The 51,024-nt window shown below is 37.5% G+C and carries 43 protein-coding genes; 16 read left to right on the forward strand and 27 right to left on the reverse strand.

Features of this window, described 5'->3' with window-relative positions:
• Window positions 1-542 precede the first annotated feature (542 nt).
• On the reverse strand, window positions 543-2,453 hold the full coding sequence (locus tag LV83_RS09045; protein ID WP_111611222.1) for a polysaccharide biosynthesis protein: 1,911 nt from the start codon (window positions 2,451-2,453) through the stop codon (window positions 543-545).
• A 666-nt stretch (window positions 2,454-3,119) separates the two neighbouring features.
• On the opposite strand from LV83_RS09045, the gene LV83_RS09060 reads away from it, so the two are divergent.
• Window positions 3,120-3,374, forward strand: a complete 255-nt coding sequence (locus LV83_RS09060; RefSeq protein WP_111611225.1) for a hypothetical protein — start codon at window positions 3,120-3,122, stop codon at window positions 3,372-3,374.
• 797 nt (window positions 3,375-4,171) lie between these two features.
• On the opposite strand, the gene LV83_RS09065 is transcribed toward LV83_RS09060, so the two are convergent.
• Together LV83_RS09065 and LV83_RS09070 are read right to left on the reverse strand one after the other, a co-directional pair.
• A complete protein-coding gene (locus LV83_RS09065) occupies window positions 4,172-4,831 on the reverse strand; it encodes a sugar transferase (RefSeq protein ID WP_317046667.1) in 660 nt (219 codons plus the stop codon).
• On the reverse strand, window positions 4,832-5,971 hold the full coding sequence (locus LV83_RS09070; RefSeq protein WP_111611226.1) for an aminotransferase class I/II-fold pyridoxal phosphate-dependent enzyme: 1,140 nt from the start codon (window positions 5,969-5,971) through the stop codon (window positions 4,832-4,834).
• Between the two features lie 670 nt (window positions 5,972-6,641).
• On the opposite strand from LV83_RS09070, the gene LV83_RS09075 reads away from it, so the two are divergent.
• Window positions 6,642-7,343: a sugar transferase gene (locus tag LV83_RS09075; RefSeq protein ID WP_111611227.1), complete on the forward strand. Its 702-nt coding sequence runs from the start codon at window positions 6,642-6,644 to the stop codon at window positions 7,341-7,343.
• 278 nt (window positions 7,344-7,621) lie between these two features.
• Here LV83_RS09075 and LV83_RS09080 read toward each other — a convergent pair whose 3' ends face one another.
• The 21 genes from LV83_RS09080 to LV83_RS09180 form a co-directional block, all read right to left on the reverse strand.
• Window positions 7,622-8,779 carry a glycosyltransferase family 4 protein gene (locus tag LV83_RS09080; RefSeq protein WP_111611228.1) on the reverse strand — a complete coding sequence of 386 codons (1,158 nt, stop codon included), beginning with the start codon at window positions 8,777-8,779 and terminating at the stop codon, window positions 7,622-7,624.
• A gap of 309 nt (window positions 8,780-9,088) precedes the next feature.
• Entirely contained in the window at window positions 9,089-10,759 is a 1,671-nt protein-coding gene (locus tag LV83_RS09085; RefSeq protein ID WP_111611229.1) for a capsule assembly Wzi family protein, read from the reverse strand.
• Window positions 10,756-11,511, reverse strand: a complete 756-nt coding sequence (locus LV83_RS09090) for a glycosyltransferase family 2 protein (RefSeq protein ID WP_111611230.1) — start codon at window positions 11,509-11,511, stop codon at window positions 10,756-10,758. The genes LV83_RS09085 and LV83_RS09090 overlap by 4 nt, the downstream gene beginning before the upstream one ends.
• Before the next feature lie 160 nt (window positions 11,512-11,671).
• Window positions 11,672-12,631, reverse strand: coding sequence for an NAD-dependent epimerase/dehydratase family protein (locus LV83_RS09095; protein WP_211320469.1), 960 nt, complete (start codon window positions 12,629-12,631; stop codon window positions 11,672-11,674).
• 26 nt (window positions 12,632-12,657) lie between these two features.
• Window positions 12,658-13,692: a glycosyltransferase family 4 protein gene (locus LV83_RS09100; RefSeq protein ID WP_111611232.1), complete on the reverse strand. Its 1,035-nt coding sequence runs from the start codon at window positions 13,690-13,692 to the stop codon at window positions 12,658-12,660.
• Entirely contained in the window at window positions 13,655-14,878 is a 1,224-nt protein-coding gene (locus LV83_RS21515) for a hypothetical protein (RefSeq protein WP_111611233.1), read from the reverse strand. The genes LV83_RS09100 and LV83_RS21515 overlap by 38 nt, the downstream gene beginning before the upstream one ends.
• A 34-nt stretch (window positions 14,879-14,912) precedes the next feature.
• Window positions 14,913-16,007: a glycosyltransferase gene (locus LV83_RS09110; protein WP_111611234.1), complete on the reverse strand. Its 1,095-nt coding sequence runs from the start codon at window positions 16,005-16,007 to the stop codon at window positions 14,913-14,915.
• Between the two features lie 7 nt (window positions 16,008-16,014).
• Window positions 16,015-16,512 (reverse strand): acyltransferase, encoded by a 498-nt coding sequence (locus LV83_RS09115; RefSeq protein ID WP_111611235.1) that lies wholly within the window; start codon window positions 16,510-16,512, stop codon window positions 16,015-16,017.
• Window positions 16,509-17,774, reverse strand: a complete 1,266-nt coding sequence (locus tag LV83_RS09120) for a lipopolysaccharide biosynthesis protein (RefSeq protein ID WP_111611236.1) — start codon at window positions 17,772-17,774, stop codon at window positions 16,509-16,511. Before LV83_RS09120 ends, LV83_RS09115 begins: the two co-directional genes overlap by 4 nt.
• The gene (locus LV83_RS09125; protein ID WP_211320470.1) at window positions 17,767-19,068 is read right to left on the reverse strand and encodes a hypothetical protein; all 1,302 of its coding nucleotides are present in this window, start codon (window positions 19,066-19,068) and stop codon (window positions 17,767-17,769) included. Before LV83_RS09125 ends, LV83_RS09120 begins: the two co-directional genes overlap by 8 nt.
• 3 nt (window positions 19,069-19,071) lie before the next feature.
• Complete coding sequence (pseI, locus tag LV83_RS09130; protein WP_111611238.1) at window positions 19,072-20,115, reverse strand: pseudaminic acid synthase; 1,044 nt, start codon at window positions 20,113-20,115, stop codon at window positions 19,072-19,074.
• Window position 20,116: 1 nt separating this feature from the next.
• Window positions 20,117-20,977: a methionyl-tRNA formyltransferase gene (locus tag LV83_RS09135; RefSeq protein WP_111611239.1), complete on the reverse strand. Its 861-nt coding sequence runs from the start codon at window positions 20,975-20,977 to the stop codon at window positions 20,117-20,119.
• A gap of 1 nt (window position 20,978) precedes the next feature.
• A complete protein-coding gene (locus tag LV83_RS09140; RefSeq protein WP_111611240.1) occupies window positions 20,979-21,533 on the reverse strand; it encodes a GNAT family N-acetyltransferase in 555 nt (184 codons plus the stop codon).
• Window positions 21,520-22,203, reverse strand: coding sequence for a pseudaminic acid cytidylyltransferase (pseF, locus tag LV83_RS09145; RefSeq protein WP_111611241.1), 684 nt, complete (start codon window positions 22,201-22,203; stop codon window positions 21,520-21,522). Before pseF ends, LV83_RS09140 begins: the two co-directional genes overlap by 14 nt.
• Window positions 22,196-23,383: a UDP-4-amino-4,6-dideoxy-N-acetyl-beta-L-altrosamine transaminase gene (gene pseC / locus LV83_RS09150; RefSeq protein WP_111611242.1), complete on the reverse strand. Its 1,188-nt coding sequence runs from the start codon at window positions 23,381-23,383 to the stop codon at window positions 22,196-22,198. The genes pseF and pseC overlap by 8 nt, the downstream gene beginning before the upstream one ends.
• Window positions 23,380-24,390, reverse strand: a complete 1,011-nt coding sequence (gene pseB, locus LV83_RS09155) for a UDP-N-acetylglucosamine 4,6-dehydratase (inverting) (protein ID WP_111611243.1) — start codon at window positions 24,388-24,390, stop codon at window positions 23,380-23,382. Before pseB ends, pseC begins: the two co-directional genes overlap by 4 nt.
• A gap of 156 nt (window positions 24,391-24,546) precedes the next feature.
• Entirely contained in the window at window positions 24,547-25,767 is a 1,221-nt protein-coding gene (gene gmd / locus LV83_RS09160; protein WP_111611280.1) for a GDP-mannose 4,6-dehydratase, read from the reverse strand.
• Window positions 25,768-25,878: 111 nt separating this feature from the next.
• Window positions 25,879-26,736, reverse strand: coding sequence for a glycosyltransferase family 2 protein (locus tag LV83_RS09165; RefSeq protein ID WP_158530546.1), 858 nt, complete (start codon window positions 26,734-26,736; stop codon window positions 25,879-25,881).
• A 197-nt stretch (window positions 26,737-26,933) separates the two neighbouring features.
• Window positions 26,934-27,938 (reverse strand): GDP-L-fucose synthase family protein, encoded by a 1,005-nt coding sequence (locus LV83_RS09170; RefSeq protein WP_111611245.1) that lies wholly within the window; start codon window positions 27,936-27,938, stop codon window positions 26,934-26,936.
• 134 nt (window positions 27,939-28,072) lie between these two features.
• The gene (locus tag LV83_RS09175; protein ID WP_111611246.1) at window positions 28,073-28,456 is read right to left on the reverse strand and encodes a four helix bundle protein; all 384 of its coding nucleotides are present in this window, start codon (window positions 28,454-28,456) and stop codon (window positions 28,073-28,075) included.
• Window positions 28,457-28,562: 106 nt separating this feature from the next.
• Window positions 28,563-29,561, reverse strand: a complete 999-nt coding sequence (locus LV83_RS09180) for a mannose-1-phosphate guanylyltransferase (protein WP_111611247.1) — start codon at window positions 29,559-29,561, stop codon at window positions 28,563-28,565.
• Window positions 29,562-30,741: 1,180 nt separating this feature from the next.
• On the opposite strand from LV83_RS09180, the gene LV83_RS09185 reads away from it, so the two are divergent.
• The 3 genes from LV83_RS09185 to alr are packed head-to-tail and all read left to right on the forward strand — an operon-like array spanning window position 30,742 to window position 35,120.
• Entirely contained in the window at window positions 30,742-31,965 is a 1,224-nt protein-coding gene (locus LV83_RS09185; RefSeq protein ID WP_111611248.1) for an ATP-grasp domain-containing protein, read from the forward strand.
• 15 nt (window positions 31,966-31,980) lie between these two features.
• Entirely contained in the window at window positions 31,981-33,969 is a 1,989-nt protein-coding gene (locus LV83_RS09190) for a hypothetical protein (RefSeq protein WP_111611249.1), read from the forward strand.
• Window positions 33,963-35,120: an alanine racemase gene (gene alr, locus LV83_RS09195; RefSeq protein ID WP_111611250.1), complete on the forward strand. Its 1,158-nt coding sequence runs from the start codon at window positions 33,963-33,965 to the stop codon at window positions 35,118-35,120. The genes LV83_RS09190 and alr overlap by 7 nt, the downstream gene beginning before the upstream one ends.
• A gap of 1,126 nt (window positions 35,121-36,246) precedes the next feature.
• On the opposite strand, the gene LV83_RS09200 is transcribed toward alr, so the two are convergent.
• Window positions 36,247-38,694, reverse strand: a complete 2,448-nt coding sequence (locus LV83_RS09200; protein WP_111611251.1) for a GumC family protein — start codon at window positions 38,692-38,694, stop codon at window positions 36,247-36,249.
• A 6-nt stretch (window positions 38,695-38,700) separates the two neighbouring features.
• Window positions 38,701-39,510, reverse strand: coding sequence for a polysaccharide biosynthesis/export family protein (locus LV83_RS09205; protein WP_111611252.1), 810 nt, complete (start codon window positions 39,508-39,510; stop codon window positions 38,701-38,703).
• A gap of 308 nt (window positions 39,511-39,818) precedes the next feature.
• Between LV83_RS09205 and LV83_RS09210 the strand changes: the two genes are divergently transcribed.
• The 11 genes from LV83_RS09210 to LV83_RS09265 all read left to right on the forward strand — a co-directional run bounded on the left by LV83_RS09210 (window position 39,819) and on the right by LV83_RS09265 (window position 50,630).
• Window positions 39,819-40,202, forward strand: a complete 384-nt coding sequence (locus tag LV83_RS09210; RefSeq protein WP_111611253.1) for a DUF423 domain-containing protein — start codon at window positions 39,819-39,821, stop codon at window positions 40,200-40,202.
• Window positions 40,202-41,494, forward strand: coding sequence for a D-alanyl-D-alanine carboxypeptidase (locus LV83_RS09215; RefSeq protein WP_111611254.1), 1,293 nt, complete (start codon window positions 40,202-40,204; stop codon window positions 41,492-41,494). Before LV83_RS09210 ends, LV83_RS09215 begins: the two co-directional genes overlap by 1 nt.
• Window positions 41,495-41,732: 238 nt before the next feature.
• Entirely contained in the window at window positions 41,733-42,773 is a 1,041-nt protein-coding gene (locus LV83_RS09220) for a S66 peptidase family protein (RefSeq protein WP_111611255.1), read from the forward strand.
• A 382-nt stretch (window positions 42,774-43,155) separates the two neighbouring features.
• On the forward strand, window positions 43,156-43,884 hold the full coding sequence (locus LV83_RS09225; RefSeq protein WP_245947026.1) for an SGNH/GDSL hydrolase family protein: 729 nt from the start codon (window positions 43,156-43,158) through the stop codon (window positions 43,882-43,884).
• Between the two features lie 592 nt (window positions 43,885-44,476).
• On the forward strand, window positions 44,477-45,160 hold the full coding sequence (locus LV83_RS21395; RefSeq protein ID WP_158530548.1) for a DUF4377 domain-containing protein: 684 nt from the start codon (window positions 44,477-44,479) through the stop codon (window positions 45,158-45,160).
• A gap of 9 nt (window positions 45,161-45,169) precedes the next feature.
• On the forward strand, window positions 45,170-45,781 hold the full coding sequence (locus LV83_RS09240) for a fumarylacetoacetate hydrolase family protein (RefSeq protein WP_111611257.1): 612 nt from the start codon (window positions 45,170-45,172) through the stop codon (window positions 45,779-45,781).
• The gene (locus LV83_RS09245; RefSeq protein WP_245947027.1) at window positions 45,768-47,642 is read left to right on the forward strand and encodes a M23 family metallopeptidase; all 1,875 of its coding nucleotides are present in this window, start codon (window positions 45,768-45,770) and stop codon (window positions 47,640-47,642) included. The genes LV83_RS09240 and LV83_RS09245 overlap by 14 nt, the downstream gene beginning before the upstream one ends.
• Before the next feature lie 24 nt (window positions 47,643-47,666).
• Window positions 47,667-48,116 (forward strand): thioredoxin-dependent thiol peroxidase, encoded by a 450-nt coding sequence (gene bcp, locus LV83_RS09250; protein WP_111611258.1) that lies wholly within the window; start codon window positions 47,667-47,669, stop codon window positions 48,114-48,116.
• A gap of 13 nt (window positions 48,117-48,129) precedes the next feature.
• Complete coding sequence (locus tag LV83_RS09255; protein ID WP_111611259.1) at window positions 48,130-48,981, forward strand: transketolase; 852 nt, start codon at window positions 48,130-48,132, stop codon at window positions 48,979-48,981.
• Between the two features lie 37 nt (window positions 48,982-49,018).
• Window positions 49,019-49,987: a transketolase family protein gene (locus LV83_RS09260; protein ID WP_111611260.1), complete on the forward strand. Its 969-nt coding sequence runs from the start codon at window positions 49,019-49,021 to the stop codon at window positions 49,985-49,987.
• Window positions 49,988-50,093: 106 nt separating this feature from the next.
• Window positions 50,094-50,630, forward strand: a complete 537-nt coding sequence (locus LV83_RS09265; protein WP_111611261.1) for a GNAT family N-acetyltransferase — start codon at window positions 50,094-50,096, stop codon at window positions 50,628-50,630.
• Between the two features lie 55 nt (window positions 50,631-50,685).
• Here the strand turns inward: LV83_RS09265 and LV83_RS21400 are convergent.
• On the reverse strand, window positions 50,686-51,024 hold a 339-nt coding region (locus tag LV83_RS21400; RefSeq protein ID WP_211320471.1), incomplete at its 5' end, for a T9SS type A sorting domain-containing protein.

A 51,024-nucleotide genomic window follows, 5' to 3' on the forward strand; every position in this document is an offset into this window, starting at 1 on the left:
GTGTGTCTAGTGTTCAGTATTCAGTATTCAGTCCCAGTCGCAGTCACGGTCACAGTCGTAGTAAGAGGTAGCAGGTTGTTAAAGTGACTTGTATGAAATGCTGGTGAGACAGGAATATTGGCGAAGTGTGTCTAATGTTCAGTATTCAGTATTCAGTATTCAGTCACAGTCGCAGTCAGGGTCACAGTCGTAGTCAGAGGTAGCAGGTTGTTAAAGTGAATTGTAGGAAATGTTAGTGAGCACGAACATTGGCGAAGTGTGTATAGTGTTCAGTATTCAGTCGCAGTCACAGTCACAGTCACGGTCACGGTCACGGTCACAGTCGTAGTCAGAGGTAGCAGGTTGTTAGAGTGAATTGTATGAAATGTTGGTGAGACAGGAATATTGGCAAATGATGAATGGAATACTGACTGCTTTAAAAAGGTAAAGTAAAGGTAAACCCAAACTATCATGCCTTTATCATGCGGGTATATACGGGGTATCTAGGGAGTATCTAGCGGGGAAATGGTAAGTATCAGCTAAGGATTTACTTTATATAGGTGCTAATTCAATCGGTCAAGAACCTCGAATCTTGATGAATTAGAAATAAATTCAGGTACAATAACTTTCAGATGTGAGACCAATTCATTCTCAGAATTTTTACTCACCAGTTCCATGAAAAGCTCAATCTGTCCATCTATTTTATGATAAGAAGAAGGAAGTACCTGGGCGATTTTAATCTTAGGATGGTGTGTAATCTTAACTGTTTCAAAATCATTAAGCAATTCTTCATAAAGCTTCTCCCCTTCTCTAAGTCCGGAGAAAACCACCTTAATATCCGAATCAACTTTTTTACCTGACAGCTGAATCATCTTTTTTGCCAGATCAAGGATTTTAATAGGTTCACCCATATCAAAAACAAAAATCTCTCCCCCTTCACCCATTATTCCTGCTTCCAATACCAATTGACAGGCTTCTGGAATGGTCATGAAGTATCTGGTAATTTCAGGATGGGTCACTGTTATAGGCCCACCATGCATGATCTGCTTTTTAAACAATGGTATTACTGATCCATTTGAACCCAATACATTTCCAAAGCGAGTGGTAATAAACTTCGTGTGGTAGCTCTTATGATTTCTTTCCAAGTATTCGTTAAGTGCTTGCACGTACATTTCAGCCGCTCTTTTACTTGCGCCCATTACATTCGTAGGGTTAACCGCCTTATCAGTAGAAACAAAAACGAACTTGTCAACCTTAGCTAGAACAGAGATATCTGCAAGTATTTTAGTTCCTAGTACATTGGATTGTATTGCTTCCTCAGGATAGTTTTCCATCATAGGAACATGCTTGTACGCCGCTGCATGAAATACAACCTGTGGTTTAAAAGCTCTAAAAACTTCCTTTACTTTCTTCTTATTCCGTACATCCCCAAGCACAATCTTTATTGGGCAATGGCCGTAATTCTCTTTGAACTCCTGCTCTACATCATACAAGGCTGATTCTGCTATATCTAATAAAATAAGCAGTTTAGGCTCATAATGACATATTTGTCGACAAAGCTCAGAGCCTATAGACCCCGCAGCTCCGGTAACCAATATTACCTTTCCTTGCAGATCTTCATGAATCCTAGGATTATCCAAGATTATTTGCTCCCGACTGAGCAAATCCTCGATTTTCACTTCCCGAATCGCTCCAGCAGTCAAGCCTCCATTGATCCACTGATCTACTGGAGGCACAATGGATACAGATATTTTCAGGCGAAGGCATTCATCAATCACTTCATTCTTCCTCTTCACAGAAAGATCTCTCACGGCAATAATCAACTCTGTAATGCCAAATTGATTAACCAGTTTTTCAAGATCGCCTAGGCCCTTATAAATTCGTTTACCATCTATATTTTTACCCTCTTTTTTAGGATCATCATCTAAAAAAGCAACCGTATTGAAGAGGATTTTACTATCTCTCTTTATCGCTTCCTGAGCAATGATTCCTGCTTCTCCAGCGCCGAAAATTATACCGTTCTTAAGTTCCTTAACCAAAATCCCATTCTTCAGGTAAACGAATAGTTCCTTAACCAACAGTCTGTAAAATATGAGCATGAAAAGCGAAGAAAGACTCGCTATAATCAATACAGAAGTAGGAAGTAAGAACCTGTCATTCAGGAAATTCCCGTGAAAAAAATTCAAGAATAGAAATAGGATGAAATTAATCAGGACGGTTTTAAATATGTTTGATCCATCTCTGAAGCCAGTGTGGCGCACTATACCCTCGTAACTACGAGTATTTTGCATTACCAACAAACCACCAACCATAAAAGTAAAACTACCTGCCACAGCATCGTACTGTTCAATCAATGCCAGCTCAAAATTGAATCGGACTAGATAACCGAACAAAGCGCAATAAAATAGGATAAAAGAATCAAGGGTGGCAATGATCCATCGAGGAAGGATTTTCAACCGCGTCAAAAAATTCATAGTATAAATTTATTCAAATAGCCAAGTTATAAAATCGCTTACACTAAAAACAGATTAATGTACAAAATAAGCACTTTTTGAGCTTATCCCTACAAAATTTTTAAATTATTTCAACAATATATTGCACTATTCACAATATATTCTAGGAAATGTGGCTATACGGAATCGTGCCAGTAGCCAAATATTCTATGACAAGCAAGATCCGAAGGATTGAGATGAGGAACCCCTGGCGGGTGACAAATTTTATAGCGCCGGGTTTTAACCCGGTGCTTAAGGATATATTCGTGCCCCAGCGCTGGCCCACGATCGTCATTGGGAGAAGGAAAATAATGCCCCGCCACGGCGGGCAGGCAAAAGATGGAAACGTAAAGATGATAGAAGACCGATGTTGAATGACCGATTTTGGATGTCCGGTTTTGGTTCAGAGCCTAGCATTGTTTTTAATAATGAATGATGAGTGATGAAGTTGGGGCAGTCAGAAAACTGCAGTGATGTGGATCCAAGTATGAACTTGGACCAGATTGGACAGCATATTTTCCCTTTCTTTTTGAAGGCAAAAAGAAACAAAAACCTTTGTCAAAATAATGCTTCCCCGCGCAAGGCCGGACGCTGGCCCGCTATTTTGACCTCCTCCCCGCCGTACAAAAAGACGTTTGTAAATAAAAATTGATTAGTAGATCGGATAAAAGCAGTTTGGAGACTGCAGTATCCAAAGCACAGGTCAGGAGACCTGCGCTAAATGAGCTAGCTAAGCTGAGCAATGCCGTAGGCATGGCAGATTTTATAGCACCGGGTTTTAACCCGGTGCTTAAGGATATATTCGTGCCCCAGCGCTGGCCTATTTTCGCCTATCGGAGACGGGATGCGGTGCCAGCAAGATGGAAACGGATAGTTGGGTGGAATATAAAATGGAGGAATTGAGAAGTTAAAATTGTCCGGTGACCGATGTTGGAGGTTTGGAAGCATGGGAGTTGGAGGCAGTCGGGAGACTGTATTAAGGCGGATCCAAGTAGGAACTTGGACCAGATTGGACAGTATATTTTCCCTTTCTTTTTGAAGGCAAAAAGAAACAAAAACCTTTGTCAAAATAATGCTTCCCCGCGCAAGGCCGGACGCTAGCCCGCTATTTTGACCTCCTCCCCGCCGTACAAAAAGACGATTGTAAATAAATATTGAATAGTAAATCGGATAAAAGCAGTCTGGAGACTGCAGTATCCAAAGCACAGGTCAGGAGACCTTGCGGTAAATGCGCTATATGGGTAGCTATTTATTTCTCTGGCACATTTGGTTTTGCCCAAAATAACCCCGCCAAGTCGGGCAGGCAAAAGGTCAAGACCCAGCATCCCCGATAGCTATCGGGACTCCTTCCACACAAGGCCGAACGCTGGCTCGCTGCTGCGTCGTCCCACCGCGCCCTTCCAATTAATGTGTGTGCTAAACCGAAAAATTTAAGAAAATTAATCATCATTTGACGATATCTAATACCCAAATCCTGTTATTTTCTTTTTTTTATGTTCGAAGAATATTTAAGACTCAGGCTGACACCCTCAGTCCCATTTGAAACAATCTCCAACTTAGAAAACTAACGGTCACCGAGCGACGGTTGGTGAGCTTGCCGAACCAAGTCGAGGTGAACAGTAATTAAATTTGGTTACTGGCGAGAAAGCGGATACTTGTAAACAGAATTTTTGGTTGTAAAAACCAAATATGTAAAGTTCTTATTGCTTGAAATACATTTTCTCAACAGCTCCTTTTTGCTGGAAGGAGTTCTTTTTTCTGCCTTCAAATCTACCCATTGAAACATGACCTTGCTGTGTAACTCCCTTGCCAAGTAGTACATTTCCAAGTGTTTGGAACAAAATCCTTAGGTCTAAAAAAAAGGATAGGTTGTCAACATACCAAACATCAAATCTGAATTTGCTATCCCAGGAAATTGCATTTCTACCATTCACCTGAGCCCAACCTGTGACTCCTGGCCTAACTTCATGCCTTCTGGCTTGTTTGGCAGAGTAAAGCTGTAAATAATCATTCAAAAGTGGCCTAGGGCCTACCAGACTCATATCTCCTTTAAGTACATTGATTAATTGAGGAATCTCATCCAGCGATGTTTTTCTGATCAATTTCCCAAAACTTGTGATCCGTTCCGAATCAGCCAATAAATCCCCAGATTCATTAACTAAGTCAGACATAGTCTTAAATTTCAATATTTGAAAGGGCACATTATCCTTTCCTGGCCTTGATTGCGAGAAGAAGGGAGAACCTCGGTGGTGAATACTTAAAGTAATAAATAGAATTAAAAATATAGGTAAAAGAATGGCAAACATTAAAAAAGCCAGGATAATATCTATTGATCTCTTTAACCAATTTCTATAAATCACTTATTTGAATGTTTTACTGAGTTCTGTGTGTATCACCTCAACAATCAATTCTTGATGTTGAAGCGTCAAATCTACTGAGCTTGGAAGACATAAGCCATTTTCAAACAACTTTTCAGACATACTTCCCCCATAATAAGGTGTCATATTAAATACTGGTTGGGTATGAAGTGGCTTCCACAAAAACCTACTTTCAATGCCCTTTTTCATTAAGGAATCCTTTAACTGCTCATTAGAGAAGCCAGTCTTTTCCTTGTCGACCAGAATTGCAGTAAGCCAATAGTTAGAATAGGAATCATCAGATTCTGTTTGGAACTCAATACCAGGAAAATTCTTGAGCATTTTCCTGTACCTCTGATTGATTAGCCTCCGACTTTTAATGAAAGAATCCAACTGTTCGAGTTGAGCTAAACCCACTGCAGCAGAAAGGTTATTCATTTTATAATTATAGCCAATTTCCAGGTGATGGTAAAAAGGCAGGTCTTCCCTAGCCTGAGTGGATAAGAGCTTAGCCCGTTGGATTAAATTCGTATCATTGGAAATCAATGCTCCTCCCCCACCAGCTGACATTATTTTATTCCCATTGAAGGAGTAAACGCCTACTTGTCCAAATGTTCCACATGCTTTACCTTGAAATTTACTGCCTATTGCTTCGGCAGCATCCTCCAAAACTGGTATATCATATTTTTGAGCAATCTCTAGTATCTCAGAGATTTTAGCTGGCATTCCAAAAAGATGAACTATGACAATTGCTTTTGGTTTTTTGCCTTTAGAGATTCTACTTAGAATGGTGTCTTCTAGAATTTCTGGACAAATATTCCAGGTATCTTTTTCACTATCTACAAAAATCGGGCTTGCCCCAAGGTAGACTACCGGATTTGCTGAAGCACAAAAAGTAAAAGACTGACAGATCACTTCATCACCAGGACCTATACCCAAAAGCACCATACCCAAGTGCAAGGCTGAGGTGCCAGAATTCAAAACTACAGACTCATGCGTCTTAAGTCTTTTGGAAAGCTTACTTTCGAATCTAGTGATGAATTGACCGAAAGTGGCTATATGACCAGAACTTAAGGCCTGTTGAGTATACAAATTTTCATTACCATTGAGTACAGGAAATGAAAGCGGGATATGAAAAGCCATGCAAGGTTGTAGCTAAAACTGTCAAAATATACTATACAAATATCAAACCACCATATCCTCAATGCTTTTGCAGTTGGCATGAAAGGCCCAAAACACATCCCTAACCCCATTTTCAAGCTAGCTTATTTTTTTTGAATGAATTACCTGTGGTGTTCTTGACAATAAATTTTTACTCCCATTACCTAATCATAAAGCTTTAATTTCTAGGGATTTATAAAACGCTGTATTTTCCGAATAATAAGTAGTAAATGGATCCCGTACTATTTAGTCAATTAACAAAATCAAGGAAAACTGTCGAAAGATATTTTTTTATAAAAAAAGCAAAAAAAATACTTCAAAAAACATATTTACGTATTTGAAGTAATTTTTTGAAAGAATAAGCATGATTTCAATGCTTGCTTATCTAAGGTCAAAAGTTGAAAAGGTGGGTTAATATTTTGAATTGGGCCTGCTCAACTAATACCCTATTCTTATTTCATCTGAAAGTATGAAAGATCAATTATCCTTGCCCCCTCATGAGTAAAATCAATCTACGTATTACAATTAACTTTTACTTTCTTAAGTAAATATTAGCAAGCTAATTTTCGACTTTCAACAAAAAATCAAGATCTTTGGCATAGCCTATGATTTATGAAAAAACCATTTTTTGAGGCAAAGCAAATTATATCAAATGAGAAACTATCCACCAAAAAGGATTGGCGATTTCGAATTTAAAATTGATTCCCAAGAAAGACTTCAGGAGGGGGAAGAAACCTTAATTTCAAAAGAAGCAAACTGGCTAAATCTATCTATCAAGCGTTTTATTGATCTTCTTTTTGCCTTACTTTTTATGTTGACGATAGGCTGGTGGTTATTTCCAATTGTAGCCATCCTGATTAAGTTGGATTCTTCTGGGCCTGTTTTTTTCAAACAAGAAAGAGAGGGTATTTATAACTCAATCTTTAATTGTTACAAGTTTCGCTCTATGGTTGTAAATGAGCAGGCAAACATGAAGATGACGAGAAAAGGTGATCCTAGAGTGACGCAGATAGGTAAATTCCTCAGAAAAACCAGTATCGATGAGCTTCCTCAGGTATTAAATATAATCTATGGTAATATGTCATGGGTAGGTCCTAGACCGCATATTGTTGTACAAAACGATGCACATGCCTTAGAAATTGAAGGTTATAGGAATAGGCATTTGGTAAAGCCAGGAGTAACTGGTTTGGCACAGGCAAGAGGCTATAGGGGGGAAACAAATCAGTCTAATTCCATTTATTTCAGGTACAGGTTGGACATGTACTATATAAAAAATTGGTCTGTTTTATTGGATCTTAAGATTATCTGGATGACAGCTAAAAGCTTTATACTGGGTGATGAAAATGCTTTTTGAGAGGAGGTCGAGTCGAAGGGAATCCAATTCATTGAGTACTTAAAAATTTCAATAGTCACTGAGCAAATCCGATTTTTCAAGGGATAGTTAAGGTTGTCTTTCATAAGGAAAAGTGGCAATAATGGTAGAGGTAAATTCATACTAAGTTGCATTTGGCCTTTACTCGCAGAAAATTGGATAGAAAATATTAGCCCGATATTACAAAAAAAAGTCTCCCAAAATTAGGAGACTTTCTATAAAAAAACTTTTAAGTCTGTGGTATTAATAACTAGGTTTAGTCAATTCAGATTAACGTTAGAATCTTTGAATTCGATTTTATCAAGCTTGATTTTGGATTTATGAGGTGATTTTATTGGTCTTATTTCCAGCACTCTAGGCTGCATGGCTACTTTCTTTTTGATATAGTGAACAGTTACTTTATCAAGCCTATAGCCTAAAATAATGGAAACCCCAACGATAACCGGCAAAACCAAATTATCTGAGAAATCCCTCATAAAAAAAACAAGCACAATAATAACAAGTTGAAGCCCTCCTAGCAATAGAGCAACTTGATTGTGTTTTAGCCCTATTCGCATTAAGAAATGATGCACATGGGATTTATCTGGACTCATAGGTCTCTTACCTTGAGAAATCCTTCTAATAAAAACCCTCCCCATATCATAAAGCGGAAACATCATCAGCGCGACGCCTGCAGCGAATGTAGACTCAAACTTGAGAAATGCACCTTTGGGCAGGCCTTCATTGATTCCCATGAAACCAATTATTAAAGTCCCTAGAGTAAAGCCCAATGTTAATGAGCCAGTATCTCCCATGAAAAGCTTAGCAGGATGCCAATTAAAAGCAAGAAAAGCCAAAACACCACCTAAGAAGGTAAATGAGATTAATGCATAACTTTCCACTCCCTGTATAAGAAACCATCCTCCTAAGCAGCTTAAGGAAATAGCGGCAATAGAACCCGCAAGTCCGTCTAATCCATCAATTAGGTTAAAGCCATTGGTAAGTGCTAGCAATACAAATCCAGAAAACAGATAGCTAACTGTTTCATTGAATTCTCCTATTCCCAAAAAACCGTGAAATCCTTTTATTCTAACATCCGCAACCACTACCACTAATAAAACAGCTACTAATTGTCCCAATAATTTTCTGGAGGCCCTTAATTCTACTAGATCATCTCTCAAGCCTACAATAAACATGAGAAGTATAGCCCCTAACAGGTATCTGATATCAGGCAAGGGAAATTGCCAACCCCAGATGGCCATGGTAACTGTACTTGCTACCATAAACGAGATACCTCCCATTGAAGGAACAAATGCAGTGTGAATTTTCCTACCTCCGGGATGGTCCCCAATCTTGAATTTCTTTAAGAAGGAAATAAGTATTGGTGTAATCAAAAAACCAACCGAAAAGGCTGTAAGAGTGGCATATAAAAAAAACATGTTTAGTGGTTTAGAATTTCAACAAATTTAAGAAGCTTAAAAACAAATGCCTTGCCATTAACAAAAAAATAATTTTGAGCCCTATTCCTAGTAAAATCTGCAATTCTCATTCTGGTATGCAAACAGATTAAATAGTATTTCAAACTACAAATTATTGGATTTTGAAAAAGTATTAATATTTAATTAAATACTGTTTTCAAGTTTTCAAAACAGTATTTATAAATCCATTTTTCATCAAATTGTTTATAAAAAGGGCATTTTTTTCCACAATTGCACACACTTTCAAATGATTGAAAATTAAGTTACTACTCAATCCTTTCCTTTATTCCAAAAATAAATCAAGCTAGTCTGTGCCAAGAAAGAAGTCATGTTCTCCCCTACCGGAAAGTCGGGCGTACTTGCTGGGTCGAGCTGCCATTGGTAGTTGCGGGCATGGATAATCTGCAATTTGGAGCTAAGCAATAAATTGCCCCACTTCTTATCAAATAGGAAGCCTATTGAGAGGTCTATCCAGGGTTTGCGATCCGATTGTTGGCCAAATGCCCGGTAATAAAAGTCTTGCTGATTAGCGAGTCGTTCTACGAGAATTCCCATTTTGTCCATCTTCTCTACTATTGAAAATTCCAAAGTTTGGACATTAGATCCCATCCCAATTCCAACGCCCAAGGGAATTCCATCATTCACGAATCCGCGAGCGACACCATGTGTATGCCAAGAATACTCGCCTCCCAATCCAGCATATCTAAGGTATCGGTTTACTGATTCTTGCTGATGAGTAATTTCTCCCCTGACTTGCAAAAAACGATTCTCACTTGACAGGGGGACTATTTTTATAAAACCCAATAGAAAGGCACGTGCATGCTCAGGAGAAATGATAAAATCTCTCCAATTAAATGCATGGTCTCTCCTACCATATTCCCCATAAAGCTCACCTTTGTACTTTTTGGAAACAATGCGAAAGAAAACTGTAGCACTTTGGTCTCTACCCAATGCATCAAACTCCACAGAAGTCCCATTTTCATCAAACAAAGATTCTTTTTGGAAAGGATCAAAGATTGGGAAATAACTCCCAAAATCATTTTGCATCATAGTGCTGTACTGCTGAAAAGTACGTGACAATCCTACTGATATTCCACTAAGCCACTTTGGGCTGTAGGAGATAGTCATTGCATTCAGATATCTCCAATCATCCTTCAATGGTTTGAAAAACCGATCATTTAATGTTTGATTCTGTAATGGAGCAATTCCTGAATTAACGAGCTTTCCTACAATAATTTGCCCTTCGAAACTACCCATAAATGTTTTTGCAGGCTTTGTTGTATTAAAAGTCAAATGAGGAAATCCTCTTGCATTATTTGAAAAAGTAAGTGAGTTAAACTGCCCAGGTCCCCACCAGATATTCTGTGTGGCTCCTCCTATTTCAAAGGCTCCAAATTGAAAAGTGATTTTGGATTGACCCAACCAGGCTTTCCCAAAGGTTTTGGTGCCAAATCGCTCAGGATGATCTCCAACATTCAAGGTATGGAAGCGATCAAAGATGGCCTTATCAGGAAGATTCACTCCAAACCCTTGGAATGCATTATTGGAAGCCCATAGCAACTCAGGCTGGAATTGAATGCTGATAAACTTATACTTTAAATTAAAACCAGTGGAAACATATTGCTGAACACCCACATTCGGAATCATCCCATAGCCTCCTCCTCCATAAGGCCTTGCAGTATTAAATCTAACGGTACTGATTAGGGGTATAAGAGAATAACTAATTTCCTGATTCAGGATTTTATAAACCTCTTGATGACCGTAATCTTGAAATAAGCCTGAGTTTTGAATGGGACGGAGATTAAAAGAAACAGTACAAGAATCAGACATCAACTGATTAATTCTAGCTCTTTCCTCCAAAACAGGCAATCCCGCCGGTATGACCTGTGCGGGAAGAAGATGAACCAAAAACAGAAATAGAATGACGAATAAACTTCTCAAAACAACCTAGGGATAAATTCAAATAATTTCTTGAAATATCGGGAATACAACCAGAAATAATTGGTTTTAAGTCCATTTTCTCTGCAAGCTCTGAGATCCTCTTGATTAATAATCCAATTACTCTTCCAAGATTTAGTACTAAGCCCACCAGTTCGCATTTTCATTAAATCTATGGGAAGATAATAATAGCTAAGTTTGTGTTTAAAAAGAAAACGTACTAATAATTCAAAGTCGGCTGCAATTTTATAATCAGTCTTATACAAACCATACTTTTCAAAATTCTTTCGATAAGTAAAGAATGTAGGATGGGCAGGCATTATACCGTTTTTGAATTTTGAAAGCGCAAATCTTTTGGAACTATAGTAGCGAACGGTTTTATGGAGATTTGAAGGATCTACAAATTCTACATCTGCATAAACGCAGTCCATTTTTGAAGATTGAAATGCTTCAACAATCATAGAAATAGCATCTGGGCGATGGTAAAAATCATCTGAATTAATAATTCCGACTATATCGCCAGAGGCCATTTTCAAACCCTTATTCATTGCATCGTACAAGCCCCTATCTGGCTCAGATATCCACTTGCTTATACAATGATTATTATTTTTTATGATTGAAATAGTTTCATCCTTAGAATTAGCATCCACAACGATGTATTCTATATCTGGGTAATCCTGCAGCCACACGCTATTTATAGTATCCTGTAAGGTAGCGTCAGAATTATATGTGACTGTGATTAAACTAACTTTCAAATTGTACTAAATTTAAATATATTAAGAAAATATGTAATTAGGATGATAATTAACTATTAAAATTTAAGTTTATAACATTAGATAAAATTCAATAAATATCAGATTTAAGAAATTGCTTCCAAATTTATGCTCTTTTAAAAAAAATTATATCTTTAGTAAGTTAATTTGTGCTTATCCAGTCGAGAGTTTTTGCTATTCCTTCTTTTCGGGAAACGGGGAGATTAGGAGCAACTTTTTGGGTTGACTTCATGTCAATAATATTATCAGTCGTCATGTTTTTAAGTCTAAAAGATGTCATGGGGAATGAAATACCAAACCCCTTAAGAAAATCTCCAGTTTTAGCCAAAAATGTCAGTACAGAAAAAGGCAGTTTGTGTACCTTATTCCCCAATGCATCTCCTACTTCATTAGCCCAATCCTCAAGACTATATGGATTATAATCTCCTAGGTAAAATAGCTTCTTATCAATATCATCCTTTTCGGCGAAAAGAATAGTGTTGATCTGATATACTACATTGTCGACAAAACCATAGGTTTTCGTGCAACTACGATCACCAATATGAAAATATTTTTTTTCAATCAATAAATCAAAAAAATTGCGGTAAGGTTCACCAAACCAAGGACCCCAAATAGAAGTAGGTCTTAATATAGCCCACTCATATGATAGTGAGGCATTTCGAACCAAGGTCTCAGTAAATACTTTACTCTCACCATAAATCGTCGAAGGATTATAATCACATTCATGTTTAGGCTGATAACCTAATTTACACACAAGCATTGATGACGTAAAAAGTACTTTTTGAATGTTTTGACATTCCTCACATGCTTGAAGGAGATTGGAAACCCCTATTGTGTTTGAATCATAATCTTTAATAGTGGTTCCACTAAGGTCGGTTCTTGCGGCCAAGTGAACCACATGGCTAGGATTAAAGTCTTTGAATACTTTATTCAGTTCCGTCTCATTTCGAATATCTAGTTTCTTCCAAAACGGTTTATGCCCTTCTATCTTAGGCTCAAACAGATCGATATTAATCACTTCGAAATCATTTTGTCTGGAGAGATAATATTCCATAAGGTTTGTACCAATAAAGCCGCTTCCGCCAGTAATTATTAATTTCATCAAATTCTCGAATAAATTTAAATATATTAAAGAATGCTTTTAAACAAATTAAAATATTTATCACCCATAATATCATTAGTATAATTATTACAGTATTTAAAAAAAATATTATCCGACAATGAATCTTTTCTCTCATACGCCGACTTTATTGCCAAAGTAAGATCTAACTTATCATCTAAATCAAAAAAAACAACTTCCTCATTAGAAAAAAATTCATTAAATATCGGAATATTCGAACAAACTGTCGGTTTTTTATATTGTGCAGATTCTAGAAGGGCTAAGGGGAAACCCTCAGAATATGATGTCATCATGTAAATATCAACAAAAGAAAGGAATCTATGTGCTTCTGGTTGATGCCCAAAAAACAAACACCTATCACTCACATTTCTTTGTGTTGCCAGTAATTCCAAATTAGTTCGTTCTGGACCATCTCCAATGATAATCAAAAAAAACTGTGATAAATCAGGCAAAACATCTATTATTTGATGAACCCCCTTTATGCGAGATAAATTAGCAAGAACTCCTAAACAAATTAATCCTTTTTCTTTATTATTTTTAATTGATAAATCTACAGAAGAACTACAATTTATATCAACAGTTCTTCCATTATGTATAACACCTAATCTCTTAAAATTATAATTATTCTCCAATTCCCGTTTAGCATAGTTAGATAGACATACAACATAATCATGAGACTTTAAAAATTGAATCCAAAAAAATGTAAAAAAATAAGCTATAAAATTATTATAATAATCTTTTAAAACTTTCTTAATATCGTTATGCAAAGTGGAAATGCAATAAGTATTAATTCTTTTACGATGAAGCCAAATGTAAAAATTTGGACGTAACATATGAGAATGAATTATATCGTAAGAATTAAAATCTATTTTCTCATATATACTAATTCTATATGTGTTGCAAGGAAAGACTAAATCAACATATTCATCAAAATAAAACACATCCACAATGCATTTTTTATTAATAAAATATTTGATAATATTCTTTGCAACCTGAATTGGTGCTTTATCTTTTAAGGACGGGAGTATTACGGCAATTTTCATAACAAAGATCTAAATAAAATACTACTAAGAAAAAAGTTGAATAGTACATAGCATTAGGAAGTAATAATAGCTGAAAGAACAATAAAATGAAAAGTACTTTAATTTTTAAAAACTTACTTCTTTTCCATATTACAAATAATAAATATACAGGCCATATAACATAAATACCATATTCGACAAACATAAATATAATAGAGTTGTGAGGATAGTGCCGAGCCTTAATATCAGTTTTCCACTTAGATTCAAAATAGATAGCTCCAGGAGGAATAATAAAATTTCTTCCAGAGGCTGCTACTAATCCAGATTTTAGGGATTCCATTCTTTCATTTGAGCTTGCTTCTGCTCGAGTTTTACCCAAATCATCGAAAAACCTATTGAACAAGGTTTCAGAGTTATCTTGAATGTTAGTTTCAAATTCTATTTGATTGGACAGTACTGCAGACATTAAGAAAAACACAATAAAAAGAGCTGTAAATAAATGTTTATTAATTAATAGACTTTTGAAATCAAAATTATCTAAAATCAAATCTACAAGAATAATAATTAACAATATGAGACCCATCCTTGAACCAGATTGATTTATTAAATAAGCAGTAAACAAAAAATATACCCACTTAAAAACTTTCTCTCTACTAGTCCTTATATAAATAAATAAATATGTTGCAAGAGCACCAGCAAAGGAGTTGGCATCAATATAAGTACCAGCAAAACGAACATTTGTTAAATTTTCTGTAGAATCGTTCATTATTAACTGAGAAAATAGATTGTTATTATAATACTCAAAAAGCGAAATACCAATTATAACAACTAATATAGATACTAGCCATTTGATAATTGAATCAAATAACAACACAATATTATGTTGATATAAACCATATGTCCAAACAAAAAATGATGTGTACCATATTACTCTTATAAGATTGTTAAAATTAGGACTATAGTTAGAATACAAAAACGTTAAAAAAAAGAATATTAAAGACATGATAATAAAACTAATAGCCAATTTAAAGAATAAAAAATTATAGATTTTTGAGGAAAATCTACTAAAAGAAAATAAAAGTGTAACTAGTACCAAGGATACCAAAACAACATCTTTTGACAATCCAATCAAAGGAGAAAAATAATATAAATTACCTAGTATAAATAGCCCGATCAGAAAATTAATAATTAATTCTATTTGTTTCATATTTTTTCAAGAAGCCATTACACTTTTAATAAGATTAAATATTAAAAATATTAGAATAATGTATTTTTACGATTGATGACCAACTATAATTATTATTAATATATTCTCTATTTGACTGTCCCATTTTTTCTAATTCTAAGTCACTCTTGTTCAACATCTCTATCAAGCTGGATTTTAGCGATAACTGAGTATTACTAACTATTACACTATATCGATTATAATCTAAAAAACCTGATAATGATTCTATGGTACAAACTATTGGTAAACTAGAGGCCATAGCCTGAAGAATTTTATTCTTCATTCCACTGCCGCTCAATAATGGTGAAAAATAAATTTTAGATTGAGCCAAATAAATTTCAACCTTATCTACTTCACCAGTTACTACAATATTTAATTTAAAATTATTTGCATATTTTTTCATTAAAGAACTTGGATTTCTACCGACAAAGCAAACCTTAATATACGGAAATAGTTTTTTAATATCTTCAAAAATTTCTATTAGAAAAAATTCTGCAGCTTCCTTATTTGGGAAAAAATTAAAATTTCCACTAAAGACCAAATCAAATTTTTTAGTGGTACTACCAAAACTCCGTGACAAATTATAACCAATAGGAATTTGAATTCCCCTTCCATTTGTTCTTCCCTTAGTATATTCAACATCTAAATCACTTACAAAAATTATATTTTTAAATTTTCTATAAAGAAATGATTCTTCAATGATAAATTTAAAAAATAATAATTTAGAAAATACATCTTTTCTTTTACTTCGATAAAAGGCTTGAGAATCAGCTGCATATAGTATTTTATTATCACTACCAATAACGTTTTGATAATAACCTGAATTAAAATCACAAAATAATACAGGAGTACTATTTTCATATTTATTAATAAGAAAAGGAAAAATTGGAAATAAATATTTACTATATCCAATTTCAAAAATAAGTTCATCAACGTGTTTTTCAAATTCATTTTCTTCCCAATTCCCCATTTGCTTACCAAAAAAAATATAACGGATATGAACTGAATATTGATCTTTTAAAGATTGAATGATATGAAAAATGTTCTCTGTAAAACCATCTTTATCTGGTGGAAATGGGATACGAGTTGAAACAAAAGTTAATTTAGTCATATGATTCTTAAGTATTTAAAATTTTCGCGGGGCAACCGGCAACAATAACATTTGATGGGAAATTTTTTGTAACAACACTATTAGCACCAATTACAACATTATCGCCTATTTTAATACCCTGATTTATAAACACATTTGCTCCAATCCAACAATTATCCCCAATTACAATATTGCCATTATTGAATCCAACAATTTCTTTATTATTAACAATATCAAGAGGATTTCTATTTGAAGTATAAATTCTTACATTGTGGCTAATACTACAATTATTTCCAATAGTAACCTTTTGGCCTTCAACTGATGCAATTGCAGAACGATTTCCTATATAGCTATTTTTTCCAATAGAGATCTTGCCTTCGCCATAAAACTCAATATCTACACCATTAAATTTGAATGTCTTATCTATATCATACTTATCAAAATATGTTTGATAACGTAACCAGAAAAATGTTAAACGTAAAATATTAAAGAAAACATAAGTTTTGTGAGTAAGAAATTCTATCATGTATTAATTTTTCTAAAATTCATAATCTGAACTATTCTCAATTTTGAGAAAATTATAATAAGTATTAATTTAACAAATTCTTGAATAATTATCGCTATACCTATTCCCTCAATAGAAAATTCAGGGACTAAAAGATGGATTAAAATAAGAAAAATTCCTAATGAGAATAATTCAATCTTAGTGTAAAGAAATGTATTGTTATTGAAAAAAATATAAATCATAGGGAAGTAGTATAAAATTCTAAAAAAATAAGAGAAAAGAAAAATTCTCATCAGGGACAAAGATTCTAGGTATTCATGAGTAGTAAATAAAAGGATAATACTTTTTGCAAAAATTACAGTAATTAAGATAGCCACCAAAAGTCCAATAATTATAAAATTATTTTGATAGGTTATACTACTTATATTATTTTCCCTAAGTTTATTATATATGAATGGTTGATAAGTAAGAATAAGTGATTGAAACAAAAAATCAGGAATTAATAAACCTAAATTTCTACCAATATGATAAATACCTAATTCTCTCAAAGAAACATTCTGAGAAAGGTAACTAAAAGTATATATCATAACTAATGAAAAAATAATAGAAGAGATAGCCAAAGGATATCCAAAACGAATAGCTTCAACCCAATATTTAATTTTAAATTTTGAAAAAGAGCGTATAAAAATATAACAAAAAATTAAAAGATATGGAATAAAACCTCCTAGTAATTTACCTAAAGCTCCTAATTCATATTTAGTAATAAAAATAAGGGATAAAGTAATACTTAAAAGAACGTATACCACAGTAACTAGAATAAATTTTCTTGATAAATTAAGAACTCTTAAATAACTTTGAAAAAGTGCATAGGAAGTTGAAAATGAAGCTGTTAAAATTGCGATTGTAAGATATGGAAAAAAAGCTACATTATCAAAAAGGGAAATACCAAAAATAAAATTGAGAAATAAAAAAAAAACAAAGAGAATAAGGGACCAAGATAAAGAAAATAAAATTACACTAAATAGATACTGTCTTTTTTCATTTTCACTATATTCTGCATATTGTTTTAGAACTGCCTGCTGAGTACCAAGCCTAAAAATTGCTGTTGAAAAATCTTGAACTGAATTACTCGCACTTAAAACACCATAATCAGATTGGGTAAGCAAACGAGTAAATATAGGTAACGTAATAGCATTTATCCCTTGAACGATAAAAGTGCCACTGGCGAAAAGTAAAGAATTTTTGTATCTCTGAAATATTGTTAGGAGTTGATTTTTAATCATTTAAAATTTGTTTAATAATTAACAATCCTTCAGGAAAGTTGTATTGCTTTGAAAACCAAAAGTATTGTTCATCATTTATTTCATGCCAGAGAGAATTCGACCTATTAAGTTTGTCAATAATTTCAAAATCCGTTTTTTTAGATATCGGAATTACAGGACTAGAGGAAAACTCACTGTCTAGATTTACAAATAAACTGTATTCTTTACGAAAGGATAATACCGGAACCCTATGTAAAAAACAATCATAGAATAAAGTCGTATCAAAACCTAGAGCAACACTTATTGACTCCCACGGAATATCATCCTCAATTACTTTAAATCTAGAATTTTCAAGAATTATTTTTTCAGTAAATATCCTTTCTTTATTAATCAGACCAGGATGAAATTTGTAGTAAACATTCAATTTTGAATGTTTTGAAAACTCTATAAAATGAGAAATTGCTTTTCTCCTAATCGCAATACTTTCAAAGTTTATATTTGTACAAGTATCCAAAAATAAAACACCTTTAGTATTAACTTTCTTATTTATTTCTTTAGGCTCTGCAATTATGCCACCCTTTATCAAATTAACTGAATCTAAGATGTAATGTTGATAAATTTTATATTCTAGATCGGTCTTAAAAAATAAATTATCAGTTTTTATGAATTGGTGCTCTTTTGAAAATGTGGTAGTTGTAGGTCGTATGGCATACGTATTTTTAAAATATGTCTTATAAAAATTTTGAATAATCTGATGATAACCTTCTACAGGATGGAAAGAAAAATAGTTATTAAATTTAACCTCATTAAACAATAATTTTGCTGTTAAGTCTCTACGAGTTAATGAGAGGATATTCCAATAATTTATTTTAAAACTATTTAATTGAGAGGATTTATAGCTAGATAAATAAATATTGATTAATCTGAACAATAGTGTAAAAACATAATTTTTTGACTTAAATAGTTTAAAGTCATCAACGGTAAAAACATCATTATCATATGATTCTTCACTTAACACCAAATAAGAAAATGAAACATTATTTGTAATAGCATCTACAAATCTTCTATATTTAAGATTTGGAGCAAACAAAAGAACATCATAATTTTTATTGATCGACAGTTTTTTCTTTCTTAAGAAGAAAAGTTTAATTAGTAAATAAAAAGTTCCTGAAATTATATAAAACCAAGATTTACTTCTTTTTCTTTCAGACACATGATCAGATAAACTTATTAAAGGAAATATGACATTTATAACTTGTTCTATTCCTTTTATTTTAAAATATTGATTTAAATTAAAATTAATCAAATTGCTCAAAATTTAATAAATAATATTTTTTTCCTCCAATGATGACCCTCTTTCTAAATTATTTTTAACAGTTTTTTCCATAATCTCATGATAAAATTTCGGATGCATCCCAAATCCTGGTCTTATACTTCTTACATTCCTTTCTGTAATCATTTCACCTGCCTTTATATCTTCAACTACATATAGTGATCTGCTAAAATCTTTTCCTTTTTTCTGTTTCTCAGTCAAAGAATAGTCAACAATACCAATTGCTTTTTCAGCCTCTCTCACTGATTTTACCATTTCTGTAAATTCCCTCTCATCCATAGAGAAAGAAGCATCAGGTCCACCTATGGAATGATCAAGAATGAAATGCTTTTCGATAATCTTTGCTCCAAAGCAGGTAGCCACGGTAGGAACTGTGCTTCCCATCGTATGATCTGATAGGCCTGTAATCACTCCATATCTTTCCGCCATGTCTTTTACCATAATCATATTAGCCTCTTCAATCGGAGCAGGATAGCTCGAAGTGCATTTCAAAAGTGCTATATTGTTGTTACCCATCCTTCGGCACGCATCCAAAGCCAGCTCTATGTCTTCCATTTCAGCAATTCCTGTAGAAATGATAACAGGCTTGCCTTTAGAAGCTACATATTCGATTAAAGGAATATCCGTAATTTCAAAAGAAGCTATTTTATAAGCAGGCGTATTTAGATTCTCTAAAAAATCAACTGCAGTTTTATCGAAAGGAGAAGAAAAGCAAATGAGTCCTTCTTCTTTTGCACAATAATATAAAGCTTTGTGCCATTCCCAAGGAGTGTATGCACTTTGATAGAGTTCATAATAGGTTTTCCCATCCCAAATACTTCCCGACTTTATAATAAAATCCTCTTTATCACAATTGATTGTCAAAGTATCCGCAGTATAGGTCTGCAATTTAATGGCATCTGCCCCTGCTCGTTTTGCCGCTTGAATTGTTTCTAAGGCTGTCTCTAGACTGCCGTTATGATTTGCAGAAAGCTCAGCAATAATAAATACACTACTTGTTTTTGATATATCAAATTGTCCTATTTTCATTTCATTCAAATATGAAGTTGATTTTTATTTTCTCTAATCCTTCTCTTACTTTAACTAATTTTAGTACGCCATTTGGAGTTTTTACTCTAGCAGGATATTGGGTTAATACCAATCCGTTAGGTTGATCCTGATGGAAGGAATAGTCGTCAAAAACCACCTCATCTATAATAATTTTTTCTCCGCATATAAAACTGAAAGCACCAGGATAAGGATATGCTTGGGCTCTTACCCAATTATAAATACGTTCCTTTTGCCAATTCCAATTGATTAGACCATCATCAGGGGTGCGTTTACCAAAATAGCTTGCATTAGATTCATCCTGTTTAAGCCCAATAACATTTCCATTTTTAAATTGCTCGATCACTTTATCTACAAGCTCAGGGTAAGCTTTTTTGTACTTATTTAGTATGTCAGCTCCTGTATCTAGGGTGTTTATATGAATTAAAACTTGCTCAATTATATCTCCTTCATCACAACCTTCAGCAATATAATGAGCAGTCACCCCAGTTTTTGTTTCATTGTTAATGATGGCCCAAACATGTGGTGTTCTTCCACGATACTTTGGTAGAAGAGATCCGTGAAAATTAACAGCTCCGCTGTTAGGCCAATTAATTAAATCTGATTCAATAATAAAAAGGTAATTTACAGAGAGCAGTAAGTCAATAGGATACCTTGCAATAAACTCCTTTGCAACGCCTTTTCTTGGATTACCTGTAAATACAGGTATATTTTCTTTATTTGCAAAATCAATGATTTCATTTGAGGAACGATCCGTCAACAACGCAACGATATGATTGCTTTTAAAACAATGTAGAAGCATTTCAAACCCAAGTCCGCCACTAACCATTAGCCCTATTCTCATGTTAGTTTGCAAATTTTGCGTGAATCACTACATCTAAATACTTACCATTGAAGAGACAATGTTCCTTTAACCTTGCATCTAAAAAGTAATTTTTCTTTTCTAGCATAGTGTACATATGAGGACGTAAGTCGAAAGCATAAACAAATAGCTTATGAAATCCTAGTTCATAAAAAGCTATTTTTTCAAGTAGGTTTAAGTAAGCTGACCAATTCGTTTCAAAAAACTGATCTTCCAATTCAGTATCCATAATAAACGAAATTTCAGCATTCTTATCCAACCAATTGATATGCACTAATCCTCCATAACCTATACATTCTCCATTTTTTAAGAAACTAAATAAAATTTGGTTGGGCTGTTCTTGATCAAAAATTTTTGCGACAACATTATCAAAATACCAATCTTGTTTTTCTTTAGTAAGTGGTTCAGATTGGCGCAAATGGTATAGCTGTTCATTTCGCCATTTCATTATGTCATAGCGATCTTCCATCCTAATCGGTACTATAGAATAACCCTCAAATTCGAAATTTTGCTTTTTAAGGACTTTATAGGAGCTCATATTTTAATTCGGCTAATTTCCAATCTGTCATATTATCAATATCCTGGACTTCAGTAGCTTCTAAAACGATGCAGGATGAATTATCATCAAACAGTTTATGATTTGTCAAGAATTTTTCAACATCGATCCAATACCATTGACCTGCATCATGATAAACCTCTTCCAAATCCTGAGATCGTTTATTCAAGTTTTCAGGCCAAAGCATTGCGAAACCCTGACTTGAACTTTTCTTAAGTCCTCTCCAAATCGGATAAGAAAAAGCAACAACCGGAAAAACAGTAGATAGATGGTGGTCTTTTAATTTCTTAAATCCCTCAATTAACTTTGCCTTTTTTATCAAAGGTGCCGTAGGATAAATACAACAAGCATACTGGTAGATTTTCCCAATAATCTCATATTGACCAATCACCTCCAACAGTACTTGTGAGGTAGTAGCGAAATCATCAGCATTTTCCTTTGATCGTAAAAATGGAACATTTGCACCATATTTCTTTGCTACCTGAGCAATTTCTTCATCATCCGTAGAAACCATTACTTCATCAAATATCCCGGAATTTAAAGCAGCTTCAATTGAATAGGCTATAATAGGTTTGCCCAAAAAGTCTTTAATGTTCTTTCTAGGAATTCTTTTACTACCACCTCTAGCTGGGATGATGCAAAGGTTACCCATTATAATATTCAGTAATTTTATTAATAATGAACTCTTGCTCTTCCTCTGTCAAAGTTGGAAACATTGGCAAACTGATACAATTCTTATAATAACTTTCTGCTTTAGGCATATCTCCTTCTTTCCATCCAAAACTCTTATAATATGGCATAAGATGGGTGGGGATATAATGGATCTGCGCAAATATCTTGTTCTCCCTTAAATAATTGTATAAACCTAATCTGTCTTCCACTTCTATTACATACAAATGATAGGCATGACCATCAATAATACCTGATTGATTTTTGATATAACTTTTTCCCTTAAATGCATTAAAGTATTTCTCTGCAATCTCTCTTCTTCTTGCCAATCCATCATCTGCTCTTTGAAGCTGACTCAAACCCAAAGCTGCCTGAAAATCTGTCAACCGATAATTGTACCCCAATTCCTGCATCTCCATGTACCAAGCAGGATAAGAAGTTTCACCACCTGCAAATTCCACTGGATTTTCATAAGATGCTTCATCTTTGGTAATGCCGTGTGTACGTAGCATCAACAGCTTTTTGTAAAGTTCTTGATCGTTGGTGGTGATCATACCTCCTTCACCGGCGGCAATATGTTTTACAGGATGAAAAGAAAATATGGCTAAATCAGCATAATTCCCATTACCACAATTTTGTTTTTCACCTTTGCTGTTAATAGAATATCCTCCAGGTGAATGGCAGGAATCTTCAATGATCCAAAGTCCATATTCTGCAGCCAAATTTCTAAAAGCTTCTAAATCCACAGCCCTTCCTGCAAAATCTACAGGAATGATCCCTTTGAAAGTACCTTTAGGAGATGCCTTTAACAATTCCCTGACCTTATTGATATCTAATAAATAAGTATCAGGATCTATATCTGCAAAAACAACTTCACCTCCACAATAGCGAATACAATTGGCAGATGCGGCAAAAGTAATAGGAGTAGTGATCACCTTATCACTGGGCTGAACATTAAGAGCTAAACAATTTAAATGAAGTGCTGCAGTGCCGTTGGCAACAGCCACAGCATATTTTGCTCCGACATAGCTCGCAAAAGCCTCCTCAAATTCCTTGATTTTAGGTCCTTGTGTTAGAAAATCTGATTGTAGTGTTTCCACCACCGCTTTAATATCGGCATCAGTGATATGCTGCTTGCCGTAAGGGATTATTTTATCGCTCATATTGAAAATGTGGGATCAACATGTTCCTTAACTAGTGAACGTAAACTTTCTACAGTTTCCCATTCAGAATTTTCTCCAGAGTTATATTTAAAGCCATTCGGGACTTTCTGAGCATTAAACTCCTTAATGAATTCCGTCAAATTCCACCTAGGTGTTGTTGGTAATATGGCATAATAAGTACCTAAATCATACGTATAAAATGAATCTGAAGGAGTTATCATTTCTTCGTGAACTTTCTCACCAGGTCTAATACCAACTACTTTCTTTTCGCATTCCGGTCCTAATGCTTCTGCAACATCCATGATTCTATAGGAAGGGATTTTAGGAACAAATAGCTCTCCACCCCAAGCATGTTCTAAGGCATGCATCACCATATCCACACCGCCTTGTAAGGATATATTGAATCTTGTCATTTCAGGATCTGTGATTGGAAGGACTCCTTCCTTTTTCTTATTGAGAAAAAAAGGAATGACTGATCCATTGGAGCCCATTACATTACCATAGCGGACTACAGAAAATTTGATTGGGTTCCAGCCTTTTATGTTGTTGGCAGCTATAAAAAGCTTATCGGAAGTGAGTTTTGTGGCACCATACAAATTAATCGGAGCGCAAGCTTTATCAGTAGAAAGTGCCACAACTCGTTCTACACCAGTTTCAAGGGATGCATGAACTACATTTTGTGCCCCTCCTACATTCGTTTTGATACATTCATCTGGATTGTATTCTGCTAAATGCACATGTTTCATTGCAGCTGCATGAATCACATAATTCACATCTTTGAATGCCCTCATCAACCTCTCTTTATCACGAACATCACCTATGAAAAACCTAATTTGAGGATAAACTTCAGTGGGAAATTCCTGGGCCATTTGAAATTGCTTTTGTTCATCCCTTGAAAAAATGATCAGCTTTTTGACTTCTGGATGATTTGTAAGGATATGCTTAGTAAGTGCTTTACCCAAAGACCCAGTACCTCCGGTAATTAAAATTGATTTTCCTTTTAACATGATTTATTTTTTGAATCGATTATTCTTTATTAAAACCAGCTCATCATCCTCCAGCGAGAAATAAATCACCAGACAGTCGCAATTGATTTTGAGTTAAAGGATAAAAGTTTTAGAGTTATAGAATAAGAGTTGAAAGTTATTATTTAAAACAGAGTTTTACTCCCCCTGCCTAAACACCTCATGTCCTCCTTCCACCAAATGCATATCCTTCTGCACTAATTTGATATCGGAAATCATCATATCCTCCACTAGTCCGGCTAAATCGTATTCCGGCTCCCAGCCTAGTTGGGTTTTGGATTTGGTGGGGTCGCCGAGGAGAAGGTCTACTTCTGTTGGGCGGAAGTAGGTGGGATCAATGCGGACAAGTATAGAATTAAGTGTTAAGGTGTTAAGCGTTAAGCGTTCATCGTTAACCTTGGATTCGTTTAACGGTTTAACGTTTAACGCATTAACATTTACTGTCTGTCCAGTTGCTTCAAAATATTTCTGTTCATCTATTGAATCCAAAATCCCAACTTCCTCTACTCCCTTTCCTTCCCAGCGGATAGTAAAGCCTACATGTGCAAAGGACATTTGTACAAAATCACGCACCTTGGTAGTCACTCCGGTGGCAATAACAAAATCTTCCGGTTTCTCCTGTTGAAGGATCAACCACATGGCTCTTACATAGTCTTTTGCATGTCCCCAGTCGCGCAAGGCTTCCAGGTTACCCAAGTATAGGCAGTCCTGCATGCCAAGAGCAATAGCAGCAGCAGCCATAGTGATTTTACGGGTTACGAAAGTCTCTCCTCTTCTTGGAGACTCGTGGTTGAACAAGATCCCGTTACAAGCAAACATATTATAGGCTTCACGGTAGTTCTTCGTAATCCAAAAACCGTAGATCTTTGCCGCTCCATAGGGAGAGCGTGGGTAAAAGGGAGAACTTTCATCGTAGAATCCTTCCGCATTCTTATTCTCAGGCATACCGCCGTACAGCTCAGAAGTAGATGCCTGGTATATTCTGCACTTTTTCTCCAAGCCTAAAATTCGTACTGCCTCAAGAATTCTCAGTGTGCCCATTGCATCCACATTGGCTACATATTCAGGAGATTCAAATGAAACCTTCACATGAGACATAGCACCCAAATTATAAATCTCATCGGGTTGAACTTCCTGAATGATACGGATAATGTTCATGGAATCTGTGAGGTCCCCGTAGTGCAACTTAAAGTTCACTGATTGCTCATGCTGATCCTGATACAGGTGATCTATTCTTTGCGTATTGAAGGAAGAAGCACGTCTTTTGATTCCATGGACCATATAGCCCTGCTCCAATAAAAGTTCTGCCAAGTAAGAACCATCCTGTCCGGTGACGCCGGTGATTAATGCAGTTTTCATGTTTGTACTATTTTTAACCATAGAGATCGCTGAGTCCCGATAGCTATCGGGAAAGCAGAGATACACTGAGGATTGACATGTTAATCGTTAAAAGGTTGAATAAATCCAATGTTAATAGGAACGCTTAAGTACTTTCATTCTCATGAAATTCCTAACCTGTACATATTGCTTAGGTGCTAGTAATTTTAAATAGGTATCAAATACCGTCTTAAATCCTGTCAAGACACCATAATGCCTAAATTTGAAATAACTATATTCTAAAAACGCTTGCCCTTTGACATGATGCAGCATTTTCCACCTAGTCCTAAAGTCATACTCCTGATTGCCCCAATATGGAAGAAGGTTTGTTTCACATTCAGCTAGATACTCCGAGCTTGTATAGCATTTAAAACCAGCTTCGATAGCCCTTAAACCATAATCAAAATCACCTAAGTAGTGAGTAAATTTAGTCGAAAGAGACCCAATTTTATTCACTATGATGTTAGGAATGAGGACAAAATTCCCACTTATCAGGATAACTTCTTGAACTTCCCCATTAGGCTCAATTGAGGAAAATCCATTCCAGCCTCCATAGGAAAATTCATTTGTACCAGGAATTCTGCAAGCAGCAGTAATTATTCCAGGCTCCTTCAGCTCTTTATACGAATTGAATATTTTAAGTAAAGCATTAGGAAGTAAAAAAGTATCATCATTCAACCAAAAGTAGAAATCAAATACATCAGTTTCTATTGCTTTTTCCCATGCTAGCTTCATCCCCCCATTCCAGTATAGGTCTCCAGTTCCTTTAATAACTGTCACCTCTGGAAAATTTGAATGGATCATTTCAGAAGTTCCATCTGTAGATCCATCATCGCAAACAAAAACTTGCAAGTTAGAACTTGGAGGAAGCTCTTGAGCATATAGATTTTCAAGACATTTTCTGGTCTTTTCTCTTCTATTATGGCAAGTAATAAGAACTGCTAGTTTCAAAATTATTTCTCTTAATGGATAATGATTTAGAAAATTTGTGTGTGTATATCGATTTTGGGTGGATTTAGGTCAATGCTCAAAGCTCGAAGCTCAAAGCTCAAAGCTCGAAGCTCGAAGCTAAAGGCTCAAAGCTCAGATTGCATCAATACCTTCACCTTCGACCATCCACCTACCACCTTCAACCTTTCCACTTCAAACTATATTTTCACTTCTTTAAAACTCTCCTGATTCTCTAAAAACCATTGATAAGTTCGTTGAATCCCTTCTACCAAGCCTACTTTAGCTTTCCAACCAGCTTGTTCCATTTTGGATACATCCATTAGTTTCCTGGGCGTTCCATCAGGTTTGCTGGAATCCCAGACTATTTCTCCAGTATGACCAACTGTTTTTTGAATCAATTCCGCCAGTTCTTTTATGGTCAGGTCAATTCCAGTTCCGACATTATAAAGGTTATCCTGGAATTTATTCTCAAGCGCAAAAACAACTGCATCCGCCAAATCCTCAACAAATAAGAATTCCCTCATAGGAGTACCTGACCCCCACAATGTTACTGGTAAATCCTCACTAAAATCGTTTTTTTTATCGCCAACAACTGACAACTGATCACTGACAACTGGTAACTGTTTAGCTTCATGAAACTTACGGATCATAGCTGGAAGTACATGGGAGGAAGTTAGATCAAAATTATCGTGAGGACCATACAAGTTTGTTGGCATCAGGGAAATATAATCTTTACCGAATTGCTTTCTGATTGCCTCACAGGCCTTTACTCCTGTAATCTTGGCAATAGCATACCATTCATTGGTAGTCTCCAATGGGCCAGTTAGTAGATACTCTTCCTTTAATGGCTGAGGGGCCATTTTAGGGTAGATGCAAGATGATCCTAGAAAAATAAATTTTTGCACATCAGCTTTCAAGGAATAATCAATCAGGTTATTCTGAATCTGCATATTCTCCATCAGAAACTGATACGGATAATTGTTGTTGGCCAATATACCTCCTACCCTGGCTGCTGCGTCTATAACTACATCAGGCTTCTCAGTGAAAAAGAAATCAGCAACAGCCTCTTGAGATCTTAAATCAAGTTCGGCAGAAGTTTTACCGATCAGATTACTATATCCTTTGGCTTCCAATGCTCTCCAGATAGCGGAGCCAACCATTCCGCGATGACCGGCGATGTATATTTTGGTGTTACTATTCATTGTAATTGCCACAAAGATTCACAGAGTTAATAAAGATTAAGGGTTAAAAGTTAAATGTTAAACGTTAAATGTTAAGAGTTAAAACGTTAAGCAATAATTCAGCGTCTGATTAACTTTGAACATATCCAAGGCCATCATTTGTACCCCTTTCCTCCACTGTTTTTGAGGGTCTGGATTAATCCCTGTATTTTAAATTTCAAAGTTTCTGTCAACCCTAAAATTTCTTTTTGTTCTACATCACTAATGAAATTTGCATCCAACGCTCTAAATGATTGAGACCTTACTTCCCCATTAGAGCCTTTAGCGATGTATAGAAAATTGATAAACTCTTTATTACCGTCTCTTTCAAAACCTTCTGCAATATTGTCCATCACTGATCCAGCTGCAGAATTGATCTGTCCACAAAACCTGAAATCTCTTGAAAATTGTTCCTTTCTTGATAAAAGTCGAACCTTATGACAAAGCTCACGTGCCAATTTCCATATTTCTAAATCCTCAAAAGATGTGATACTAGCCAATGTTCTTTAAAAGGGTTAATTTGTTAATCGTCAAGCAGTTAAAATCGTTAATTGTTGATTCTTATCTCTGGTGAACGGTTAACTTTTAACATATTAACAGTTAACCTCATGAAACCAACTCCGGCTTCTCCTTCTCCAGCCGCTCAAAAACCTTCTTCACATCCTGTGCATTGTCCTTCTTAAGCACTAAAATGGCATCTGCTGTTTGGATTAGCAAAGTGTTTTTTAATCCTAAAAACTCTGTATGTAGGTTTGTGCCAATCACCATATTTCCTTTAGAGTCTACCTGATGACCTTGCTTTTTGAAATGATCGTAGATGGATTCAAAGGAACCCATATCTGACCAAGCAAATTCAGAGGGAACAACCTTGATTTTCTTGGTATTCTCCATCACCGCATAATCCACTGATATGGATGGGATTTTCATGGAAAGTTCAAAATCAAGTTTACCTTCCAGTGCTCCTTCAAATGCTATTTTTGAAGCTGAATAAACCTCTGGCTCAAAAGCCTTTAATTCATCCAGATAAACTCCTGCTTGAAAGCAGAACATTCCCGAATTCCAATAAAAGTTTCCACTTTTCAAAAAGTCTTCTGCAGTCTCCAAATTAGGTTTTTCCCTAAACCCTTTCACCTCTTCCCCAGCTGCCTCTATATATCCAAAGCCAGTTTCCGGTCTACTTGGCTTCAGTCCAAAAGTTACTATATAACCTTCCTTTGCAAGTTGAATTGCTCTTTTCACCGCTTTTTGATATTCCGCTCCTGACTTAATCAAGTGATCTGAAGGAGTCACAAACAAAATATCCTCAGGTTGGGCGGCAAAGGCAGCAAATGCTATAGCTGCCGCTGTATTTCTAGGACAAGCCTCGATTATTTCTCTATACTCACTTACCCCGGCTGCATTCAGGTCCTTCCTCGATAGTTTGTAATTATCACAATTACCCACGATCATTACTTTGTCACAAAGTTCAGCGTTTCTGCTAACAGTCTTTTGAAAAAGAGTTTCTCCCTCAAAAATAGGTAAGTACTGTTTAGGCTGTGATTTACGGCTGAGTGGCCAAAGTCTGGAACCTACTCCACCGGAAAGCACTACATTAAAAATGTTCATTTATTGATTTTCAAGTTTTGAATTTTTCATTCTTAAAAACAGAGGTAAACAGCTTAAACAATTTCTCACAGCTTCGCCCTTTCAGTCCCAATTTTGGATAATATCAGAGTCAAAAAACTCCAAATTATATCCCAGAAAAAGGGTCTTAGCTTATGAATTACTGGTAATCAGCTACTGGCAACTCAATTATAGAATTCAAAAAAAAGAGGCTAAAAAAATACCAAAATTAAAATTTAAAGCACTTTTTTACCCATTTCGTCTTGCAAAGATAGGGAACTGAGTAGTTTTTGTACTCATTTTTTATCCTAATTTTCATTGGGATTTTTATATACAGAATACTGTATTTAAAATAGTTGAAATCTCTGTAAGCTATGGTTGGTAAGCAAAGAGCCAACCAAAATATAAGAGCTTGGTTTACTGTATACCTATGCTAAATAGAGTGTAGAGTGAATACCCAGAGTGTAGATAAAAGTGAACCGAGTTGGGGGTTGGCTGTCCGATGTTGGTTGTTGTTGTTTGATCTTTGTTGTTACTAATATCGAATATTGAATGATGATGTTGGAGGCAGTTGGGAGATATCAAAAGTTAGAGCAGACATTTATTTCTTTGGCACTTTTGGTTTCGGCCAAAAGTACCCAAAAACCATCGTCAAAATAATGCTTCTACGCCCAAGGCCTGACGCTGGCCCGCTATTTTGACAGCCCCACTCGCCAGAAATTTGGTCGTTTGGAGGTAAAACAGCTGGGTACTACGGGTCATTTCGACGAGTGAAGGGAGGAGAAATCTCATCATGGTTCCTTTATGGATTTCTCCTCGCATTTAATGCTTTGCATAGCTCAATAGATCAGGATGCTCGTCGAAATGACATTCGAATATAATCGGGACAGGCTCATGAGGAGAGAGCCTGTCCCGATATCACAGCGGAATGGGCTGAAGCCACATTCCAATTAATAGGGTTTCGAATCAAATCCCCTATTCCCTCCCTTTCATTCTATTATTCTAAGAAACTACTGCACTCAGCAAAGGGATTGAAAATAGATGGAACGATCTAGGTATAAGTCTCCTTGTAACTATGGGTGCCGTGATCTATTTGACAGTTCTGTCTATTTCCCCTAACACTTTCCGTGTTGTATATGGCATCAGATTTTAAAAGATTTTTAACCTTAACCTTAATTTAATAATGGCTAAATGTTTCGCATTAATAGGCTGGAGTTTACCTGTAATAGAAAGTATGCAGAAGACCGGAAGACCTTTTGTAGTAGTTTCCTTTGCAGATTTTGAACCCTACGCTGCTGAAAATAATATTCCTTTTGTCTCCTATCCTTTGGACGAGTGGAGTGATACCTCAAATTCAATCGACCTTTTTGAAAAGCTAAAAGCTTTCGACGTGGATGTGGCTGTGCCCCTTTACGAAGAGACTGTAGAATGGGCTGGAGCGCTTAATTCTATTTATCGTGGAGATCCACGTGTACTTAACAGAGCTTTCTTATTTAGAAATAAAGCCATGATGAAGCGAAAAGCACTTATAGGTGGTTTACGCGTCGGGCTTTTTGAGGAAGTTTTTAATAAGGAAGGGGTGAAAGCCTTTATGAAGAGGCTTAATCAGGCCAATCTCCAAGTAGATGGAGAGGAAGATAGTTGGGTACATATCAAACCTTTTGCCTCTGCAGGAACTGTTGGACATAGACTTTTACGCTCTTTAGCAGATGTAGATGAGAAATGTGAAGACTCTGATTTCCCTTGTTTGGCCGAAAGCCACTTGCCTGGGCGTGAGTTTTCTTGCGAAGCATTTGTAAACAAAGGAAAAATCAGGTTCCTCAATATTACTGAATATGTGAAATTGGGTTACTCGAATTTTATTCCCGAAGGAAAATACTTGGAAAGCAAGCGTGACTTGATCCATAAGGAAGTTCAAAAGATGATTGACATCTTTGGAATAGAATATGGCATGGTGCACCCAGAGTGGTTCTTGACAGAAAAAGATGAGCTAAACTTTGGAGAAACTGCCTGCAGAATTCCTGGAGGTCATATTTTGGAGCTTTGTTCCAAATCCTATGAATTTGACGCTTTAGCAGCCTTTGTGATCTCTCATGATCCAAATATTACGGAAGAAGAGCTTGATGAAATCTTCCCTGCAAAGGACTTCAAGCCTAAAAACTACCATGGCAATGTGATGATCTATCCTCACAAGCGTCAATTCTCCAAACTTGAAATTCCTGAGTCTCTAAATAACGAGCCATACTTTGTGGAGCACTCCCTTATAGCACCATACGAAGGGCAGAAGCTAAGCGCAGATCGGGATGGATTTGGCAATCACTTTGGTACAATTAATTTCAAAGGTGAAGACCCAGATCGTATGACTGAGTTGCTGAAGCATTACGAGAAGGAAGAATTTTACGTGTAAATTTTAAAGCAATAAATGGAATTAACGTCCGATAAGGTATTTACTAATTTTGACCAAAGTCTCCAGGAGTTTATCGACTCAGGAACGCTAACCAAAAAAGAGAAAGCTGCAAAATTAGCCAGTCATATCGATATACTAAGCTTGACCAGATCTGGTCTTGCTTTTTTATATAGCAAGAGTGTAGAACTCGACCGTGCTGAATTTTTCAAAGGAACATCCTGGAATGATCCTGATAAACTTGTGCCTTACTTGGTGAAAGGAACGCTTAAATATGGCCACCCCTCCTCAAGTTTTGAGACTCTTTCAGAGCTTAGAATGTTACGCTTTGCGAAAGGCGAGGATGTTCATAAGGTAGTTTCGGCAGCGGACGCCCAAAGTTTCCTCGAAGAAGTTATAGTGCATAACCTTGAATTTGCATTGCGCGAGCCAACTGAAGAAACGCGTATGAGAATGCCTGAACGGGAGTTAAAAAAGGCATTTAACCTCTTTGGATTTATCATGTCTGAAATGGATCTGAAGGGAGTCTATGAAAAACTGATAGAAGAAATACGATTGATCTGTGAACAGCGACCAATTCGTACTTCAAAAGCCCGAGAGCTGATTAGTCTGGTAAACAGAAGGTTTGATACCTCCGGAAATTCAGAAAAAGATAAGGCAATACGTGTTTACATAGATGCACTTTACTCTCCTTCCAAGGGAGCAAAGGCAAATGAGGGCAAGGATGCTTACAGTGAATTTTTGAAACATGCTGATGAAAAAACCCTAGCAAATGAGGCCCTTGAAATGGGAGAACTCATGAATGCAACAGGCCTGGTTAGCGGCTATCAGGCAATTTTCTTGAAGCATATAGTAAATGAGTATGAGGATCTGGTTCCCATCTGTCTTGATTTAAATGATCGAGGAATTGCAGAATGGGAAAAATACTCTGAGTTGGTTTCTTCTCTGATTTTGGAAACTGTAAGCTGGGATAACTGTCAGTGCATTTACGGTTTGGCCAGAATGTTAAGAAAGAATCTCTTTTCCAGAAGAGCTGTTCGGGTTGGTTTGGAAAATCTACGCCGGATCAAGGTTAACCCTCAAGTAGAAAAAAGGATTTTGAAATCTTTGAGTAATCCTGATGCAGAAGTAACAGCATTGCAATATCTGATCGGGGGAACGATCAAAGTACTGGGGCAGCCCTTAGGTGTGGGTCAGGGCAATAATCCTACCTGTCAATCGGCCCGAGGCATCAGCATGTGGAGTCAGCATTCTCCGGCAAAGTTGATTGATATGATCATCACCGTGTCAACTCAGAATAACCTGATTATGCGGTTTGAAAATCAAAATTTGATCTCCAATAACCTGATCAAAGGCTTACTGGATCAATTGGATTATAATTTGGATGTGGTGTCAGTTGTTATGGTGCCTCATTTGGACAAAATCTACAATGAGATGATGCGGCTCTCCACTGGGAGGCTAGACGATCCACATAAATGGGTTAATCCTGCCATGTATGGTCAGTGGATTCAGGTGGGATTTGCCTCTTGTTACGATTATATGAGCAATTCTATCATGGATTTCCCAGGCTATGTACGAATTTTTTATGCAGCATTTCATCCTGATTTTAATGGCAACCAACACATGGTTTACCCTAATCCGGTTGGGATTTTCATCACCAGTAATAAGGGGGACATGATTGGATTTCATGCCGTTTCTCTCTTGAGGGTGGAGAAAAGCCCAAAGGGAGAAGTGAGGGCATATTTCCTCAATCCCAACAATGAGGGCAGACAGGATTGGGGACAAAATATATTGCCCTCGGTCCACGGCAAAGGTGAAAAAAAGGGGGAATCCTCCTTGCCTTTTGATCAGTTTGCGGCAAGAGTTTATGCCTTTCATTACAGCCCGCTGGATGTCAAAAACAGAATCAATGAGGTACCTGCTGAAGAAATTCAGAAAGTAGAGAAGCTGGCGCGTGAAAGTTGGGGTAAATCTTATATGTGGAATCAACAAACGAAATTATGGTAAGACACTCGTCTAGAATAGAGCTAAGTCAATCCTCACTTACGAATAATATCAACTTCATTAAAAAGAAAGTTGGTGAAGGAGTAAAAATATCCTCTGTGGTCAAAGCAAATGCTTATGGTCATGGGATCAGGGAATTTGTGAAAATGGCTGAAAAGGCTGGAGTAAGTCATTTTGCAACAGCATCGGCATTCGAGGCGGAGGAAGTTTTGGCGGCAAAGTCATCTAGCAGTGATGCCATGATTATGGGAATTCTATACGACGAAGATATCGATTGGGCAGTGGAAAACGGAATAGAGTTTTACGTGTTTAATTACGCAAGACTTCCAATAGTGCTCGAGTCAGCCAAAAGAATAGGAAAGCAAGCTAAGGTTCACATTGAAGTAGAAACTGGCGCTAACAGGACAGGAATGACTAAGGGAGAATTTCCTAGTACCCTAAGTTTTCTTAAAAAACATACACAAGAGATCGCTTTCAAAGGGCTATGTACTCATTTTGGTGGGGCTGAAAACTTCTCGAATCAGTTTAAAATTAATATGCAGCATGAGCGGTACAAAAACTTCCTCAAGCAGTGCAAGCAAAAGAACATGATGCCGGAGATAAGACATATTGCTTGTTCTGCAGCGGCTTTGGCGTACAAGGATACAGTGTATGATATGGTGAGAATTGGAGTGGCTCAGTATGGGTTTTGGCCGAGTCCGGATATTTACTATATGCATTTGCAGGAAACTGGAAAGCAGTCAGACAGTGCGCTGAAGCGGATTTTTACCTGGAAAACGGATGTGATGGATGTCCGTGATGTTGATGCAGGAGAATTTATTGGCTATGGAACCTCCTATCAAGCTTCCCGAAATATGAAAGTTGCCGTAATGCCACTAGGCTATAGTAATGGCTATCCCCGTGCTCAATCCAATATAGGTCATGTGTTGATCAAAGGAAAAAAAGTCCAAATCGTAGGCCTGATCAATATGAACCTCTTTATGGTAGATGTATCAAACCTTTCCGATGTAAAGGTGGGTGACGAGGTGGTGCTTGTAGGAAGGCAAAATAATAATACGATCAATATCAGTTCCTTTTCACAAGTGACCCAGTTGCTGAATAATGAAATGCTGAGTAGACTGCCTTCAGCTATTCCTAGAAGGATTGTTAAGTAGGGGCTGAAAAGTGTGGCTTCTGGAGAAGCAAGAATCATCTTTCGCCCAAATTGCAAGGGTCTTCACTGTACTTGGTTTTCACACAGTATCTTCAACCCCGGGATAAAAATCAACCAACGACCCAGCGCTGGCGCACCATCGTCATATTGGAGACGGTAGCAGAATGCCAGCAAGATGGAAACGAGAAAAAGTTGAATGCCGGATGACCGATGTTTAACAGAACAACTGAGGCAGTCTGAAGACTGCATTATCCTAGGTACAAGCCCGCCTGTGGTCGGACAGGACTGAAGTCTTGCACCAGACAGGGTAAACTATCTATTAAGTCGCTTTTATCTATTTACTGTTAACAAAGCGGATATACATATAAAGTTTATTCGGAATGAAGCAAAGTTCATGGATATCGGGACTTCATGGTATTATTTGACTTGAATCCAGCTTCTGGAGAAGCAGGACAAGGGTTGCTGGGAAACCGTTCGTGACGACACGAACGGCGGCAAAGGACAGCGGTTGCTAGAAAACCGTTCGTGACGACACGAACGGCGGCAAGAAGACAAGGTCTGAAACCGAAAAAATTTCCGTAGGCATAGATCTTCACTAGCCCGGTGTTTCAACACCGGGATAAAAATCAACCAACGACCCAGCGCTGGCGCACCATCGTCATATTGGAGACGGGAGCAGAATGCCAGCAAGATGGAAACGAGAAAAAGTTGGATGCCGGATGACCGATGTTTAACAGAACAACTGAGGCAGTCTGAAGACTGCATTATCCTAGGTACAAGCCCGCCTGTGGTCGGACAGGACTGAAGTCTTGCACCAGACAGGTCTTCAGTAGCCCGGTGTTTCAACACCGGGATAAAATCAACCAACGACCCAGCGCTGGCGCAACATCGTTTATTTGGAATGAGAAAGTAAATGCCAGCAAGATGAAAACGGGAAGGTACAGGTAACGATAAGTCCAGCTTCTGGAGAAGCAGGACAGCGGTTGCTAGAAAACCGTTCGTGAGGACACGAACGGTGGCAAAGGACAAGGGTTGATATAATACCGTTCGTGACGACAGGAACGGGGCAGAGCAAAAAAAATCGCAGACTTTGATCTGCGATTTTTTTATTCCAAATACTGAAAATTCTATTTTCTTCGCAATGCCCTTTTCCACCAAGGCAATTGAACCTCTTCGTGGTAACCATAGGAATTATTCCCGTAGCCATAACCGTATCCGTAACCATAGCCATAACCGTAGCCCTTATCTATATGCACATCGTTAAGTATACCGTAGATTTTGGAGACTCCACCTTTTTCGACTAGATTATTTAGAATCTGAGTATTTCCTTTCATTGAGTATCCTTGACGGAATACATAGAAACTGATATCAGCAAAGCCAAATAACTCCTTAGTCTCAGACACAAGGCCTACAGGAGGGCAGTCAAAAATAACCACATCATACTCTGCTTTTATCTCTCTAATAATCTCTCCAAACTTATCCTGAAGCAGTAATTCAGCAGGATTTGGAGGAATAGGACCAGAAAGTATGACATCCATATCTTTGTGACCCGTCGCTTTAACTACATCTCTCCAAGGCGTATCAGAGCTAAGACAGGTACTCATTCCCTTATCATTTGGAAGATTAAAATCCTCAGCGATTTTGGGTTTTCTCAAATCCAAACCAATCAGTAAAGTCTTCTTACCCATCAATGCATAAACTGAAGCAACATTGATTGAAACAAAGGTTTTACCCTCTCCTGAAATAGAAGAAGTGAAAAGTATAGTTAGATTATCCTTATTAGGACTCAAATAGGACATATCAGCTCTGAGTGATCTGAAAGACTCTGTCACAGTTGATCTAGGATTATTCATAACAGGAATCGCATCCTCAGAATTATTTCTTCCTATCATTCCTATTAAAGGCACCTTGATTTGATTCTCAAGTTCCTTTGGATCTTCAATTTTAGTATTAAGGAAATCCTTGATAGTAATAAAACCAATCGGTAGGATTAGGCCCAAAATCAAACCAATAAGTAGGTTCAATGATCTTTTGGGAGCAACAGGTTCCTGTCCAGACTTAGCAAAATCCAAGATGCTATTCTTTGGCATATTGGAAGCTTTTGTAATTTCAGCCTCAGCCTTTTTCTGCAAAAGGTAGATGTAGATATTTTCGTTAATGCTAAACTGACGCTGAATACCTATCAGGTTACGTTCCGTTTCAGGTAAGGAATTAATATCCACATCTAGCATTCGAATCTGGGAATTCAGATCAGAAATTAAATTTTGAGTATTGCTTAATGCAGAATTCACATTCTCTTGCAATTGCTTCTTTGTATTCTGCAGTCTTGTAGCATTTTCTCTTACAGCTGGAGCCTCATCTGTGAAATTTGCAGTCAGTCTATTTCGTTCTGACTGCAATTCACTATAGGCCTGAACTAAGGAATTCAATAACGGGTCAGTAACGCCTACAATAGATGGCGCCACCATATCACCTGACAAATCAGAAACCAAATAATCTCTAAGTGTTTCGTAATATTTTAAATTAATCTCTGCCTGCCCCTTTTGCATCTCCAACTCCTGCATTCTTTCAAAGATCACAGAACCTTCCTCAGAGAGATTGAATACCTTATTTTCAGTTCTATATTTTTGCAATTTGTTTTCAGAGAACCTCAAGGAATCAGTAATTCCTGAAAGCTGCTCGTCAATAAATCTTACCGTGTTTTCAGAAGCCCTATTCTTTTCATCCAACTCTCTAGCCAGATACATTTCCATCAACTTATTGATGTAATCTTCGCCCAATCGTCGTACGGGAGTTTCTAGGCTAAGTGAAAGTATAGAAGCCTGCTTATTGATTGGCGATACTGCAAGTTCTTCTTTGTATTTTAAAGCAAGGGATGGAGTATCTACCAAATTAAACTGAAGAATGTCGCCTGGAAGAGCAGCTATCTGATTGATAGTGAATGAGAAATTCTCACCGGAAATTTCCTGACCAAAAGTGTAAACAGATTTTGACAAGGAAACCTCTTGCTCTGGAAGGGTCTTATAAAAAGGGTCATTTGGATTGTAAACTCTAAACTCCTCGTTTTCAACGGAAAGTTCAAAAGAATCCTCATTGATAACTTCTAACTTAAACCGCCCTCCGACTAACTGAGGGTTCTTCCAGTCAACTGTTACCAGTATTGGTAATTTATCGTAAATCTGGGTTGTGGTAACAAAGCCCTCCTTATAATATTGAACATTTAAATTTAAGTCGGTAACTGCTTCTTGTGCTAGAGAAAAAGACTTTAAAATTCCAATTTCATTTTCAATATTACTTTTACCTTGGAGCATTCCAAGACCAGAAGATTCAAACAAATCTGTGCCTAAGCTAGGCTTATCATCCACTACTAGAATACTTGACTCTACTTTAAAAATATTAGTAGCATACCTGTTAAAAAGAAAAGCTCCTAATACACCCACAAACATGCAAGCGATAATCAATACCCAATATTGCAGGTAGTTGAACAATAATACTTTTAAATCAATTTCGTCCTCCTTTTGTACCATAAAAGGATTTTGCCCAGAATTGGATGGATTGGGTGTATTCGGGTACATAAATGCTTATCTGAATAAATTTAAAATGAGGGCTACAGAAGAAACACCTGCAAACACCAGAGCTAAAGTTTGTGCTGTATTTTCACCAGTACCAGTTTCTCTAACTTTCATTGGTTCCACATAAAGTTGATCATTTGGCTGAATGAAGTAGAAAGGTGAGGCTACAATCTGCCTATCCAGTAAATCAATTCTATGCAGTCTAGTTCCTTCAGGATACTGTCTAATGAGCAATACCTCATCTCTTTTAGCCACTGTTGTTAAATCACCGGCATTTGCGATGGCTTCAAAAATCGTCATTCTATCCTGCAGGACCACAAACTTTCCTGGTCTTCTAAATTCACCTAATGCAGAGTAGCGAACACCTCCAAGTTTAACTTTAACGTAGAGTTCACTGGTCACATATTTTCGAAGGCTTTCTTCTATAGTAACTCTTGCCTCTTCTAAAGTTTTCTCCTTAACATTCACATTACCAACAATTGGTAGTCTAATGTTACCACTTTGATCAACGGAATAGCCCGTCATATAGTAGATATCTCCTCCATTTTGAGCAGAGACATTCCCCATTTGCCCATTCATCTGAGTAGCTTGATTATTAAAGCCCATAGACAACAAATCATCCACTGTCTGTATATTCACATCAATGATATCATTGTACTGTAGCTTGTATTCAGGGATTTCGTAGGTGATTAATTCTCCGTCCTCTATAGGTGTATTTTCCTCAAGATTTTGCAGATAAATGATCTTCTCATTGGAGATACAGCCAAAGGCCATAAAAAAAACAAGGGAAAACGATAGCCCCTTCAACAACTTCCTCATATATATTCTTTTAATATTTCTCTACAAAAACTGCGCAAACTTAAACATTTAACCTCAAATTGTACTCTTTTTTATGATTTCGATAATAAGAAGCTGAATTTCACTCGCTCTTATCAGGAATGAGATATTGGGGCGTTTTAGTAAGTCATTCTTCATTTGATTTCTTAACATGTAGAAATACCAAAGGCATATTTTGAAATTGTTGAATAATTCTAGAATAGGAAGTATTGCTTAATTTCGAATTTAGAATGCTAAATGTTGAATAATGAAGTTGGGCACTGAAAGGTAAATTTGATATAGAGGAAGAAATGAAAGGCAAACAGATCATACAAATAGGAGCAGTTTTTGGAATGCTGGCAGTGGGAATCGGTGCTTTTGGAGCACATGGATTGAAAGATCTCTTAGCTGAAACTGGAAGAGCAGAAACATTTGAAACTGCTGTCAAGTATCATTTTTACCACTCTCTGGCAATATTCCTAATTGGAATACTGGCTTTAGTCAAACCAACTTGGCACAAGCTTAGCACTGCAGCAATACTAATGGTAGTTGGGATTTTAATATTTTCAGGCTCACTCTATTTTCTATCCTTGACAGGAATTACCTGGCTAGGAGCAATCACTCCATTTGGAGGAGTTGCATTTATAGCTGGATGGATTCTTATATTTCTCGCAGCTTCAAACAAGAATGACTAATGCAGAAAAAACTATTCTTATTCTTTCTTACTCTCTTCTTTTTTAACTCCTCATTTGCTCAGCTCAGCAAGAATCAATATATCAAACTGGAATCTGCACTTGGAGAAACAAGCTTTTTCAATGGTCATTTGACTGGTTTCATGCTGTATGATCTGGATTCTCAGCTGGTCCTTTATGAGAAAAACAGTCATCAGCGATTTATCCCTGCTTCTACCACCAAGCTTTTTACCCTTTTCTCATCATTAATAGTTCTAAACGACAGCACCCAGACTCTTCGCTATACAACTGAAGGGAAGACTATAAAAATTTGGGGTTCAGGTGATCCAAGTTGGAAATACAAAGAGTTATACCAACCTGATTTTCAAGAGTTTTTAGCACCTTTTGATCAAGTAATATTTTCGGATGCCAATATGATGTCTCCTGCCTTTGGATACGGTTGGCAATGGGATGACTATTATTACAATTATTCTGCTGAGCGATCTTCCTTACCCATCTTTGGAAATCTGGTACAAGTAAAGAAAGTAGGCAATGCACCTAGGGTCTTCCCTCCCATTTTTCAGGAATCAGTTTACCCTACTTCGAGAACCATACGGGAATTGGAGCGGGACTTTCATACCAATAAATTCTATTACAATCCCAACAATTTCAGGGCAAGGGAGGAGTTTATTCCTTTTATATATAGTCCTGAGTTATTCGTGAAACTTGCCTCAGACGCCACTGGCAAGCAATGGATCTATCAACCCGACAGTTTGCCAACAATTCATAAAGAATGGCGAGCTGCACCACTCTTTCCTATCTTAAAGGAAATGATGCTGGAAAGTGATAATTTTCTTGCTGAACAGCTAATGCTCATGGTTTCAGATCGTCTTTTTCAGCGGCTTGATACTGAGCGGGCAATCGAATTCATGCTCAAAACCTATCTTTTTGATTTACCGGATGCCCCTCAGTGGGTAGATGGGTCTGGACTAAGCAGGCACGATTTGATAACTCCGCGGAGCATGGTAGCACTTTTTGAGAAAATCTACCGAATGATGCCTGACCAGCAGCTTTTCGAATTACTCCCTATTGGGGGAAGGTCAGGTACGCTAGAAAATAGCTACCAAGCAGATTCTCCTTACATTTTTGCAAAGACAGGTACAATGAGCAATAACCACAGCTTAGTCGGCCTGATCAAAGGTAAAAGCGGAAGATATTATTGCTTTGCTTTTATGAACTCTAATTACCCCTGGAAAGCCTCTGAGGTGAGAAGGGAGATGGAAAAAGTGATGGTAATGGTGAGGGAGATGGTTTGATGTCGGGTGTTTGATGTCCGATGTCGGTTGTCGGTTGTCGGTTGTCGGTTAAACCCTTCGGTCTCCTTTCTTCGGTCTTTCGTGCAAAGAATCTAAGGTGAATGGCATCCTTGCGAATAATCATAAAAGGTCTTTTGAATGATGATTTTTCTCTTTGCGACTAGCGCCCTTGCGGGAGTCATTTACTTCAAAATAAAAAAGCCTTATTTTCACATCTCAGAATAAACCAACCTGCCCAATGCAAAAACGCGCTTTTCTTAAATCTCTTGGATTACTTTCTGCTTCCTTTCCGCTAGTTTCTTGGGACAGGGCACATGCGTCTTTTGATCCCAAAACACTTTTGCCGAAGGCGATCAAAAAAGGAGACACCGTCGGTCTGATAGCTCCATCTGCCGCAATGGCGGATAGAATGCAGTTTACATTTGCGCAGGAAGCATTGGAAGCGCTTGGTTTCCAAGTGAAGCTAGGAGAAAATCTCAAAAACCGATACGGGCATTTGGCTGGAACTGATGAAGAGAGAGCTGGTGATCTGAATGAGATGTTTTCCGACAAGGATATTAAAGCGATTATTTGCATACGTGGGGGCTCTGGTGCAGCGCGGATTTTACCTATGATAGATTACAAGTCAATTGCAAAAAATCCAAAGCCACTTCTTGGGTACTCTGATATCACGGCTTTGCATTGCGCGATTCATGCACAAACCGGCTTAATAACTTTCCATGGCCCTATGGGCTCCAGTACCTGGAATAGCTTCAACGTGAAGCAGTTTGAGAAGGTATTTATAGAAAAGGAAAAGGTAACTTTTGAAAATATTCATGCAGAAAGCGATGACTTAGTAGTCAAGTCAAACCGTATTCAAACACTGAAAGGTGGTACCGCTGAGGGGAAAATTCTGGGTGGAAACCTAACTGTTTTAACAGCAATTTCCGGTTCGCCTTATTACCCAGATTTCAAAGACGCTATTCTATTCATCGAAGATGTGGGAGAAGACCCCTATAAAGTGGACCGCATGATGAGTACGCTGAAGCTCAATGGGACTCTGGATCAAATCAAAGGCTTTGTTTTCGGGCAGTGTTCGGACTGCGAACCTGGTGGAGGATACGGTTCGCTTACCTTAGACCAGGTGCTGGATGATTATATTTTGCCTTTGAAAATCCCGGCTTACTCTGGCGCGATGATTGGGCATATTTCCAAGCAATTTATAATTCCAGTTGGTGCCAATGTCCAAATGGATGCAGACAAAGGGACCATTTCACTGCTTGACTCCGTATTTCAGTGATAGAGGGTGTCGGGTTGAGACAGAAGACCGAAGACCGAAGTTGCCTAAATCTTAGTGTTAAACATATCGTATGATATTTTAGCTCTATTTGATGTATTAAAATCGGTTATACGCAGAAAATATTATATAATATGATTATCCGCAATGATGCCAGTCACCTTAGATTCTTTGCTTGGTTGGCTGGAAGACCTCCCGATAGCTATCGGGAGACCGAAGACCGAAGCGGCCTCAAAGCTAGGGTATACCATCTATTAAGTCGCTTTTATCTATTTACTGGTAACAAAGCGGATATACATATTATATAATAATCAAGGGTCTATTCTCAAGTAAAATAAATCCAATTGCATAAGGTAAAACACCTTTAGCAAATAATTAACAACACATGAAATTTTCAATTCTCATATTCGCTATTCTTGGAATCATTTCTTGCAATAGTTCAAAGAATATGCTTCCAGATGATTCTGACAAACCAATGACTGAAAACCCTACAGACAACTCCAATCAACTTACTTATTTGGCACTAGGCGATAGCTACACCATAGGCGAAGGTGTCAGCGATGCTGGCAGATATCCAAGTCAATTGATCGCTAAACTAAACACCGACACTGATAAGGAATGGGCGGCGCCAAAGGTAATTGCACGCACAGGCTGGACAGTGGACGAACTTGAAAAAGGCATCAAAGCGGAAAATATTGAAGGAAATACCTACGATTTGGTCACGCTATCTATTGGAGTCAACAATCAATATCGTGGACTTCCGATTGACAAATTTGAGGAGGAGTTTGAGGTCATGCTTTTGAAGGCAATTAGTTTTGCTGGTGTGAATGCTAAGCATGTGGTAGTTTTGTCCATACCAGATTGGGGAGTTACTCCTTTTGCAACCAAAAGTGGCAGAGATCAAAGTAAGATCGCTCAGGAAATCGATGCTTACAATAGCATTAAAGCTGAAATCTGCGATAAGAATGGGGTAACCTACATTGACATTACCGAGCAATATCGAGCTTTAGGTAGGCAGGAAGAAATGCTTGCTGCTGACGGTCTGCATCCCAGTGAAAAAATGTATAGCCTTTGGACAGAAAAACTAGTTGAACATATAGTTTCAATTTATTAGAGAATTATTTTTGGTTGACTTAGACATAAGTATCAAGATGCTAGAATCAAGAATAAAGGCATATTCTGCCAGTAAGGAAATTTATAAAAACAAAATTTGGCATTCAGTATTTAAACCGCATAATTCCATGGTTAGCTCCGAAGGAGCAAAACTATTCATGACCCTGTACGCAGTGCAGGGTAAAAAAATCGATAGCATTTCGAGCCCTGAAAGGGCGAAACTATAAAGCGACACCCCTTCAGGGCTTGGTAAACTAAGTGTTTTCTATACCCCCGGCTCCGCCGAGGGTTATGAATTGTCTCAATCCTTCGGATCTTGCTTGTCATTGAATATTTGGCTACTAACACGATTCCGTTTAATCATATTTTAGAAGCAAGAATAAAGACATAATCTGTCGCATGAAAAACTTTGACTGAAAACATAGACTAATACATTTAAACTTTTAAGTCATGAAATCGAGCCTGCGCGAGGCAGATAAGCATGACTAAAGAACTTCACACTGGGATGCCCCGATGCATCGGGGAAGCATTGCGAGATTCCATAGCCTGTCCCGACTTCTCGGGATGACTTTAAAAAATTAAATCATAAACACATGAAAACTATCCTATTTCTATTCATTAGTACCATACTCGGAGCTGTGGCATGTGATCGGCATTCGAAAGAAAACACGGAAACTTGGTGGATCAATTCTGCAAAAATGGATTGTGTGGGCGAGGGGAAAATGTCATGTCTCCAAATACAAAAAGGTTCTGAAATAAAACCCGGAGAGTGGGAGTTATTCTATAGTTCGATAGAAGGTTTCGACTATGAGCCAGGCAATATTTATCAGATCAAGGTAAAGGTCACTGACAGAGAAACCCCTACTCCGGCTGATGCTTCGTCAAAAATATATGAATTAGTAGAAATTTTGAGCAAAGAATCAGACCCAGCTTTACGATTGACTAATACCTGGAAAATCACCAAGGTGGGCAACATAGAAAACCCAACAGGATTCAAAAACAATGAGGCATTAACCTTCGAGTTTAATGCTTCGGACAAAACCTATGTGGGAAACATGGGATGCAATTCTGTGCGTGGTGAGATCAAGGAAAATGATGGAGAGAAACTTCTGCTTGGTCCCGGCGCAACCACGATGATGGCTTGCCCTGATATGACTATTGAAAACATCCTATCAAAAGCTCTGATTGATACGCGAGGATATAAACTGGAAAACAACCAACTTTACCTAATGAATGAATCAGGGGAAACCTTGATTATTTTCCAAGCTGTAGATTAATTACCATTTATGAAAATCATTTGCATTGGCCGAAACTATGCGGCACATATAGAGGAATTAAAAAATGAAACTCCTGGAAATCCAGTTGTTTTTCTAAAGCCAGACACCGCGTTGCTGAAAGATGGAGCTCCATTTTTCTATCCTGATTTTTCCAAAAACATACATCATGAAGCTGAGCTAGTTCTGAAAATATCCAAGCAGGGAAAATACATTCAGAAGAAGTTTGCTCACAGATATTTCAATGAAATTGGCTTGGGTATTGACTTTACAGCGAGGGATTTACAGGATCAGTGCAAAGCAAAGGGCTTGCCGTGGGAGATTGCAAAAGGCTTCAATGGGGCTGCACCTATTGGGGGCTTTAAATCTGTGGATGATTTTGAAGATTTGAAAAACATAGATTTTCACTTGAACATCAATGGAGAAACCCGTCAAAAAGGAAATACTTCTTTGATGCTATTCGACTTTGGAACAATCATAGAATATGTCTCTCAATTCTTTATGCTAAAAACCGGAGATCTGATTTACACAGGTACTCCTGCAGGGGTCGGCCCTGTAAAGATCGGAGACAAATTGGAAGGATTTATAGGGACAGAAAAGTTGTTGGATTTTGAAGTTAAGTAAACTAAGCTGCGCACTTTTATTTCTCGGATTAATCACTATTCCTTATCTCCAAGCTCAGGAGGTTGACAAAGATTATTTTATCAATCCAATCAACCCTGGTACCCGGAATTATCTAGCAGGAAACTTTGCTGAGCTCAGACCAAATCACTTTCACACAGGTTTGGATTTCAAAACTGGTGGCCAAGAAGGAGCCAGCATTTTGGCAGCAGCAGATGGATGGGTGCATAGGATCAAAATTTCTTCGTTTGGCTATGGCAATGTGATTTATCTGAAGCATCCAAATGGCATGATTACCTTATATGGCCATTTACGCAATTTCAATAAGGAGCTAAGCGATTACATGCGGAAGAAAATGTATGATGCTAAAGCAATTGATTTGGAGATCTATCCTGAGCCGGGGGAATTGCCGGTGAAGCAGGGTCAAAAGATAGCGGATAGTGGAAATACAGGTGGTTCTGGAGGACCACACCTACATTTTGAGATTCGCGATAGCCTGGATCGGGCGATGGACCCTCTCCTATTTGGGTTTTCCGATATAGTAGATAGAACAGCTCCAGTTCCTCAAAGTATAGCGATTGTGCCGCTGAATATTGATTCCCGGGTGAATGGAAAATTCGCCCGATTGGAAGTAAGTCCAGTAGCCAGCGGTAGCAATTATCGCCTGCCTAGTGAAGTTAAAATCACGGGAAAAGTTGGAATAGAAATCCGAAGCTATGACCAGCTTGATGGGGCAAGTAATAGAAACGGTTTTCCAACTTTTGAATTGACCGAAGACACAGTGACCGTTTTAAATTTGACTGTGGACAAGGTTGATTTTAACTTTACCCGTCAGTTTCTTCAGCACACGTATCAGAATCGCTACACCAAACTCTATTATCAGAAGAATCTAAAGTTTGACTTTATTAATCCTAAGTCTGAGGATGCTGGCCACTTAGCCTTAGAGCCTGGGGTAAAAAAAGAGTACAAATTAAAGTTGATTGATGCTTATGGAAATACGCGTCAGATCAGCTTCACGCTGCAAGGACAGGATATGGAGACCAATGTAAATGATGGCGTAGCACCCTCCAAAGCTTCACTTAATTACATCAACAATATCCTGAAAATCAAAGCTCCGATCTCTCCGAAGGGCGGTTTGGCGAAGTTTGAAGTAGGATCTAATTCTTTTGAAATGCTTCCCGCCTATCAGGATGCAAACAGCCGAACTTACCTCTGGGACATGGAGTTTGGCATACCTGAGAAAATTGATATCTGTACAGAAATCCTGCTTCCAGGAATCAATGCATTGATTCCTGCAGGAAAGGAAACATCCTATTCAGAGCAAAATCTCCAGATGAATTTCAGTAGGGAGACGGTTCTAGACAATTTCTTTTTGAGAGTTTCCCAAACCGGACCTGCTACTTCGCCAAAGTTAATTGTCAACAGCAGCCAAGAATACTTATGGAATGCGGTGAATATTCTGTGGAAAGTACCTGCGTACTCCGGAAATAAGGAACGCTCTCATGCTTATTATACTTCCGGTAATTCTAAGTCATTTCTGGGAGGAACCTGGACTGGAGATACCTTAAATTTCAACACTAGATCTCTTGGAGAAATCTCCATTTTGCAGGATACTAAAAAGCCAACAATTCAGGTGATCCGCGTTAATTCCTCAGATATGCGCTTCGTAATACGGGATGATTTATCCGGCATTGACACCTACGAAGCCTATGTAAACGGCAAATGGATTTTGATGAGATATGAGTACAAACAAGCCGTGATTTGGTCAGAAAAACTCGAAAATCAGCCCTTCAAAGGAGAAGTTTTGCTAAAAGTTACCGATAAAGCTGGCAATACTGCTGAATGGAAAGGAACGATTGGTTAAATTAGGCCCCCTAAACACTAGCATATGAACTTAGAAAAAGGCCAAATGGCCCCAGATTTTGAAGCTAAAATTGAAACAGGAGAAACCATCAAGCTTTCTGACTATCGCGGAAAAAAAGTGGTTCTTTATTTTTACCCGAAAGATGCTACTCCAGGATGTACGGCTCAGGCATGCAATCTTAGAGATAATTACGATGCCTTGCTCAAAGCCGGATATGTGGTTTTCGGAGTGAGCTCAGACGCTGAAAAATCCCACCTTAAATTCAAAGAGAAACAAGAACTTCCATTTTCTTTGATTGCCGATACTGATTTGAAAGTTCACGAGGCTTTTGGTACTTGGCAGGAAAAGTCAATGTATGGAAGAAAATATATGGGTACTGTACGTACCACTTTTGTAATTGATGAGGAAGGTAAAATATCCGAGATCATCGAAAAAGTAAAAACTAAAGATCACACAGCACAAATCCTAAATTAAACCTATATCCCTAATGGAAAAACAAACAATCGAACAACTCGAAGGTACTGCATCGCAGGTACGTAGAGACTGTCTCCGCATGGTACATGCGGTACAATCCGGCCACCCCGGAGCATCACTTGGTTGCACTGAGTTCTTTGTAGCTCTTTACTTCAACCAACTCAATCACGATCCTAATTTCAAAATGGAAGGAAAGGGTGAAGACCTATTTTTCCTATCCAATGGACATATTTCTCCAGTATGGTATTCTGTACTTTCCAGATCAGGGTATTTTTCTCCTGAGGAAATGAACACCTTCAGAAAACTAAATTCCAGACTTCAGGGCCACCCGGCAACAGAAGAAGGGCTTCCGGGGATTAGAATTGCATCCGGTTCTTTGGGGCAAGGAATGTCAGTAGCAATCGGAGCAGCTCAGGCGAAGAAAATCGATGGAGATGACAGCACTGTATTCGTTCTGATGGGCGATGGAGAGCAGGAAGAAGGTCAAGTATGGGAAGCGGCTATGTATGCTGCTCACTGGAAAGTGGACAATCTAATCGCTACAATTGACCTTAATAGACAGCAGATTGATGGCCCTACAGCAGAGATCATGGACTTGATCGATTTGAGAGCTAAATATGAGTCTTTCGGATGGGAAGTTATAGACACACTTCAGGGAAATGACATGAAATCCGTAGTAGAAGGTCTGGAAAAAGCAAAAAGCCTAAGCCGAAAAGGAAAACCAGTGATGAACCTACTTCACACAGAAATGGGCTTTGGAGTTGATTTTATGGTAGGAACACACAAATGGCATGGTATCGCTCCAAATGACGAGCAATTAGCTGATGCTTTGGGACAGTTACCAGAAACAATTGGTGATTTTTAATCAAGGCTATTTTTAGACCATTCAACGAAAAGAAAACATGGAAAAGACATTGGATTTAAAATTCAACTATACAGAAAAAAAAGATACACGTTCAGGTTTTGGAGACGGCTTCCTGGAAGCTGGTCGCAGAAACCCAAATGTGGTGGGACTTTGTGCCGATTTGATCGGTTCATTGAAAATGGGAGCGTTCCAGAAGGAATTCCCGGAAAGATTCTTCCAAACTGGTATTGCAGAAGCAAACATGATGGGTATCGCGGCAGGTATGACGATCAATGGCAAAATCCCTTTTACGGGTACATTTGCTAACTTCTCTACCGGTCGTGTGTACGATCAGATTCGTCAGTCTATAGCCTACTCTGGCAAAAACGTAAAGATTTGTGCTTCTCACGCTGGTTTGACACTTGGAGAAGATGGCGCAACTCACCAGATCTTGGAAGATGTGGGCATGATGAAAATGCTTCCTCACATGACGGTGATCAATCCTTGCGATTACAATCAAACGAAAGCTGCTACGATTGCAATTGCAGAATACGATGGACCTGTTTACCTGAGGTTCGGTCGTCCATCTTGGCCAATATTCACAGATCCTGCTCAGAAGTTTGAGATCGGTAAAGCTTGGAAAATGATCGAAGGCACTGATGTGACTATCTTCGCAACGGGCCACTTGGTCTGGGAAGCAGTAGTAGCTGAAGCGATATTGAGATCTGAAGGCATCTCTGCTGAAGTGATCAATATCCATACGATCAAGCCATTAGATGAAGAAGCAATTTTGGATTCTGTTGCAAAAACTGGTTGCGCAGTATCTGCCGAAGAACACCAATACAATGGTGGTCTTGGCGATAGCGTAGCACAAACGCTAGCAAGAAACAATCCAGCTCCTATGGAATATGTAGGTGTAAATGACAGTTTCGGCGAGTCAGGCACTCCTACTCAATTGCTGGATAAATACGGATTGGATGCTGCGAATATCGTTGCAGCTGCTAAGAAAGTTTTGGCTAGAAAATAGACTGATACTAATGCAGCTTCTGGAGAAGCAGCATAAAAAATAAGACCACAGTCAAATGGCTGTGGTTTTTTATTGTTTTTTACATTAGGAAGAGTTTCAAAACCATATGATTTCCATTTCAACCGACTTATCTCTCAAGCCATTAAAACTTGAAGACCAAGCTTTGCTTTTTGCTTTGATGCAGACAGTTTATAAAACTGCATATCAGGACTTTTGGACAGACCAAGGCGATTGGTATTTGGATTTATGTTATAACTCTGAAAACCTTAAAAAGGAACTGTCCCGAGAAAGAAGTCACTATTTCTTTGTGGAACACAAGCGGGAAATTGTCGGCATCTTAAAATATGACTTTCCCTTTTCTCCAAGAGAAGTTGAGATTCCAAATGCAATGAAACTTCATCGTTTGTATATAGATCAGTCAGTTCATGGTACGGGTGTAGCAAAAGAGTTGATAGATTATGTGGAAAAAATAGCCAAGGAAAATAGTTTAGATTTTATATGGCTGGAGGCGATGGTAGAAAAACCTCAAGCAAAAAAGTTCTACGAAAAGATGGGCTATGAATGGGTTTATACCTATCAGCTGGATTTTGAACGACTACTTCCTGAGGTTAGGGGAATTCAGATCATGAAGAAAAAGCTATAAAAAAAGCCTCTCCTATTTTACTAGGAGAGGCTTTCAACTTTAAGGATTAGATCCTTTACTTTTTGATTAATCGTTTGTTCATTACAAGTTTGCCAGTTTTCAACTGAACTGTATACAAGCCAGGACTTAGATGATCAATAGTGATTTGATGTTTAGAAATTCCATTTTGGACTCTCTCATCTTCAAATACCAAACGTCCTACAGCATCATAGATTCTTATTCCAACATTCATGCTTTGTTCCAATTCAACCTCAATCGTAACAGCAGATTCCGCTGGGTTAGGGAACATAGTGAAGTCCCCGAATCTAGGTTCTCTTGTCAGTTCTATAGATCGCTCTATCGTCTGCCCTGCTCTATCAGTACTGAATACCCTTAGTATTGAATTGGACGGGAT

The sequence above is a fragment of the Algoriphagus yeomjeoni genome (genome assembly GCF_003259505.1).
GTDB classification, from domain to species: Bacteria; Bacteroidota; Bacteroidia; order Cytophagales; family Cyclobacteriaceae; genus Algoriphagus; species Algoriphagus yeomjeoni.

What these genes read in the sequence shown, in the direction of transcription:
- LV83_RS21515 (WP_111611233.1), bottom strand. Translation starts at nt 14,878, where the DNA reads ATGAAACAAATAGAATTAATTATTAATTTTCTGATCGGGCTATTTATA.
- LV83_RS09265 (WP_111611261.1), top strand. Translation starts at nt 50,094, where the DNA reads ATGATTTCCATTTCAACCGACTTATCTCTCAAGCCATTAAAACTTGAA.
- LV83_RS09255 (WP_111611259.1), top strand. Translation starts at nt 48,130, where the DNA reads ATGGAAAAACAAACAATCGAACAACTCGAAGGTACTGCATCGCAGGTA.
- pseC (WP_111611242.1), bottom strand. Translation starts at nt 23,383, where the DNA reads ATGAGCGATAAAATAATCCCTTACGGCAAGCAGCATATCACTGATGCC.
- LV83_RS09075 (WP_111611227.1), top strand. Translation starts at nt 6,642, where the DNA reads ATGAGAAACTATCCACCAAAAAGGATTGGCGATTTCGAATTTAAAATT.
- LV83_RS09220 (WP_111611255.1), top strand. Translation starts at nt 41,733, where the DNA reads ATGCAAAAACGCGCTTTTCTTAAATCTCTTGGATTACTTTCTGCTTCC.
- LV83_RS09260 (WP_111611260.1), top strand. Translation starts at nt 49,019, where the DNA reads ATGGAAAAGACATTGGATTTAAAATTCAACTATACAGAAAAAAAAGAT.
- alr (WP_111611250.1), top strand. Translation starts at nt 33,963, where the DNA reads ATGGTAAGACACTCGTCTAGAATAGAGCTAAGTCAATCCTCACTTACG.
- LV83_RS09135 (WP_111611239.1), bottom strand. Translation starts at nt 20,977, where the DNA reads ATGAGAATAGGGCTAATGGTTAGTGGCGGACTTGGGTTTGAAATGCTT.
- LV83_RS09110 (WP_111611234.1), bottom strand. Translation starts at nt 16,007, where the DNA reads ATGACTAAATTAACTTTTGTTTCAACTCGTATCCCATTTCCACCAGAT.
- pseI (WP_111611238.1), bottom strand. Translation starts at nt 20,115, where the DNA reads ATGAAAATAGGACAATTTGATATATCAAAAACAAGTAGTGTATTTATT.
- LV83_RS09215 (WP_111611254.1), top strand. Translation starts at nt 40,202, where the DNA reads ATGCAGAAAAAACTATTCTTATTCTTTCTTACTCTCTTCTTTTTTAAC.
- LV83_RS09115 (WP_111611235.1), bottom strand. Translation starts at nt 16,512, where the DNA reads ATGATAGAATTTCTTACTCACAAAACTTATGTTTTCTTTAATATTTTA.
- LV83_RS21395 (WP_158530548.1), top strand. Translation starts at nt 44,477, where the DNA reads ATGAAAACTATCCTATTTCTATTCATTAGTACCATACTCGGAGCTGTG.
- pseF (WP_111611241.1), bottom strand. Translation starts at nt 22,203, where the DNA reads ATGGGTAACCTTTGCATCATCCCAGCTAGAGGTGGTAGTAAAAGAATT.
- LV83_RS09225 (WP_245947026.1), top strand. Translation starts at nt 43,156, where the DNA reads ATGAAATTTTCAATTCTCATATTCGCTATTCTTGGAATCATTTCTTGC.
- LV83_RS09080 (WP_111611228.1), bottom strand. Translation starts at nt 8,779, where the DNA reads ATGTTTTTTTTATATGCCACTCTTACAGCCTTTTCGGTTGGTTTTTTG.
- pseB (WP_111611243.1), bottom strand. Translation starts at nt 24,390, where the DNA reads ATGTTAAAAGGAAAATCAATTTTAATTACCGGAGGTACTGGGTCTTTG.
- LV83_RS09190 (WP_111611249.1), top strand. Translation starts at nt 31,981, where the DNA reads ATGGAATTAACGTCCGATAAGGTATTTACTAATTTTGACCAAAGTCTC.
- LV83_RS09240 (WP_111611257.1), top strand. Translation starts at nt 45,170, where the DNA reads ATGAAAATCATTTGCATTGGCCGAAACTATGCGGCACATATAGAGGAA.
- LV83_RS09140 (WP_111611240.1), bottom strand. Translation starts at nt 21,533, where the DNA reads ATGAGCTCCTATAAAGTCCTTAAAAAGCAAAATTTCGAATTTGAGGGT.
- LV83_RS09120 (WP_111611236.1), bottom strand. Translation starts at nt 17,774, where the DNA reads ATGATTAAAAATCAACTCCTAACAATATTTCAGAGATACAAAAATTCT.
- LV83_RS09210 (WP_111611253.1), top strand. Translation starts at nt 39,819, where the DNA reads ATGAAAGGCAAACAGATCATACAAATAGGAGCAGTTTTTGGAATGCTG.
- LV83_RS09180 (WP_111611247.1), bottom strand. Translation starts at nt 29,561, where the DNA reads ATGAACATTTTTAATGTAGTGCTTTCCGGTGGAGTAGGTTCCAGACTT.
- gmd (WP_111611280.1), bottom strand. Translation starts at nt 25,767, where the DNA reads ATGAAAACTGCATTAATCACCGGCGTCACCGGACAGGATGGTTCTTAC.
- LV83_RS09095 (WP_211320469.1), bottom strand. Translation starts at nt 12,631, where the DNA reads ATGAAATTAATAATTACTGGCGGAAGCGGCTTTATTGGTACAAACCTT.
- LV83_RS09045 (WP_111611222.1), bottom strand. Translation starts at nt 2,453, where the DNA reads ATGAATTTTTTGACGCGGTTGAAAATCCTTCCTCGATGGATCATTGCC.
- LV83_RS09070 (WP_111611226.1), bottom strand. Translation starts at nt 5,971, where the DNA reads ATGGCTTTTCATATCCCGCTTTCATTTCCTGTACTCAATGGTAATGAA.
- LV83_RS09100 (WP_111611232.1), bottom strand. Translation starts at nt 13,692, where the DNA reads ATGAAAATTGCCGTAATACTCCCGTCCTTAAAAGATAAAGCACCAATT.
- bcp (WP_111611258.1), top strand. Translation starts at nt 47,667, where the DNA reads ATGAACTTAGAAAAAGGCCAAATGGCCCCAGATTTTGAAGCTAAAATT.
- LV83_RS09205 (WP_111611252.1), bottom strand. Translation starts at nt 39,510, where the DNA reads ATGAGGAAGTTGTTGAAGGGGCTATCGTTTTCCCTTGTTTTTTTTATG.
- LV83_RS09185 (WP_111611248.1), top strand. Translation starts at nt 30,742, where the DNA reads ATGGCTAAATGTTTCGCATTAATAGGCTGGAGTTTACCTGTAATAGAA.
- LV83_RS09170 (WP_111611245.1), bottom strand. Translation starts at nt 27,938, where the DNA reads ATGAATAGTAACACCAAAATATACATCGCCGGTCATCGCGGAATGGTT.
- LV83_RS09200 (WP_111611251.1), bottom strand. Translation starts at nt 38,694, where the DNA reads ATGTACCCGAATACACCCAATCCATCCAATTCTGGGCAAAATCCTTTT.